The sequence below is a fragment of the Bacillus sp. FSL R7-0685 genome, assembly GCF_038002425.1.
Taxonomy (GTDB): domain Bacteria; phylum Bacillota; class Bacilli; order Bacillales; family Bacillaceae; genus Bacillus; species Bacillus subtilis.
This window is the reverse complement of record NZ_JBBOCN010000001.1, coordinates 519044-575082: the sequence shown is the minus strand read 5'-3', so window position 1 is coordinate 575082 and position 56039 is coordinate 519044. Positions and strand designations below refer to the sequence as shown.

64 protein-coding genes, 7 tRNA genes and 3 pseudogenes (2 of these 74 running past the window's edge) are annotated in these 56039 nt (G+C 40.4%); 21 read left to right on the top strand and 53 right to left on the bottom strand.

Annotation, left to right across the window (positions count from 1 at the left end):
- Positions 1-303, bottom strand: partial view of a two-component system sensor histidine kinase YdfH gene (ydfH, locus tag MKY50_RS03055; RefSeq protein WP_080479513.1) — the 5' portion only. Its footprint begins 921 nt before the window's first position; the window shows 303 of its 1224 coding nt (coding positions 1-303); it begins with the start codon at positions 301-303; its stop codon lies beyond the left edge, outside the window.
- Positions 304-569: 266 nt separating this feature from the next.
- Between ydfH and MKY50_RS03050 the strand changes: the two genes are divergently transcribed.
- From MKY50_RS03050 to MKY50_RS03040, 3 genes are all read left to right on the top strand, one after another.
- On the top strand, positions 570-713 hold the full coding sequence (locus tag MKY50_RS03050) for a hypothetical protein (protein WP_003243880.1): 144 nt from the start codon (positions 570-572) through the stop codon (positions 711-713).
- A complete protein-coding gene (locus MKY50_RS03045; protein WP_106074101.1) occupies positions 710-889 on the top strand; it encodes a hypothetical protein in 180 nt (59 codons plus the stop codon). The genes MKY50_RS03050 and MKY50_RS03045 overlap by 4 nt, the downstream gene beginning before the upstream one ends.
- Before the next feature lie 85 nt (positions 890-974).
- Positions 975-1418 (top strand): carboxymuconolactone decarboxylase family protein, encoded by a 444-nt coding sequence (locus MKY50_RS03040; protein ID WP_128422112.1) that lies wholly within the window; start codon positions 975-977, stop codon positions 1416-1418.
- 64 nt (positions 1419-1482) lie between these two features.
- Here MKY50_RS03040 and MKY50_RS03035 read toward each other — a convergent pair whose 3' ends face one another.
- Positions 1483-2163 carry an ArsR/SmtB family transcription factor gene (locus tag MKY50_RS03035; RefSeq protein WP_014478969.1) on the bottom strand — a complete coding sequence of 227 codons (681 nt, stop codon included), beginning with the start codon at positions 2161-2163 and terminating at the stop codon, positions 1483-1485.
- Positions 2164-2252: 89 nt separating this feature from the next.
- Between MKY50_RS03035 and MKY50_RS03030 the strand changes: the two genes are divergently transcribed.
- Positions 2253-2876 carry a flavin reductase family protein gene (locus MKY50_RS03030; RefSeq protein ID WP_029317354.1) on the top strand — a complete coding sequence of 208 codons (624 nt, stop codon included), beginning with the start codon at positions 2253-2255 and terminating at the stop codon, positions 2874-2876.
- Positions 2877-2993: 117 nt separating this feature from the next.
- Here the strand turns inward: MKY50_RS03030 and MKY50_RS03025 are convergent, their stop codons facing one another.
- A complete protein-coding gene (locus MKY50_RS03025; RefSeq protein WP_128422547.1) occupies positions 2994-4442 on the bottom strand; it encodes an aminotransferase-like domain-containing protein in 1449 nt (482 codons plus the stop codon).
- A 132-nt stretch (positions 4443-4574) separates the two neighbouring features.
- Here MKY50_RS03025 and MKY50_RS03020 point away from each other — a divergent pair, with 132 nt between their 5' ends.
- Positions 4575-5495 (top strand): DMT family transporter, encoded by a 921-nt coding sequence (locus tag MKY50_RS03020; protein ID WP_341116136.1) that lies wholly within the window; start codon positions 4575-4577, stop codon positions 5493-5495.
- 56 nt (positions 5496-5551) lie between these two features.
- Here the strand turns inward: MKY50_RS03020 and MKY50_RS03015 are convergent, their stop codons facing one another.
- The 5 genes and pseudogenes from MKY50_RS03015 to MKY50_RS02995 all read right to left on the bottom strand — a co-directional run bounded on the left by MKY50_RS03015 (position 5552) and on the right by MKY50_RS02995 (position 9718).
- Positions 5552-6337: a GNAT family N-acetyltransferase gene (locus MKY50_RS03015; protein WP_076458474.1), complete on the bottom strand. Its 786-nt coding sequence runs from the start codon at positions 6335-6337 to the stop codon at positions 5552-5554.
- A 193-nt stretch (positions 6338-6530) separates the two neighbouring features.
- Positions 6531-6777: pseudogene (locus MKY50_RS03010) on the bottom strand (hypothetical protein).
- A gap of 58 nt (positions 6778-6835) precedes the next feature.
- Complete coding sequence (locus MKY50_RS03005; protein WP_341116135.1) at positions 6836-8143, bottom strand: arsenic transporter; 1308 nt, start codon at positions 8141-8143, stop codon at positions 6836-6838.
- 12 nt (positions 8144-8155) lie between these two features.
- On the bottom strand, positions 8156-8491 hold the full coding sequence (gene aseR, locus MKY50_RS03000) for a metal-responsive transcriptional regulator AseR (protein ID WP_015252729.1): 336 nt from the start codon (positions 8489-8491) through the stop codon (positions 8156-8158).
- 630 nt (positions 8492-9121) lie between these two features.
- Positions 9122-9718: a TetR/AcrR family transcriptional regulator gene (locus tag MKY50_RS02995; protein WP_020425115.1), complete on the bottom strand. Its 597-nt coding sequence runs from the start codon at positions 9716-9718 to the stop codon at positions 9122-9124.
- 206 nt (positions 9719-9924) lie between these two features.
- On the opposite strand from MKY50_RS02995, the gene MKY50_RS02990 reads away from it, so the two are divergent.
- Positions 9925-11112: an MFS transporter gene (locus tag MKY50_RS02990; RefSeq protein ID WP_251233434.1), complete on the top strand. Its 1188-nt coding sequence runs from the start codon at positions 9925-9927 to the stop codon at positions 11110-11112.
- A gap of 161 nt (positions 11113-11273) precedes the next feature.
- Here the strand turns inward: MKY50_RS02990 and MKY50_RS02985 are convergent, their stop codons facing one another.
- Positions 11274-12146, bottom strand: coding sequence for a YitT family protein (locus tag MKY50_RS02985; protein WP_021481667.1), 873 nt, complete (start codon positions 12144-12146; stop codon positions 11274-11276).
- A gap of 252 nt (positions 12147-12398) precedes the next feature.
- Here MKY50_RS02985 and MKY50_RS02980 point away from each other — a divergent pair, with 252 nt between their 5' ends.
- Positions 12399-12728 carry a winged helix-turn-helix transcriptional regulator gene (locus MKY50_RS02980; RefSeq protein ID WP_024572356.1) on the top strand — a complete coding sequence of 110 codons (330 nt, stop codon included), beginning with the start codon at positions 12399-12401 and terminating at the stop codon, positions 12726-12728.
- Positions 12729-12810: 82 nt separating this feature from the next.
- On the top strand, positions 12811-13383 hold the full coding sequence (locus MKY50_RS02975; protein ID WP_031315637.1) for an alpha/beta hydrolase: 573 nt from the start codon (positions 12811-12813) through the stop codon (positions 13381-13383).
- Positions 13384-13435: 52 nt separating this feature from the next.
- Here the strand turns inward: MKY50_RS02975 and MKY50_RS02970 are convergent, their stop codons facing one another.
- Together MKY50_RS02970 and pdxR are read right to left on the bottom strand one after the other, a co-directional pair.
- A complete protein-coding gene (locus MKY50_RS02970) occupies positions 13436-13861 on the bottom strand; it encodes a MaoC family dehydratase (protein WP_024572354.1) in 426 nt (141 codons plus the stop codon).
- 193 nt (positions 13862-14054) lie between these two features.
- Positions 14055-15446: a MocR-like pyridoxine biosynthesis transcription factor PdxR gene (gene pdxR / locus MKY50_RS02965; RefSeq protein ID WP_341116134.1), complete on the bottom strand. Its 1392-nt coding sequence runs from the start codon at positions 15444-15446 to the stop codon at positions 14055-14057.
- Positions 15447-15600: 154 nt separating this feature from the next.
- Between pdxR and MKY50_RS02960 the strand changes: the two genes are divergently transcribed.
- Positions 15601-16464, top strand: coding sequence for a DMT family transporter (locus tag MKY50_RS02960; RefSeq protein ID WP_341116133.1), 864 nt, complete (start codon positions 15601-15603; stop codon positions 16462-16464).
- 143 nt (positions 16465-16607) lie between these two features.
- On the opposite strand, the gene MKY50_RS02955 is transcribed toward MKY50_RS02960, so the two are convergent.
- A complete protein-coding gene (locus MKY50_RS02955; protein ID WP_014478954.1) occupies positions 16608-17153 on the bottom strand; it encodes a TetR/AcrR family transcriptional regulator in 546 nt (181 codons plus the stop codon).
- Between the two features lie 332 nt (positions 17154-17485).
- Here MKY50_RS02955 and MKY50_RS02950 point away from each other — a divergent pair, with 332 nt between their 5' ends.
- Entirely contained in the window at positions 17486-17761 is a 276-nt protein-coding gene (locus tag MKY50_RS02950; RefSeq protein WP_014478952.1) for an HPr family phosphocarrier protein, read from the top strand.
- Positions 17762-18038: 277 nt separating this feature from the next.
- On the opposite strand, the gene MKY50_RS02945 is transcribed toward MKY50_RS02950, so the two are convergent.
- Entirely contained in the window at positions 18039-18362 is a 324-nt protein-coding gene (locus MKY50_RS02945; protein WP_019712429.1) for a hypothetical protein, read from the bottom strand.
- A gap of 190 nt (positions 18363-18552) precedes the next feature.
- Here MKY50_RS02945 and MKY50_RS02940 point away from each other — a divergent pair, with 190 nt between their 5' ends.
- Positions 18553-19212 (top strand): hypothetical protein, encoded by a 660-nt coding sequence (locus MKY50_RS02940; RefSeq protein WP_116316437.1) that lies wholly within the window; start codon positions 18553-18555, stop codon positions 19210-19212.
- Between the two features lie 353 nt (positions 19213-19565).
- Here MKY50_RS02940 and MKY50_RS02935 read toward each other — a convergent pair whose 3' ends face one another.
- The 4 genes from MKY50_RS02935 to MKY50_RS02920 all read right to left on the bottom strand — a co-directional run bounded on the left by MKY50_RS02935 (position 19566) and on the right by MKY50_RS02920 (position 23793).
- Complete coding sequence (locus tag MKY50_RS02935; RefSeq protein ID WP_019712427.1) at positions 19566-20159, bottom strand: YdeI/OmpD-associated family protein; 594 nt, start codon at positions 20157-20159, stop codon at positions 19566-19568.
- A 238-nt stretch (positions 20160-20397) separates the two neighbouring features.
- A complete protein-coding gene (locus MKY50_RS02930; RefSeq protein WP_015715290.1) occupies positions 20398-20772 on the bottom strand; it encodes a hypothetical protein in 375 nt (124 codons plus the stop codon).
- 230 nt (positions 20773-21002) lie between these two features.
- Positions 21003-22295 (bottom strand): MFS transporter, encoded by a 1293-nt coding sequence (locus tag MKY50_RS02925; protein WP_015252743.1) that lies wholly within the window; start codon positions 22293-22295, stop codon positions 21003-21005.
- A gap of 109 nt (positions 22296-22404) precedes the next feature.
- A complete protein-coding gene (locus tag MKY50_RS02920; protein WP_019712425.1) occupies positions 22405-23793 on the bottom strand; it encodes an aminotransferase-like domain-containing protein in 1389 nt (462 codons plus the stop codon).
- Positions 23794-24019: 226 nt separating this feature from the next.
- On the opposite strand from MKY50_RS02920, the gene MKY50_RS02915 reads away from it, so the two are divergent.
- Positions 24020-24892 (top strand): AraC family transcriptional regulator, encoded by an 873-nt coding sequence (locus tag MKY50_RS02915; protein ID WP_046160082.1) that lies wholly within the window; start codon positions 24020-24022, stop codon positions 24890-24892.
- A 152-nt stretch (positions 24893-25044) separates the two neighbouring features.
- Here the strand turns inward: MKY50_RS02915 and MKY50_RS02910 are convergent, their stop codons facing one another.
- Complete coding sequence (locus MKY50_RS02910; RefSeq protein WP_341116130.1) at positions 25045-26004, bottom strand: DMT family transporter; 960 nt, start codon at positions 26002-26004, stop codon at positions 25045-25047.
- Positions 26005-26116: 112 nt separating this feature from the next.
- Between MKY50_RS02910 and MKY50_RS02905 the strand changes: the two genes are divergently transcribed.
- From MKY50_RS02905 to MKY50_RS02895, 3 genes are all read left to right on the top strand, one after another.
- Positions 26117-26992 (top strand): AraC family transcriptional regulator, encoded by an 876-nt coding sequence (locus MKY50_RS02905; protein ID WP_341116129.1) that lies wholly within the window; start codon positions 26117-26119, stop codon positions 26990-26992.
- Between the two features lie 230 nt (positions 26993-27222).
- Complete coding sequence (locus MKY50_RS02900; RefSeq protein ID WP_029317376.1) at positions 27223-28107, top strand: DMT family transporter; 885 nt, start codon at positions 27223-27225, stop codon at positions 28105-28107.
- A 566-nt stretch (positions 28108-28673) separates the two neighbouring features.
- Entirely contained in the window at positions 28674-29135 is a 462-nt protein-coding gene (locus MKY50_RS02895) for a CarD family transcriptional regulator (protein WP_010886417.1), read from the top strand.
- Positions 29136-29817: 682 nt separating this feature from the next.
- On the opposite strand, the gene cspC is transcribed toward MKY50_RS02895, so the two are convergent.
- Positions 29818-30018 (bottom strand): cold shock protein CspC, encoded by a 201-nt coding sequence (gene cspC / locus MKY50_RS02890; protein ID WP_003234247.1) that lies wholly within the window; start codon positions 30016-30018, stop codon positions 29818-29820.
- A gap of 408 nt (positions 30019-30426) precedes the next feature.
- On the bottom strand, positions 30427-30585 hold the full coding sequence (locus MKY50_RS21700) for a molecular chaperone TorD family protein (protein WP_349897605.1): 159 nt from the start codon (positions 30583-30585) through the stop codon (positions 30427-30429).
- A gap of 139 nt (positions 30586-30724) precedes the next feature.
- Between MKY50_RS21700 and MKY50_RS02885 the strand changes: the two genes are divergently transcribed.
- Positions 30725-31753 (top strand): fatty acid desaturase, encoded by a 1029-nt coding sequence (locus tag MKY50_RS02885; protein WP_341116127.1) that lies wholly within the window; start codon positions 30725-30727, stop codon positions 31751-31753.
- A gap of 431 nt (positions 31754-32184) precedes the next feature.
- Here MKY50_RS02885 and MKY50_RS02880 read toward each other — a convergent pair whose 3' ends face one another.
- Both MKY50_RS02880 and MKY50_RS02875 read right to left on the bottom strand, forming a co-directional pair.
- The gene (locus tag MKY50_RS02880) at positions 32185-32538 is read right to left on the bottom strand and encodes a hypothetical protein (RefSeq protein ID WP_033883540.1); all 354 of its coding nucleotides are present in this window, start codon (positions 32536-32538) and stop codon (positions 32185-32187) included.
- Entirely contained in the window at positions 32535-32768 is a 234-nt protein-coding gene (locus tag MKY50_RS02875; RefSeq protein WP_029316771.1) for a helix-turn-helix transcriptional regulator, read from the bottom strand. The genes MKY50_RS02880 and MKY50_RS02875 overlap by 4 nt, the downstream gene beginning before the upstream one ends.
- Before the next feature lie 480 nt (positions 32769-33248).
- Between MKY50_RS02875 and MKY50_RS02870 the strand changes: the two are divergent.
- The 3 genes and pseudogenes from MKY50_RS02870 (at position 33249) to MKY50_RS02860 (ending at position 35956) form a co-directional block, all read left to right on the top strand.
- Positions 33249-34969 (top strand): annotated as a pseudogene (locus MKY50_RS02870) (ribonuclease YeeF family protein).
- A gap of 10 nt (positions 34970-34979) precedes the next feature.
- Positions 34980-35498: a hypothetical protein gene (locus MKY50_RS02865; protein WP_069322390.1), complete on the top strand. Its 519-nt coding sequence runs from the start codon at positions 34980-34982 to the stop codon at positions 35496-35498.
- Between the two features lie 8 nt (positions 35499-35506).
- Positions 35507-35956 carry an SMI1/KNR4 family protein gene (locus MKY50_RS02860; protein WP_341116124.1) on the top strand — a complete coding sequence of 150 codons (450 nt, stop codon included), beginning with the start codon at positions 35507-35509 and terminating at the stop codon, positions 35954-35956.
- 707 nt (positions 35957-36663) lie between these two features.
- Here MKY50_RS02860 and MKY50_RS02855 read toward each other — a convergent pair.
- The 8 genes from MKY50_RS02855 to MKY50_RS02820 all read right to left on the bottom strand — a co-directional run bounded on the left by MKY50_RS02855 (position 36664) and on the right by MKY50_RS02820 (position 37955).
- Positions 36664-36747: transfer RNA gene (locus MKY50_RS02855), tRNA-Leu, on the bottom strand.
- 81 nt (positions 36748-36828) lie between these two features.
- Positions 36829-36910, bottom strand: a tRNA-Leu gene (locus tag MKY50_RS02850).
- An 11-nt stretch (positions 36911-36921) separates the two neighbouring features.
- Positions 36922-36997 (bottom strand) — tRNA-Lys (locus tag MKY50_RS02845).
- Between the two features lie 26 nt (positions 36998-37023).
- Positions 37024-37098, bottom strand: a tRNA-Gln gene (locus tag MKY50_RS02840).
- An 11-nt stretch (positions 37099-37109) separates the two neighbouring features.
- Positions 37110-37181: transfer RNA gene (locus MKY50_RS02835), tRNA-Glu, on the bottom strand.
- 29 nt (positions 37182-37210) lie between these two features.
- Positions 37211-37301 (bottom strand) — tRNA-Ser (locus MKY50_RS02830).
- 4 nt (positions 37302-37305) lie between these two features.
- Positions 37306-37380, bottom strand: a tRNA-Asn gene (locus MKY50_RS02825).
- Positions 37381-37502: 122 nt separating this feature from the next.
- On the bottom strand, positions 37503-37955 hold the full coding sequence (locus MKY50_RS02820; RefSeq protein WP_172861126.1) for a SprT family protein: 453 nt from the start codon (positions 37953-37955) through the stop codon (positions 37503-37505).
- Between the two features lie 103 nt (positions 37956-38058).
- Here MKY50_RS02820 and cmpA point away from each other — a divergent pair, with 103 nt between their 5' ends.
- A complete protein-coding gene (cmpA, locus tag MKY50_RS02815; protein WP_003225207.1) occupies positions 38059-38172 on the top strand; it encodes a cortex morphogenetic protein CmpA in 114 nt (37 codons plus the stop codon).
- A 9-nt stretch (positions 38173-38181) separates the two neighbouring features.
- Here the strand turns inward: cmpA and MKY50_RS02810 are convergent, their stop codons facing one another.
- The 19 genes and pseudogenes from MKY50_RS02810 to acpS form a co-directional block, all read right to left on the bottom strand.
- Complete coding sequence (locus MKY50_RS02810; RefSeq protein WP_341116123.1) at positions 38182-40341, bottom strand: Tex family protein; 2160 nt, start codon at positions 40339-40341, stop codon at positions 38182-38184.
- A 93-nt stretch (positions 40342-40434) separates the two neighbouring features.
- Positions 40435-40878, bottom strand: coding sequence for a MarR family winged helix-turn-helix transcriptional regulator (locus MKY50_RS02805; protein WP_341116122.1), 444 nt, complete (start codon positions 40876-40878; stop codon positions 40435-40437).
- The gene (locus MKY50_RS02800) at positions 40862-41302 is read right to left on the bottom strand and encodes an EVE domain-containing protein (RefSeq protein WP_341116121.1); all 441 of its coding nucleotides are present in this window, start codon (positions 41300-41302) and stop codon (positions 40862-40864) included. Before MKY50_RS02800 ends, MKY50_RS02805 begins: the two co-directional genes overlap by 17 nt.
- A pseudogene (locus MKY50_RS02795) lies at positions 41299-41534 on the bottom strand (hypothetical protein). Before MKY50_RS02795 ends, MKY50_RS02800 begins: the two are co-directional and overlap by 4 nt.
- Positions 41485-41646 (bottom strand): hypothetical protein, encoded by a 162-nt coding sequence (locus tag MKY50_RS02790; protein WP_341116120.1) that lies wholly within the window; start codon positions 41644-41646, stop codon positions 41485-41487. Before MKY50_RS02790 ends, MKY50_RS02795 begins: the two are co-directional and overlap by 50 nt.
- A complete protein-coding gene (locus MKY50_RS02785; protein WP_120027795.1) occupies positions 41607-41723 on the bottom strand; it encodes a hypothetical protein in 117 nt (38 codons plus the stop codon). Before MKY50_RS02785 ends, MKY50_RS02790 begins: the two co-directional genes overlap by 40 nt.
- A 111-nt stretch (positions 41724-41834) precedes the next feature.
- The gene (gene rsbX, locus MKY50_RS02780) at positions 41835-42434 is read right to left on the bottom strand and encodes a phosphoserine phosphatase RsbX (RefSeq protein ID WP_003246608.1); all 600 of its coding nucleotides are present in this window, start codon (positions 42432-42434) and stop codon (positions 41835-41837) included.
- Positions 42434-43222 (bottom strand): RNA polymerase sigma factor SigB, encoded by a 789-nt coding sequence (sigB, locus tag MKY50_RS02775; RefSeq protein WP_003246715.1) that lies wholly within the window; start codon positions 43220-43222, stop codon positions 42434-42436. The genes rsbX and sigB overlap by 1 nt, the downstream gene beginning before the upstream one ends.
- Positions 43188-43670 (bottom strand): anti-sigma B factor RsbW, encoded by a 483-nt coding sequence (gene rsbW / locus MKY50_RS02770; RefSeq protein ID WP_003234299.1) that lies wholly within the window; start codon positions 43668-43670, stop codon positions 43188-43190. Before rsbW ends, sigB begins: the two co-directional genes overlap by 35 nt.
- Complete coding sequence (rsbV, locus tag MKY50_RS02765; RefSeq protein ID WP_003234298.1) at positions 43667-43996, bottom strand: anti-sigma factor antagonist RsbV; 330 nt, start codon at positions 43994-43996, stop codon at positions 43667-43669. Before rsbV ends, rsbW begins: the two co-directional genes overlap by 4 nt.
- A 61-nt stretch (positions 43997-44057) precedes the next feature.
- On the bottom strand, positions 44058-45065 hold the full coding sequence (gene rsbU / locus MKY50_RS02760) for a phosphoserine phosphatase RsbU (RefSeq protein ID WP_003234295.1): 1008 nt from the start codon (positions 45063-45065) through the stop codon (positions 44058-44060).
- Between the two features lie 11 nt (positions 45066-45076).
- The gene (rsbT, locus tag MKY50_RS02755; RefSeq protein WP_003246640.1) at positions 45077-45478 is read right to left on the bottom strand and encodes a serine/threonine-protein kinase RsbT; all 402 of its coding nucleotides are present in this window, start codon (positions 45476-45478) and stop codon (positions 45077-45079) included.
- A 3-nt stretch (positions 45479-45481) separates the two neighbouring features.
- A complete protein-coding gene (gene rsbS / locus MKY50_RS02750; protein ID WP_003225190.1) occupies positions 45482-45847 on the bottom strand; it encodes an RsbT antagonist protein RsbS in 366 nt (121 codons plus the stop codon).
- Between the two features lie 4 nt (positions 45848-45851).
- Positions 45852-46676: an RsbT co-antagonist protein RsbRA gene (gene rsbRA / locus MKY50_RS02745; RefSeq protein ID WP_009966610.1), complete on the bottom strand. Its 825-nt coding sequence runs from the start codon at positions 46674-46676 to the stop codon at positions 45852-45854.
- Positions 46677-46790: 114 nt separating this feature from the next.
- Complete coding sequence (ndoA, locus tag MKY50_RS02740; protein ID WP_003156187.1) at positions 46791-47141, bottom strand: type II toxin-antitoxin system endoribonuclease NdoA; 351 nt, start codon at positions 47139-47141, stop codon at positions 46791-46793.
- Positions 47142-47145: 4 nt separating this feature from the next.
- Positions 47146-47427 carry a type II toxin-antitoxin system antitoxin EndoAI gene (endB, locus tag MKY50_RS02735; RefSeq protein ID WP_003225183.1) on the bottom strand — a complete coding sequence of 94 codons (282 nt, stop codon included), beginning with the start codon at positions 47425-47427 and terminating at the stop codon, positions 47146-47148.
- Positions 47428-47542: 115 nt separating this feature from the next.
- A complete protein-coding gene (gene alr / locus MKY50_RS02730; protein WP_341116119.1) occupies positions 47543-48712 on the bottom strand; it encodes an alanine racemase in 1170 nt (389 codons plus the stop codon).
- A gap of 114 nt (positions 48713-48826) precedes the next feature.
- Complete coding sequence (locus tag MKY50_RS02725; RefSeq protein WP_003234282.1) at positions 48827-49843, bottom strand: LolA family protein; 1017 nt, start codon at positions 49841-49843, stop codon at positions 48827-48829.
- A 165-nt stretch (positions 49844-50008) separates the two neighbouring features.
- Entirely contained in the window at positions 50009-50374 is a 366-nt protein-coding gene (acpS, locus tag MKY50_RS02720; protein ID WP_015252768.1) for a holo-ACP synthase, read from the bottom strand.
- Positions 50375-50468: 94 nt separating this feature from the next.
- Between acpS and MKY50_RS02715 the strand changes: the two genes are divergently transcribed.
- On the top strand, positions 50469-51068 hold the full coding sequence (locus tag MKY50_RS02715) for a rhomboid family intramembrane serine protease (protein ID WP_032722928.1): 600 nt from the start codon (positions 50469-50471) through the stop codon (positions 51066-51068).
- A 196-nt stretch (positions 51069-51264) separates the two neighbouring features.
- Here MKY50_RS02715 and MKY50_RS02710 read toward each other — a convergent pair whose 3' ends face one another.
- The 4 genes from MKY50_RS02710 to MKY50_RS02695 form a co-directional block, all read right to left on the bottom strand.
- Positions 51265-52746, bottom strand: coding sequence for a PH domain-containing protein (locus MKY50_RS02710; RefSeq protein WP_029317325.1), 1482 nt, complete (start codon positions 52744-52746; stop codon positions 51265-51267).
- On the bottom strand, positions 52736-53215 hold the full coding sequence (locus tag MKY50_RS02705; RefSeq protein WP_003234318.1) for a PH domain-containing protein: 480 nt from the start codon (positions 53213-53215) through the stop codon (positions 52736-52738). The genes MKY50_RS02710 and MKY50_RS02705 overlap by 11 nt, the downstream gene beginning before the upstream one ends.
- Before the next feature lie 172 nt (positions 53216-53387).
- Positions 53388-54872: a degradosome RNA helicase CshA gene (cshA, locus tag MKY50_RS02700; RefSeq protein WP_003246685.1), complete on the bottom strand. Its 1485-nt coding sequence runs from the start codon at positions 54870-54872 to the stop codon at positions 53388-53390.
- Positions 54873-55271: 399 nt separating this feature from the next.
- Positions 55272-56039, bottom strand: the 3' portion of a protein-coding gene (locus MKY50_RS02695) for a UDP-N-acetylmuramoyl-tripeptide--D-alanyl-D-alanine ligase (RefSeq protein ID WP_213407889.1). Its footprint extends 606 nt past the window's final position; the window shows 768 of its 1374 coding nt (coding positions 607-1374); the start codon falls outside the window, past its right edge — the gene reads right to left on this strand; it ends in the stop codon at positions 55272-55274.

Genomic DNA, 56039 nt, shown 5'->3' with positions numbered 1-56039 from the left:
AAGGTAGCCAGTCATGAGATTAGCAAGTGTAAAGGTGATCAAACCTTGTATCACAAAATACAGAACCACCCTTTTCTTAACCCAGCGATATGAGTGCCAATGAAGCAAAGCAAAAATGGCGATTAATATGGTAAACGCATAAAGCAATAAAATGGACCAGCCCCCAGAAACAAATTGCAGCACGATAGAGGCTATATAGATCATGAGAATAAAAGCCAGGCCCGGCACTCTGAGTGCAAGCATGTTTAATGCCCGCCTATCATGTGAGTAATATTTATCTTTAAAAGGATTCCTTATAAGCAAACCTTATCCACTTCCTTTACCTGTTTCACCGAATAGAGATTCATGAAAATCGAACCCATACTTCAACGTGCAAACATACATGTATCCAATCATTTTATAGGAAGAGAAGGAACACAACAATATCAGGTGCAGGGAAACATTAGAGTTTCCAACAAGTGATCATGCCCAAACGTACATGAACGTTCTGCCTCTATGTACGTTTTGTCTTTTCAAATTTACCTTTAAAATCATAAGGAACTTACTATTCATTGAAGGAATGATCATCATTGAAATCGATTGATCTCACAATTTTATCATTAAAGAGAAAAGGAATCCGGACCGAAAAGGTATTAAAAAATCAGAACCCTGATCGATTAAGCCATATGACAGACAAAAATGCGCAACCAAAAAGCAAGGAAAAAGAGGAATGAACATGTATTGGTTTCTAGGTGCTTTATTATATTTTCTGATCGGTACTTGTGTATTCATTGGAGTCATTAGAGACAGCCAATCAGGCTCATGGATACTGCTTGCATTAGCAGCCCCACTCATCATTGCTGGCTACCCTTATTTTTATTCAAAGAAGCTTCTTTCCAAAAGACGCTGAAACAGCTGTCATTCAAACCGCACATTGGTAAAATGATCAATACCGGGATACAATCTAGGTATTCTATGGAAAGGAGTCTTGCTTTATGAGTCAAAGAGTGTCCTACTATGAGATTGCACCTGAAGGTATGAAAATCATGATGGATATGGAGAAATACACGAAACAATCCTCAATTAACCGAAATACGAGAGAACTAATCAAAATCAGAGTCTCTCAAATGAACGGCTGTGCCTTCTGCATAGATATGCATACGTCCGATGCCCGCAAAATGGGAGAAACTGAACAGCGAATTTACTGTTTACATGCTTGGAATGAATGTGATTTTTACTCACCTGAAGAGAAAGCGGCTCTCGAACTATCTGAACACATCACGCTCATTCCATCTAAAAGGGTTCCTGATGAGCTATATCATCGGGTGCGGGAACATTATGATGAAAAACAATATGTTGACCTTGTTCTCATCACTAATCAAATAAACAGTTGGAACCGCATCTCTATTGCAATGGGGAATCGAGCTGCTTCAAAATAAGAAGAAGGAGTAAGATTAGAACAAATCTTACTCCTCCTGGATATCGTGCCTTCGCTTCAAAATCCTAAATTTTCACGTTTAGGTGCTTTTCAAAAGCGATTTTCCCGCTTTGTGTAATCCTAATCGCTCTCGTTTTAGGCATACGAACGATCCATTCTTCTTCTAACATGCGCACCAATAGGGCGTTTCCTAATGCTCCTGCAATATGATGCTGCCGTTCACTCCAATCCAAACAGCAGCGGGCAAAGGCTCTCCTCTTATTCCGTTGTTGCTCTTCATTGATGCCTAACTTCGAAAAGAATAAAGCACCTTCTGAAGTCACCTCAAAGTTTAAATCAACTTTTTTTAACATCCCCTGCTCAACTAGTGAATGTGCCATTTGCACGCCCACATAACCTGCCAAATGATCATAACAGGTACGGGCGAAATGCAAGTCCTTTTTCTCTTTTGACTCTTTTAAAGATTTGACTTTTGCTTTAGGCGCAATATGAAGCAATTGTTCGATCACATTTGCAGCATCTGAGTCAGACAATCTGTAATACCGATGTCTCCCATGCTTCTCTACGCTAATCAGCTTTGCTTCAAGCAATTTATTCAGGTGAAAACTTGCGGTTTGAGGTTTAATGTTAGCGAGATATGCAAGCTCTCCCGCAGGGTGTATCCTTCCATCCATCAGACTGAGAAGAATGGAAGAACGCGAGGGATCTGATAGCAGCGAAGAGATTTTTGCAATATTAGGATTCATGATTTTCCTCCTTACATTCATATTTCGATGATAGTTGAAATGTTAATCCTTTACAATATAAATGTAAGCGTGACAAGGAGGAAAAAACATTGGACATCAAAAAACGAGACACTCGTCGATTTAAAGAAATCAAACCCAAGATCATGTATTATGGTACCTCGACATTTCTTCTAACCACATTGAATGAGGATGGAACCACTAATATTAGTCCTATGTCTTCTTCTTGGGCTCTTGGACATTATATAATCCTTGGAGTAGGACTGGGAGGAAAAGCCATCGACAATTTGGAAAGACACAAAGAGTGTGTCATAAACTTGCCTGGCCCGGAATTATGGGAAAACGTTGAAAGAATTTCATCTTATAGCGGAAAAAAAAGCATACCGCCTTTAAAGAAGCAGCTCGGATTTACATATAAAAAAGAAAAATACGAGGCAGCAGGGTTAACGCCTTTACAATCAAAAACAGTATCACCAACACGAATCAAAGAATGCCCTATCCAAATAGAAGCCGAAGTGAAACACATTCGGCTTCCAGAATATGAATCGTCATTCGCAATTGTAGAGACGCAGGCACTACTTTTTCATGCCGAGGAAAGTATCATTCTGGACGAAAACCATATCAACCCTTCCAAATGGAGCCCTCTTATCTATAATTTCAGACATTACTTTGGTTTAGGAAGAGAAGTCGGAAAGACTTTTCGTTCAGAGACATGATCATTTTAAGACCGAACCATGATTTGGTCTATTCTAGTAACCCTTGTTATTATCAGATCAAGCGATCATTAGGCTTGATCTCTTTTTTAGTGAAACATCCATTTAAGGATATAAAAGTTACTTACTTGCCAATTCTTTTATCATCAAACCCAACTCATAAATCCCCTTTTGAAGGTCTTCAAGAGATGCATAAGCATATGATAAGCGAATATAATTCCCTTTTTCCTGAGCATAGATACTGCCGAGATTGATCAGAATCCCTTTTGATAAGGCTTTAGTATAAAGTAATTTCATTGATATGGAAGGCAATATTTTTATCCAGACAAAAAATCCTCCTTTTGGGATATTCCATGTCGCCACATCTTTCAAATGAGTTTCTAAAGCACTCAAGGCCAATTCTCTTCTCACCTTTAATTGCTGCCTAACCTTTTCTACATGCTGCTGGTAGTGGCCGGAAGTAAACCACTCTGCCGCTACTCTTTGGGATAGCGAACTGGATCCATAATCTGTTTGCATTTTAATGTCAGATAAACGTTCAATCACCGGTTCCGGTCCGACGATCCATCCAATCCTCAAGCCTGGGCTTAATGTTTTCGATAAACTTCCTATGTACAGTACGTGTCCATTTTTATCAATTGTTTTAATAGGATATGGCGGAATTTCATCGATCCATAACTCACGATAAATGTCATCTTCAATAATAGGAAGCTGTGTATTCTCACTTACTGCCAGGATTTCTTCACGCCGCTTTTTAGACATAAGAATACCAGTCGGATTGTGAAAACATGGATTTGTATATAAGATAGCCCTTCCCCGCTCTCCTCTTGTTAAATGAACATTTTCAGGCAAAAGTCCTTCATTATCCATAGGAAGTCCAGTCAGCTTCATACCAGCTGATTGAAATACGTGTAATGAATAAAGGTAGGAGGGCTGATCAAGATAAACGGTTGATCCTCTTTGTAACAGCCCCATTGATATCAGCTGCAAGGCTTGCAACGCTCCTGAGACAATCAGAATGGAAGAAGATGAGACGTTGATTCCAATGGTTTTTAAATAGTTGCTTAATGCCTCCCTCAAAGGTAAGTAACCTTTTGGTTCTTCATATCCGAATGCCTCCATGTGTTGAGATACCTTCCCCATCATCTCTTTCATAACAGCCAAAGGAAAAATCTCAGCTGAAAGTTCACCTTTACTGAGCTGTATAAGGTCTGTATTTGATTCTGATTGATTTATCTCTTGAACGATTTTTCGGCTTGGCATCTGAATGCCAGAGGTGACATATTGATCCCAATCGGGAGCAGAATTCTTAGCCATCAGTGTCCATGTGTTGTTGATAACAACTGTGCCTTTCCCCATTGTGCCTTCTATTAGCCCATCGGCCATCAATTCCTCTAACGCTGTAATCACTGTGCTCCGATTTACCTGAAAATCTTTTGCAAGCGTGCGCTGGCTTGGAATCTTGCTTCCAATCGGCCACTCTCCATTTCCTATTTTCTCTTTAATAAAATGAACGATTTGTCTGTACTTAGGGAGCTTTTTCATCTTTTTTTCTTCTGGAAAGCTCATAGAATCGGTCTCCTTAAAATAAATTGGTTGGGTCAAAATCTATTGAACTGGTTGAAGCCATATCATCAAATCTTTATTAGTATAGAAACACATTAAATAACTGGTTGGTTTTTGTAAAGAGGAGTGAGAGGAATGCGAAAGAAAACAGTTCAAATAATTATATCTCATAGTCTCATGATTGGTTTATGGGCATCTGCTTTTCCGGGAATTCGCGCAGGACTTGAAGGGTACACGCCAGAACACCTTGCTTTATTTCGTTTGTTAATCGGCTCTATGGCATTATTGCTTTTTGCTGTTTTGACTCAGATGCACCTACCCGACTTGAAAGACATTCCTGCCATTTTTCTTTTAGGGTTTTTAGGATTTGCACTCTATCACATTTTGCTGAACATCGGTGAAAAAACAGTTAGTGCCGGAGTTGCAAGCTTACTCGTTACTACGGCACCGATCTTCTCAGCCATGCTATCCCGCCTGTTTTATAAAGAGCATTTTGGATTTACGAAATGGCTTGGCTCTATGATCAGTTTATTGGGTGTATTATTGATTGCATTTGGGGCGGGAGACTTTACATATTCAATGAGCGGTATCTTGGTCATCCTGCTGGCAGCATTTTCGGAGAGTATTTATTTCGTTTTTCAAGCCCGCTATATAAAAAAATATGGTTTTATTCCATTCGTTACATTCACCATTTGGGGCGGAACAATACCTATGCTTGTGTTTCTGCCAGGCTTAGGCGAAGAGATGATGAACGCTTCAATAAGCGCAACTTTGTCTATCGTTTACTTAGGATTATTGCCGACGGTTATTCCTTACTTCGCACTTGCATATGTCACTTCACTCGTCGGTGCTTCAGAAGCAACCCTTTCACTTTATGTTACACCGGCTTTAGCCTTGATCATATCTTGGCTCTGGATCGGCGAGATACCCACACTGCTCTCTCTGCTAGGCGGAGTGGTTACAGTTGGCGGGGTATGTTTTACCTACCTAAAAGTAAATAAAATGAATAAGATTTTCATCACCCATTTTTCTGCTAAAAGGGTAAAAAAACTCTAAAACAAAAAAGATACCAACATCGGTTGGTATCTCCTTTTAAGGTTCTTTCATTAAGGTTAGCCAGAGTAGTAAATAGTGTATTCCGTTACCGTCTTAAACCCTAGTTTAGCTGCTAATGCAATGGACGAATTGTTGCAAATATCACAATCCCAGCTAGGAACAATCCCATTTTCCATACAAAACGCTATAAACCTATTTGCTACGCAATAAGCTAACCCCAGTCCTCTATATTCTTCAAGTGTATAGATATCCATTTCCGCTCGATTATGCCCTAAAAATATAGAGGTACACTCACTTACTACGTGATTGCCATGTAATACGGCAAATCCAAAACCTTTTGAAGCAAACTGTGAGACAGAATTCCAATACTCCTCATAATACGCGCTGTTAAACGCTGTGCTATGTGAAATGATGTCTTCGTCAATTCTTTTCAATACAAGCCCCTTTGGCAGTTGCAAAGTCTTTTTGAAAGATTTTGGTTGATAAGAAAATGCAGCTCTTCTCATTTGGTTTAAGTCATCTTTCAGTATGGGTTTCAGTACGCTATCCCATGTATCACTGGAAGAAAACAAGGTAAATCGTTTTGATGATTTCACTTGTTCTTCATAATATCCTGCAATGAAATCATGAAAATCCCGATTCCCTTGGTCTCCCGCAATAAAATAAATGCCTGATTCAGTTCCTATAAAAAACGATTTAGGAAAGGTTTGATCATCTGCATAAACAGCTCCCGGAATGGTTTGGTCTAATATTGAATAGACAAATGTGGGACAATATTTGTCATCAAACATTGTTTTTAAGCTACTGTATTTTTCTTTTGTTAATTCCTGCAAAACAGACAACTCCTTTAAAACACCGTCTCCTTCATGATTCTGTTCACAAATCAATTTTCCTCTGTCACCAGCTAAATAACTTCCCTGTTACGAATCTCAGACAAATAAAAACAAAAACAGGTGTCTGCACTCAGCTCGCAGACACCTGTTGAACAACACATTGCATTATATAACCCAAGGAAACGCTGAATATATCGATTCTTTATTCCCCAGTTACAGCAAACTGTTTTAAACGGTCACCAATTTCATCACGGACCCTTTGGAAACACTTCTTCTGTTCCGTGTGCTTTTGCCGGATCATCAAATTTATCCGATGTTTGATTTGAAATATCAATCCCTGCTTCTTTCATAGCTTTGACAGCTTTCAGATGTCATCCATGACATTCGATTTCAGCGCTATACTCATTCCACTTGTCCCCAAGATATTTTCTCCCCCACCCTTCAGCCATTTGGCTGCGGCAAGAGTTACCAGTGCATTGTTTTCCTTGATATAGTGACCTTGTCCTTTTAGAAACAAGAATGGATTATCAGCAGCCAAATATACAGGCCGACAAGTGTGATCAATAAAGTGGGTATCGTGAGGATAATTCCTGTTTTAAAATACGTGCCCCAGGAAATCTTCATACCTTTGTGCGAAAGAACATGAAGCCATAATAATGTCGCCAAGGAACCAATCGGTGTTATTTTAGGTCCTAAATCTGAACCGATCACATTTGCATAAATAAGCGCTTCTCTCATCATCCCATGTGTATCTGTACCGGCAATCGCCAATGCGTCAATCATAACAGTCGGCAAGTTATTCATAATGGAAGAAAGAATCGCCGCAATAAAGCCCATTCCAATTGTCCCAGCAAACAATCCTTGATCAGCTGCGGCTTGAATCACATCTGAAAGGACATCCGTTAATCCGGCATTTCGGACACCATACACAACAACGTACATGCCAATTGAAAAGAATACGATAGCCCATGGCGCCTCTTTCACCACTTTCTTTGTATGGACGGCCGGACTCTTTTGCGCAGCGATTAAGAAAATGATTGCAATGCTGCCCGCTACCACTGATACAGGGATAGAAAAAAATTCACTTACAAAATATCCAATTAACAGCAGCCCTAAGATATACCATGACAGTCTGAACATGTTTTGATCTTTAATTGCTTCAACAGGTTTTTTAACCTCAGTCAGATCATAGCGTTTTGGTATGCTTTTTCTAAAGAAAAGGAAAAGTACAATGATGCTCGCCAGCAGCGAAAACAGGTACGGGACAACCATTCTGGATGCATAATCAATAAACGTAATATGAAAATAGTCCGCTGAAACAATGTTGACCAAATTGCTCACTACTAAAGGAAGCGAAGTGGTATCCGCAATAAATCCGCTGGCAATGATAAAAGGAAAAACTAATTTTTCATTAAAATGTAATGCTCTGACCATCGCTAATACGATTGGTGTCAATATAAGAGCTGCACCGTCATTTGCAAATAACGCGGCGACAATAGCTCCTAATAGAGATACATAAACGAACATCCGCACACCGTATCCTTTTGCAGCCTTAGCCATATGAAGCGCTGCCCATTCAAAGAAACCGATATTATCAAGAATTAACGATATCAGTATGATGGCCACAAAAGCCAATGTCGCATTCCAAACAATCCCTGTCACAGTTAACACATCATGAAAATTGACAACACCTGCTATTAGAGCTAAAACTGCGCCTCCACAGGCTGACCACCCTATAGATAAATTTTTCGGCTGCCATATGACCAATACTAGAGTTAATAAAAAGATGAATACTGCCAAAATCATTGATGTCAATCTAATGCCTCCTTACTGGCAACACGCTTGAGTTTTCTTTTGTTTGATATGGTTTAACAATTCATCCTCCTGATCAATTTGATGTAAGATCAATTGCAATGTATCAAACTCAGGACAGGAACCATTTATTGAATAATAACGCCATTGGCCTCTTCTGTCCTCATTCACAAAACCTGCGTTTTTTAATTTCCGCAAATGCTGGCTTATGGCGGGCTGGCTCATTTCGAACATATCAACCAATTGACAGACACAATATTCTTTTTCAAGAAATAATCTCATCATGATAAGCCTAGTTTGATCACTAAGTGTTTTCAAACAACGACTCATCGCCGCAACATCAATCGTCATATGAGCTCCTCCTTCCCAAATCAATATATAAGCAAATCGTTATATACACGCCAAATGATTATACATTCCCCTTTACGTTTCCATATGTAGCGCTCCGTATATCTTAAGGATCAAAACTTTGAAACGAAAACCTGAGTCGCTCCCCGCGTTTCCTTAGCGCCCCCGTCATTATATAAACTTTTATTTATATAAACAATCCCTTATATTCGGAACATCAGATATTCCGGTATAAATATTAGACTATTTCAGTTATGGGAGTAGTCATAGAGCCCAAGATGAAAATAGACAGATCCTCTGGATATTAAAAAACAGGTCTCTTTAGAGGCCTGTTTACATTGCAAGTATTTTTTCGATTGCCATGACATCTACATAATGGCCATCGATTTTCCCCTGTTCTTTAAATACTCCAACTTTGCGATATTCCATTGAAGTATAGAACCCTTGTTCCAATCGATGAAAAGGAAATGTAATAATATAATGTATTCACGATTGAATGACTTCTTTTTCGACATCCGATAAGAGAACTTTTCCCTCGATGATTCCGCTCAGCAACAAAAATCTTATCTTTCACTGTGCGATTAGAGAGAACCAATTTGTCATATAAACCGCAGCTTTTGCAGTTCTTATCAGCTACATACTCTCTGTAGCAGAGGTAGCTTGAACTCCCTTAAACGCGTTCATCACCAAATCATGCACATAGGAATCATTCACCTCATCCCCTGTTATAAGCAGACGATAGAAAATTGGTCCGTAAATGAGATCTATGCTTACTTCAATATCAAGATTCTCTCTCAATTCACCTTTCTGAATTCCCTTTTCTAGAAGGCCTTTCGCTTGGAGGCGGCGAGGCTGGAAAAATCGCGTGCGATATTCTTCTGCCAATTTTTCATCCAACTGCCCTGCCCCTATTAATTCCTTAATAACGGTTCCTTCCCGGCTTGTCAAAAACCTAGCTAAATTCGTGGCGTGGGTTACTATATCTTGTACTGACGACCCTGTATCAGGCACAGGCAGCCTGTCCGTCGCTGTCGAAAGAAAGCTGTCCATGATAACGGCAGCTTTGTTAGACCACCATTTATAAATCGTTGCTTTACTCACTTTCGCACGCTCGGCAATTTTATCGACTGTCACCGCATCGAAGCCTTTTTCCAGCAATAGGCCATAGGCTGCAGAGAGAATCGCCTTATGCGTTCCTTCATCACGCGGCCGCCCTCGTTTACTCTGCACATGAATCATTCCTTCCCGCAATATAAACTATACGTTCAGTATACTTAATCTGAATAAAAAAAGAAAACAGAAACCCATTTACAAAACTGAACGTTTAGTATATTATTTTCCTTAATCAACGAAACTGAACGTTCAGTTTATAAAATCACTTGTGTTGAGAAGTCATGATTACACTCAAAAAACCACTTAAAAAGGAGTTCATTCTTATGGCTAATGGAAACAAACAAGCAGGTCAGAGGATCTCACCCAGTTTAACCCTTCTTCTCGCAACAGCATGCGGTATCATTGTTGCTAATCTTTACTATGCACAACCCTTGGTCGGATTAATTAGTAAGGCAATTGGACTTTCTCCAGGCAGTGCTGGATTGATCGTCACACTCACCCAAATCGGATACGTTGCCGGCTTACTATTCCTTGTCCCTTTAGGAGATATTATCGAAAACAAAAAACTTGTCGTTGCATCGCTCCTTCTAAGCGCAGCGGCTTTGACACTAACAGCATTTGTGAAGCATGGAACACTGTTTTTAGCAGCTGCGTTTTTCGTCGGATTGGGGTCAATCGCAGCCCAAGTGCTTGTTCCATTTGCATCATACCTTGCATCAGACGCTGCACGCGGCCGGGTTGTTGGCAATGTCATGAGCGGCTTATTACTCGGTATTATGCTTTCCCGTCCGATATCCAGTCTAGTCGCTGATATCTGGGGGTGGAATGCAATATTCGCTTTGTCCGCCGTGGTAAGTGTTATCCTGGCCATCGTATTATCAAAAGTGCTTCCTGCCAGAAAACCAACAGCAAATACAAACTATACTGCCTTACTCGGTTCAATGTGGAAACTGCTGCGCACGACTCCAGTCTTACGCCGCCGTGCCATCTATCATGCGTTTGTATTTGGAGCTTTCAGCTTGTTCTGGACTACCGTTCCTTTATTATTGTCGGGTCCTGATTTTCATTTTTCTCAGAAGGCAATAGCACTCTACGCATTGGTGGGCATTGCGGGTGCAGTCGCTGCACCAATAGGCGGCCGGCTGGCTGATCGAGGCTTAACCAGGCTTGCCACTGGAATCGCTCTCGTTGTTGTCGTTGTCTCTTTATTAATGCCGCTCATGATTCAGAGCAGCTCCCCCGTCGGTATAACAGTTCTAGTGGCCGCAGCTATTCTGTTAGATATGGGTGTATCTGCAAACCTTGTGCTCAGTCAACGTGCTATTTTTTCGTTGGCGCCTGAAATTCGCAGTCGATTAAACGGATTATTCATGGCGATCTTCTTTCTAGGCGGTGCGATAGGGTCATCAATTGGAGGATGGGCATATGCCTCAGGCGGATGGAGTACAGCATTATGGATTGGAATCGCTTTTCCGTTCATCGCTTTGCTTTATTTCGCCACAGAGAAATAATCTTTCACCAAAATGGCTTATTTTTGGCAGAAAAAATACCAAGGGTTTTGACACCCTTGGTATTTCTATAATTCAGACCTTTACGGTTACACCCTCAAGCCCTCAAAAAGTGTTTTTGATTATATTTATCGGCGGCATGTCAGTTAAGGTCATTCTTTTTTCTAATGATGATTGAGATTTCTAAAATTGCTGCCCTTCACTTCAGCTACGTCATATACGGTGACAAAGGCGGATTTATCAATATCATTAATAATTTCCTTTAGTTTGGTTTCTTCTAAACGGTTGATGACACATGTGATTTCTTTAAATTTCTCGTGGGAAAAACCCCCGTAAGCTTCTTTATATGTGGCGCTTCGGCCTAATTGATCACGTATTGTCTCTACCATTAATTCAGGTTGGGTTGTAATAATTTGAAAGGTTTTAGAGCCGCTTAAGCCTTCCTCCACAACATGAATCACTTTGGATGCAATGTAGTAAGCAATGACTGAAAGCAATGCCCCTTGTAAGCCAAATACTGTGGAAACAAAAATAAACACGAAAAGGTTTAAGAATAGAATGAGATCGCTCGTTCCGAATGGCAGTTTTCGGGATAGCAGCACAGCAAGCATGTCAATTCCATCTAATGCGCCGCCATTACGCAGCGCCAGCCCCATTCCGAATCCAAGGATAATCCCGCCGACAACGGTAATTAACAGGGTATCTCCTTCTATGATGGCGGGTGTGTGGTGGAAAAAGCTTGTCCCCGCGGCAAGCGATACGATTCCGATAATTGATAATAATGCAAAGCTTTTCCCTATTTGCTTATATCCTAACCAGACAAATGGAATGTTGATCACTGCAATCAAAATCCCCAGCGGCAAGTTGAATAGCTGTGAACCAACGATGCTAAGACCCGTCACCCCTCCATCAGATACACTGTTTGGAATGAGCACTGTTTCTAGTCCATACGCCGCTATGATTCCTCCAATGATAACCATGATGATTTGGAAAATCATTTTCGCTTTAAATTTCTTATGTTTTTTGGTTGTATTCATACCATTCCTCATTTCTCAAATATTTCGTTATATTTAAATATACCATAATAGATATTTTCAGCTAAAAACATGCGTTTTTTTAAATAAAGTAATTAACAGTAAGGTAACCCTCTTTGACTTAGAACATTCATGTACCGTGCCGCCTGTTGAGCAAGCGTTCCTTTCAGTTCAGATCGCGAATCGCCCTCAAACTTCAACACCGAAAATCCTGAATTATTCTGATATGATACCTTAAAAAGGAGGTTCGATTACATGGATAGCCTGTGCCGCAGTAAACAAGCCCCATTTGAATACACCTTGTCTCTTATAGGGGGCAAATGGAAAATGAGAATACTCTATGAGTTAGGGTGTGAAAAAACGATGAGATACGGCGAGCTGAAAAGGGCTATGCCCTTCATCACCCATAAAATGTTAAGCGCACAGCTTAAGGAATTGCAAACTGACGGCCTTATTCATCGGTCTGAGGTTTCTCAAACCCCACTGAAAGTAGAGTATTCGTTATCTGACAGAGGGCGATCTTTGTACCCCCTCATAGATGAAATGTGTAAGTGGGGAATGGCACAAGGAATGCCTCATATGTAAAACTACTTACAAAAAAGTGCGTACTTGTTTCCCATTGAGAGGAATTTTATACTGAATGAAAATGCTTCGTGTGGAGGAAAAAATGACAAAACAAGTCTATATCATTCATGGCTACGGAGCCTCCTCAACAAATCATTGGTTCCCTTGGCTGAAAAAACGCCTGCTCGCAGATGGGGTCAAAGCAGACATTTTAAACATGCCTAATCCGCTCCAGCCAAGACTTGAGGATTGGCTGGATACACTCTCTTTATATCAGCACACTTTACATGAAAATACGTATTTGGTTGCGCACAGCTTAGGTTGCCCCGCCATTTTGAGATTTTTGGAACATCTTCAATTACGAAAACAGCTTGGCGGAATCATACTTGTTTCCGGCTTTGCCAAATCATTGCCCACTTTAAAGATGTTAGATGAATTTACACAGGGATCGTTTGATCATCAAACAATCATTGAGTCCGCGAAGCACCGTGCTGTCATTGCTTCTAAGGACGACCAAATTGTGCCTTTTTCATTCAGCAAGGATCTGGCACAACAAATTGATGCTGCGTTATATGAAGTTCAGCACGGAGGTCATTTTCTAGAAGATGAGGGATTTACTTCTTTGCCTATTGTTTATGATGTTTTAACCTCTTATTTTTCAAAGGAAACTCGCTAACATCTTTCACCCATCTGCTTCAATCGAGCCCGCGAAAAGCGGGCTTTCTGAGTTATCGTTTCATCAATACGGATAACTCACCTTCAAACACTTTTACTTCTTTTTGATTATAAGTAGATAGCAATACTGTGAGTATTCCCAATTCATTTCTCTTTGGCTGCTTATCAAGAACCTCAACAATTGTAAACAATTCATCATCCGGATATACGGGTTTTATGAATGTCATATGATTCATCTCTGTTCCGGCTATAATATCGTCTCCATAGAGACCTTCTTCAATCCAAAGTTTAAAAGATATGGCCAGTGTTTGTATGCCGGAAGCGATAATCCCATTAAATCTGCCTTTACTCGCTTTTTCTTCATCTACATGCATATACTGAGGGTCAAATTCACCCGCAAACCGCATAATATCATCTTTTGATACTTTTAATGATTTCGTTTTGAAGACCTGGCCAATTGTAAACTCATCTAACTTCATTCTTACACCTCTATTTTTTCAATTGTCTATTTTGTTTATTTTAGCACTGTGAGGAGCAAATAAAAAATTCTGTTTTTCGCTAAACAGACATATCGTGGACTGGACTGCTGGCACTCATCATATACTTAAAAAATATTGAACAGCTCTCAACACTTAGTCGTCACTTGGCCTTTTTGCTAAACTGAAAGCTCCCTCATATCTTCCAGGCAGCCTTCAGTTTTTTTATGCCTTCTCTTATGTTGGATTCAGAAACCCCTGCAAACCCGAGCGAAACCGTTTTTGCAGGAGGATGATGTTGATAAGAAAGAGAAACAGGATAAATTTTTACTCCATGTTTTTTCGCCTTCTCAATTAACTCTTTTTCACCAAATGGCAAATAAACGTCAAGTAAGATACGAAGCCCAGAGTTTTCTCCGCGGATTCTGACATGCTCTCCTAATTCCCTTTGCACTGCCTCTAATACAATGGCTCTTTTTTTGCGGTAAAGTTTTCTCATTCTGTTGATGTGTTTTTGCCACTCTCCATTTTTTATAAATTCAGCTAGGGTTAGCTGACTGTGGCAGGACACTGTCTGCTTATATAAGGACGTGATTTCATGCCCCTTTTTTAAAAGAGGTGAAGGAAGAATCATATAGCTGATACGCAGCGAGGGCAAAAGAGACTTAGAAAAAGTGCCCATATAAATGACACGGTTATGCTGATCAAGCCCTTGAAGAGAAGGAACCGGCTGTCCTGTGTACCTAAATTCCCCGTCATAATCATCCTCTATGATAAAGGATTGATGTTCGGCCGCCCATTTGAGCAGCTGAATTCTTCTGTTTATTGTCATTATGGTTCCCAGCGTAAATTGATGGGAAGGTGTGACATATACAAGGTTTGGCTGCTGTTCTTTGACCTTCTGTATACAGATTCCTTCATCATCGACTGGTATAGGAACAATATTCATGCGGTTGGCTTCAAAAATCTTGCGTGCTCTTGGATAACCAGGATCCTCATACCCTATAGAAATATTCGGCTCAAAAACTTGGCACAAGATTTGCAGCAGAATAGGGTTCCCGGCACCTATAATCACTTGTTCAGGGCCGCAATGAACACCCCGAGATTGATACAGGTACTCTGCAATGAGTGTTCTCAGCTCAAACTCTCCTAAAACATGTCCCGGCCGATAAAGCTCGTGTCCATATTGGTCTAAGCTATTGACCATGCTTTTTCGCCATGCGGAAAAAGGGAAGTAAGAAGAATCTACATTTCCATAATGAAAATCAATCCATTGTTTATTTTCTTCTGCTTCTTGTTGAATGGGTGTTGTGCTTGGCATTCTATCATAAGCAAAATCAGAATCATGATAATCAGCAAACCACCCGCTTCTTGGCTTGCTCACAATATAACCTTCAGCAGCGAGCTGTTCATAGGCACGTTCTACAGTCGTTTGGCTGATGGAAAGCTGATTCGCCAAGAGTCTTTTTGAAGGAAGCTTCATTCCTTTTTGAATACGGCCCCGATGCATATTTTCTTTAAAATACCGATAAAGCTGCTGATAAAGCGGAATATCCAGAGTTCTATTCAAAAAAGGCGTGATATCCATTTGCGCGTTGCTCTCCTAACTGGTATGCATTTTTTTATGAAAACTGGCTGTTTATAAAAGGCCAATTCCAGTTTATAGTCATTGTAATCCTTAGCTGCTGGTTTTGTTAAGAAAATACAGACAATGAACAAGAAAGATATGTGGAGTGATTATAATGAACAAAACAACAAATGGCTGGATAAATGGTTTTATAGGCGTACTCATTTTCAGCGGCTCGCTGCCTGCGACCCGTTTGGCTGTGTCAGACTTCGATCCGTTATTTCTCACAGTTTGCCGTGCTGCGATAGCTGGTGTACTGGCGGGAGGTCTCCTTCTCATCTTCCGGCAGCAGCATCCTGCCAAAAGAGATCTCATTTCATTGTTAGTGGTAGCGTTCGGCGTAGTGATTGGTTTCCCGTTGCTGACAGCTTTAGCGCTTCAGCATGTCACATCCGCACACGCCATTGTCTTCATTGGACTTCTTCCACTCGCAACGGCGGCCTTCGGCGTACTGCGCGGGGGTGAACGCCCCCGTCCCGTCTTCTGGATTTTCTCAGCTGCCGGCAGCTTGTTAGTAGCAGGTTTCGCCCTCATTCAGGGGGGAGGTTCATCCCCGCTTGGCGACGCGTACATGCTGGCTTCTATTGTCGTATGCGGTCTTGGTTATGCAGAAGGGGCCAAACTTTCACGGCGTCTGGGGAATTGGCAGGTGATCTCATGGGCACTCGTTCTGTCGCTTCCTCTTATGCTGCCATTGTCGTTCTTTTTTACGCCGGACTCATGGTCGGCGATCGGCGTTCCCGCACTGCTCAGTCTTGCATATGTATCCTTATTCAGCATGCTGATCGGCTTTGTGTTCTGGTATCGAGGTCTTGCCCAAGGGGGAATTGCAGCGGTTGGGCAGCTCCAGCTTCTCCAGCCTTTTTTTGGACTGCTGCTTGCCTCAGTGATTCTGCACGAGAAAGTGGGCTGGGCACTCGTAGCAGTGAATATCGCCGTTATCATGTGCGTTGCCGCAGCTCGGCGATTTGCAAAGTAAGGCAGACCTTTAAGCATAAACTTCAAAAATGCATGAAGGTATAAAAATACCAAGGGCCATCAACCCTTGGTATTTTGTATGCGATCGAGGAGACTTGAATCTCCCGCCTAGACAAATAAGTCAACACCCATTTCCTACCTCCATTATAAAATCCGCTCTAATAACTCCCCCACTTTTTCTGCCATGACACGAGGCGGATAAGGCATTTCGTTTTTTAACCACCATTCCACTACCCCTACGTAAGCATTTGCTATAAATTCAACAATGACATCTTCACTTTGGCCGTAATTCTTGCCTTTCGTTACATCTACATCTTTCCTGAACTCTTCGATATTAAACTTAAGGAACTGACTGCGAAAATATCGAGCGCCTTCACTGGCTAACATCGTCGAAAAGAATAAATAATTACTCTCAAGGTATTCCATGCAGTGTACAGTCGATTCAATCCAGTCCATTTCAGCTGCCGACTCACAAAAATCCCCCATATTGTTTATATGCTCTTCCATAATTTTTTCTAATAGATCAAATTTATCTAAGTAATGAAGATAGATTGTTCCCCGGTTTACATTTGCCCTTTCAGAAATTTCCTTAATCGTAATATGATCAAAACTTTTTTCAGTCATCAGCTCAATCAGAGCTATTTTAATAGCCTCTTGGCTTTTGGTTATTCTTCTATCCACTTTGGACATAGCTTTTCACCAAACTTTCTTAAGATAATCAACAATTTAGAGTGGAATGTTGAATAATCAACAAATCGCCTGAATGTAACCATTGTACACACCATGTTTGTATTTACAATAATAAATAAAAGCTGATAGTGAATCATGCTTTTTCCCGAATGAAGTCATTGTCCATTTTAGTTAGTTGAGAATTATTTTGTAAACACAAAGAAAGGGTGTTATTTCAAAATGCAGAGAAAATGATGAAATTAGATCACTTATCCTAAAGGTACTCTAAATTCAAATTTGATCTGCAACCCAACTATAAATCCGTCAAGAGGCAGACTTTAATGAGGTGAAGAATGATTAAAAGACAATTTACGATCATTAAGGAAACAGGGTTTGCGCGACCAGCTACCCTGTTAGTCAGTATAGCTCATCGGTTTACATCAGACATTTTTCTTGAATACCAAGGGAAAACTGTTAACCTCAAACAAGCGCCAAAAGCCATCATGGACATTATGGATTTAGGAATTAAACCAGGAACCGAAATACATATATACGCTCATGGAGCCGACGAAGCGAAGGCAATTCAAAAAATGAAAGAGCATTTACTAAAAAACGATTATATACAGTAATCAAAATCTATCGTAGTAGCGAGATTGTTATCGTTGGTTGATTTATTTATTTTGCGACAAAACAGCTTTTCAGATCATGCGTTCATTTTTCTTCTGGTGATCATTCAACCTAAAATACAAAAATTAAAAAGGATCTACAAACGAAAATGGAGGGTTTATATATGTGCAGCAGAACATAATACCAAGGGCAGTTATACCCTTGGTATTATTGGATACCGAAAGAACTTAAATCTCTACAGGTGCTTATAAGCTATAAATGGTTAGTCTCGTGGCATTTCTATGTGCTCCGTTTATGCTTAAGGGTGTTCCACATTTTAATGGATACAATAGAAACCAAAACAAATGATGCGACAACCAATACAGTTCCCATTAATGACTCACTAAAATTGATCACAATGAAACTCGAAAATATCAATAAAGGGATATTCGTAACGATAACCGTTAAAATGTAAGTGGTATACTTGATTCCTACAGCTGCCGATAAAAAACAAACGACATCTGTTGGAGCTATTGGACAAATCATCCCCAGCGCCAAAAACTTATAATTATAAGTCTCCAATAATTTTTTCAACTCTGGATATTTACGTTCTAAATCCTTCATCATGTTCCCGCTTGAAAACACAGAAAAAGGGGCAAAACTTCTTAAGAATTCTTAAGTTTTCGCGATGCTATTCAAGATCGTTTCCTCTTCTTAAACAGTTTTCAATATCATCCTATCTATTCCATGGTAATATTTAGATACATAAACTTATATATGAAGCTGACCTGAATTAATAGAGAGGAATGAAAAAATGAAGAAACGCAGAAAGATATGTTATTGCAATACTGCCCTGCTGCTTATGATTTTGCTTGCTGGATGTACGGACAGTAAGAATGGAGAAGCACAACAACCTTCAAATCAAGCTTCTGCTGTACAATCTGACGAAAAACACACTGAGCCTGAAGAGAGCACCAAAATACACAAGGATGAAGCGGAGCCAATAACAGAATCAGAAGAATCCGCAACAAAAGCTGCAAATAATACCTCTTCAGCAGAAGAGAAAAGCAAAGAAAACAATGTATTGGCAGCATACTCTTCGGAAAAAATCGAATATGCCAGAGTTTGGCTTCAACTTGGACCTAATCAAGAGATAGATGAATTAAATGTTCGACATATTTCGGCTGGCGAGCCAATTAATCCTAATGATGATACAAGTGCCAGCTATCCAGAAGATGTAACCCAGTTAGCAGGTTCTCGTTTAGTGAATGGATCAGTCACTTATCATGGCAATGGGGATGGCACGATTCATGTATATAATGTGCCTTTACGATGGGATTCTGCTGATGATGTAGAAAAAGGCGTCATGAGGGAAGTGACTGAGAATATCATAAAAAACAGAAAAACAGTGTATGTTGATACAGGTGACAATGAAAAAATCAAGCGGCTCATTGATATCATGATGATTCATTAATCAGTATTCGTTTGTCTGTACCTGACTAAATACAATGGTTAATAAGGAAATAAGATATATTAATATAAAAACAAAGTTTGAAGTGCAGTAACTTGCTGAAAAATCTTCCGGTTCTATTAGTTCTCCTAGGCATTCTAAATGTGATGAGCCGTACCATTGAGCTATTTCTAGGTGTTGCATTAATATTTTATAACGCTGTCTAGTGGCATACAATGTTAATCAAAAGAAGCATTTCAGCAGTAAGTGAATGTTGTCCTAAGAAAAAACAAGCATCTTACTATGCTTGTTTTTCTTCTATAGAAATGATCTTATTACGCTATGATGCTATTCCTTTAGCCTGAACCTTGGCGTGCCTAATCCTTTAATCCCTTTCCATCGAGAATTTTTTGCACATATTTTTCGACTCTCGATTCTCGGGTTTTGGATTGTTTGGCTTGAGAAAAATAAAGAGTGTATGCTCTTTGCCGTCCCGGGGTCAATGCTTCAAAAGCAGTTTTCAAGGCAGGGATTTCATCGAATTTATTTTGAAGTTCTTCAGGAATGTTCAATTCAATATTTTTGTTAACATCCACTTTCAAACCGGCTTTTTCAACTTCAATGGCTTCGTGAATATAGGCTTTCAAAATGTTTTCTAGCTCATTTATTTCCTGAACATTTGTAAACCGAATCTGGCGCGCCGCCTGTACATTCTCCGTTTGTTGAATGAGAATTCCATCGGTATCCTGTAATAAGGCGCCTTTGTGAAACAGAAGCGCACAATATTCTTTAAACCCATGTATTAAAACGACATTTTTATTATTGTATGTGTAACAAGGATGCATCCACTTAAAATCTTCAGTCAGCTCACAGTCAAGAATGATGGTTCTCAACTTCTCAAATTCTTCCTTCCACTTTTTCGCTTTACTTAAAAATTCATCAACCTTCGGATTCGTTCTGCTATTTGTCATGAAAGAATTCCCCTCTTTCCAAGCTTTTTACATTTACGTGAATTGATAATAATGAAGTCCAGTTTTATTTTTGACATCTCGTTATTTATTTTATTCTTCTATAGGTTCCTTCTCTTATTATTCAATAGATTAAGCTTAAAGTGGGGATGATGCAACAACAAAAAAAAGAAGGCCCACAAAGCCTTCTCATCTTGTTTTATTATTTCACTGACAATCTGAAAAAATAACAATTCAATTATTATATATCTTTTTTATTCTTGCCAATGCATAAGGTTACGGCAACACTAGCTATACTGACTAAAGTTCCTGCAATAGAAACTAGAATTGTCAAAAAGCCATTGGGAATAAGAAATCCAATTGGAATGAGCCCCAGAAAAGTGAAAACGATAAAACATTGGTATACACCAGATATTATTCTTACAACCAAATTGCCAAAAAAGGACATGACTAATGGAGGGATAAATAAAAATACAACGATTCCAATTGAGATCATCAAGATAATAGGTTCATCAAATGAGATGACATAATCTCCAGGCGACTCTTTAGCGGCCGCTAAAACAACAACGATAGACATCATTAGTGTAACAAAAACAAGAGAAAACCTTTTTAACAACGTGATGACTCCTTTACCTAAAGCGAGTAATCCTGCCTTTTTCAAATCCGATAACCATTTTATGTGATTCAATTAAAGAATATGCAGTGAGTGACACAGCTATAAGGAATCCTGTTCAAATCTTTATAATAGATTTAATGGAGCAACTATAGTTCGTTAGAATATTAGATGCTACAATAGACTTTATCTAACAATATAACAAATTAATGTAAATTAAACAATCCTATCCTTTATCGTCCCCTAAACCATACCACCACTGGAATGAGTAATAAGGACAACATCCCTCCAGTAAATGATAATGCTAGGTAACTTGACCCTGCCACAATCATTCCAGATAATGCTCCGCCAGCAGCTCCTGACAACGCAATCAGAACATCCACTGTCCCCTGCGTTTTAGCTCGTGTGGCACTATCAGTTGAATCTACAATAAGGGCAGTCCCGCTTATCAAACCAAAATTCCACCCTAATCCGAGTAAAGAAAGAGCAATGACGAGAAGAACCATAGAATCTCCCGGAGCAAATGCTGCTATTACACCTGCCAAAAGCAACGTTGTTCCAGAGGAAATAGCCATTGCGGTACGTCCCAACCTATCTACAAGAACACCTGTAACCAGTGAAGGGAGATACATAGCACCTATATGAAAACCAATAACAAGCCCTACTGCCCCCAAGTCATGCCCATGATGTCTCATATGAACCGGTGTCATTGTCATAATAGCTACCATTACTATTTGGGTAAGAACCATAACTGTTGCCCCAACGATTATCCCTTTTTTGTTTTCTGTATGCTCAGTTGCCGCCAAATGTCCTTTATCACCAGGCTCTTCATTTGCCGCTTCTATTGTTCTTGCTATAACTAATGGATCTGGACGAAGCATAATGAAAAGGACCACACCTGCTAAAATATATGCTGCTGCGGCTAAAATGAAAGGGCCAGCAAGTGATGGAACACCAATAGAAAGAGCGAAATCCCCCATCACATTCACTAAGCTTGGACCTGCCACTGCGCCAAATGTAGTAAAAACCATCGTAATACTAACAGCAGTCGCTCGCTGCTTATGATTTGCTAAGTCTGTACCTGCATAACGGGCCTGTAAATTAGTGGCTGTACCTGCACCGTAAATAAGCAATGAAATAAATAACAAGAAAATACTATTTATGATTGCTGCCATAATAACGCCTATTGCTCCAAGTCCGCCAATCATAAAGCCAGCTGAAAGACCTGTTCGACGGCCATAACGTTGAGAAAGTCTTCCAACAATTAATGCAGATCCTGCTGACCCTAAAGTAAATAAAGCAGAAGGAAGACCAGCAAACGCATCAGTGCCCAGCATTTGCTGTGCAATAAGCGCACCGACAGTCACTCCTGCCGCCAGCCCCGCACCGCCAAAAATTTGTGAGATACTCACAACGAATAGTGTACGCTTGTATAACGATTTTTGTTTTTCTGGTGAACCGATGTAGCTTTGTAATGAAGCAGTTTGAACATCTATTGCTTTTACGCTGTCCTTGTCTAACATCATCTGACCTTCCTTTCTAAAAGCCAATTTTGTATAAACCTCCCTCTAGATGTGGATCATCATAACACGCACAAAAAAGCCATACAATGTCATAATTGTATGGCAAACAATATTAGGTAAGATCGTCTAGCAAACGTCTCAGGATCATTAATCCTTGTTCAAGCTCTTCAAGTGTTTTTGGTGCACAGACAGAAACCCTTACAGCCCTTTCAGGACAACTATTTCCCACTACAAAGCGTTCAGCCGCATACACTTGCACGCCATGTCGAGCAGCCAACTCTTCAAATTCGGCACCAGACATTTTACCCGGTAACAACAACCAACGAAAAATGCCTGTTTCAACACCTAAACATGTATATCCCGCAACATATCGGTTTACGAGTTGATTTCTGCGAATGGTTTGTTCACGATGACTCTCAATTAAGACTTCAAATTGATTTGATACAATCGTGCGAGCAGTAAGTTCAGCTAATAGCGGGGAAACGGTTATATTTAAATTATAAAGCGCCTTTGATATTGGCTCCTTATATTGTCTCGGCACTGCTACATAAGCCAAACGCAGACCTGGCGCTAACGATTTTGATAAACTTGCAATATGGATAACCTGTTGCGGTGCGAATGAGGCGAGTGCCGGAAGCGGATTTTTGTTGAGAAGATGGTACGATGCATCTTCAATAACAAATAGATTATATTTCTTTGCAATGTCTGCAACCATTCTTCGATTCTCAACAGACATAAAGGAAGTCGTCGGATTATGATAATCCGGGATTAAATACAAACCTTTAATATTTTCATTTTTACACGCATATTCAAGTGACTCCGGACTCATTTCATCGTTCTCTGATTTTATCGGTACGATTTGCACACTAAGCAATGATGCAACAGTTTTTAAACCAGGGTACGTATGATGGTCAACACCGATGCGGTCTCCAGGCTTACAAAGACTCGCCAAAGTCGCGGCAATCGCATTTTGTCCCCCATTTGCAAATAAAATGTGATCAACGGATGTTTCAAATCCGCCTCTTTGGATGAGCTTTACAGCTGCATCTTTTTGCCAAAGGCTTTCGCCTGCCCGGCCGTAGCTAAACCATTTTTCATAATCCTCCTCCTGAATCATGTTTTTCAGTTGGTGTAACAAGGGCTCATATGAAGCGTGATCTGGAAGTATTGCTCCCATTTCAATTAAATGTGTCGGCTTTGTATCCTCAAGTAAATACGCATTCGACAACGCATCATACGATACAAATGTGCCGCTCCCTACAGTCGCACTCAGCAGCCCCTTTAACTCACACACTTTAAATGCTTTGGAAATCGTACTCACATTTAAATCTAAATAATCAGCCAATTCTCGCTGCGGAGGAAGTTTTGTTCCAGGTAATAAAACTCCGTTTAAAATATCCTGTTCCAATTGCCCTGCAAGTGCTTTATAAATAGGCTTTTCAGCTTTATCAATCGATGGCTTCCAGCTCATCGGATAATTTTCAAAAGAATTGATAGGCATGATACGCATCCTTTTTCACTCAATTATATGAATGTGCCGTTTATAAGACAATTATAACTTTCTTTTATTGATGCCTTTTTATGAACAGCATGCTTCAATAAAACCTGTACAAATACAAGTGAATCACTTACTTTATTTCATATAAGTCATCCTGCAAAACTGTGCACAGAATGTCGGATAAATACATTTCACTCCTGTTATTCTTTGGTTAAAGGAGGCCAAATAAATGGATTTGCTTAAAAGTATGAATAGGGCGTTAAAGTATATTGAAGAAAACCTCACTAATGATATTGATTTTCAAGAGGCAGCAAAGCTTGCTTTCTGCTCTGAATATCATTTTAAAAGGATGTTTTCCTTCCTTGCAGGTATTTCATTATCGGAATATATTCGTCGCAGACGTCTTACTCTTGCAGCTTTTGAACTGAAAGACAGCAATGTAAAAGTGATTGATATTGCAATAAAGTACGGTTATAACTCACCTGATTCTTTTGCACGGGCATTCCAAAATTTACATGGCATAAACCCATCAAAAGCCAGACTTAATGGCCATTCCCTTAAAGCTTATCCACGAATGACCTTCCAGCTAACAATTAAAGGAGGAAATGAAATGAACTACCGTATTGAAGAAAAAGAGGCATTTCGCATCGTTGGCATTAAAAAAAGAGTTCCTATTATTTTTAAAGGGATTAATCCGGAGATTGCATCTATGTGGGAAAGTTTAGATGAAAAAGCAATAAATAAACTAAAAGAGCTTTCTAATGTAGCACCATCAGGCCTCATTAGTGCATCCACCAATTTTTCTGAAGGTCGGACAGAGGAAAAAGGAGAGCTCGATCACTATATTGGCGCAGCCACAACGAAACAGTGTCCAGATAATTTCTCACGGCTTGAAGTTCCTGCCTCAACATGGGCTGTATTCGAATCAATCGGGCCATTTCCGGATACACTGCAAGAAGTATGGGGACGCATTTATTCCGAATGGTTTCCATCGTCAAATTACGAACAAATAGAAGGTCCAGAAATATTGTGGAACGAGCATAAGGATGTAACATCACCATCTTTTAAAAGTGAAATTTGGATACCAATTACAAAAAAGTAATACGTTTTTCGATCAGAGAAGAAAAATTGAAGGTTCTTGAAGAAAAAATACCAAGGGCGTCAAAACCCTTGGTATTTTTGATATTGCCGAGAGGGCTCAAACTCCACCAGTGTTTTTCATTGCCGGACCGGTCATATAAGCAAAAAAAGCCCCTATATATCCCGATTTGCATGATTCCTAATCTTTAATATCGACTTTTCACTCTGCATAGAAGGCTCTTTATGTAAAGCCAATATTAAAGTTATCCCTATAATACAAATAGCACCAATCCATTGAAAAGAACCAAATGGCGCTTTTAACCAAACGACAGTTGTTACAACAGCGGATAGAGGTTCTAAGCTGCCTAATAGGCTTGTTTCTTTGGGAGAAAGGCTTTCCAAGCTTTTTATGAAGAACCAGAACGCAATCATTGTTCCAAATAATATCACAAATAATATATATGCATACGCCTCAGCAGTTAATCGTTGAAAATCCAGTTGCCATGGCGGATGGATAAAACCCAATGCAAAACCGCCAATAATCATAGCCCAACCTACAACGACAAGAGAATCAAATTTATGTAATAAACCAACGGCATATAAAGTATAAAAAGCTGCAGCGAATCCTGATAAAACTCCCCATACTACTGCAGCTGCCGGCACTGAAAGTTGAGATATTGAACCATTTGTTAACAAAAAAAAGCAACCCACTAAAGCAAGCACAACAGTAATGATATCTTGTTTGGTAAGAACCGTTTGTTTTCGCAAAAGCGTGTAGATAATGACGATTACTGGGGATAAATATTGTAATAATGTAGCAACGGCAGCATTCCCATGTTGAATGGATGCCATATATGTGTACTGCACAGCTAGCATTCCCAATAGGCCAAAAATAAGAAGCTGGCCAGCCGACGCTTTGTTTTTCCAAACCTCAATAACCTGAGACCGATGCTTTCTGAACAATTGCAGCATTAAAAGTAACATTCCAGCCGTAAGCAAACGTGTCGTTACAAGCCAATTGACATCAATTTGATATTCTTGAAAAAGTTTTTTGGCTACTGTGCCTCCAATTCCCCAACATGTCGCCCCTGTGATAACATAGAACAATCCCATTCTTCTATTGGAAGTATTCATACATGACTCCTCACTAATAAATATAATAATAGTGTTATAATAAATGCAAAACATGATAAAAAATACTCAAATTGAATGAAAAAATATAAATATATTGAGGTGTGAAGTCAGAATGAAGAATTTTGTGATCGATCAAAATTTAAAAGAATTAACAGAGCACCGAACGGTAGAATTGCCAGTTGCCTGCTACAAGACAACGATCAATCAAAATATAAATGGCTATATTCCGCTTCATTGGCATGATGAAATCCAATTTGTTTTGATACTAAAAGGGATAGCTCTCTTTCAAATAAATGAAGAAAAAATAGAGGTTCACGAAGGGGATGGATTATTTATCAATAGCGGCTGCCTGCACATGGCCGAAGAAAAGGAAGGCTCGGATTGTACGTATATTTGCTTGAATGTGTCACCCCATTTCGTTTTACCTCAGGAACTGTATTCAAGCTATGTTCAGCCCTATATGTTTTCAACCAATTTGCCCTATTTATTTTTGGCCGGAAATCAACAGTGGGCAAAAAATATTCTAGATGCTGTTAAAAAAATAAATCAATTGATTCAACAAAAGACATCGCTCTATGAGATTGACATTACGATGCAATTAACGTTAATGTGGAAAAACATGGTCGTTAATGGTTTTCAATTAGAGTACGATCAATCTGAAATGATAAAAAGTCATCGAATGAAACAAATGTTAAACTGGATCCATCTCCATTATGCTGAAAAAATCACATTAGAGGACATTGCAAAAGCTGGCCAACTGAGCCGTTCTGAATGCTGCCGTTATTTTAAACGAATGCTGAATAAGACGCCATTACGTTATGTAATGGATTATAGAATTCAAAAAAGCTTATTATTACTGCAACACCCTGAATCCAATGTGACAGAAGTGTCTTATCAAGTTGGATTTAACAGTACCAGTTATTTCATAAGTAAATTTCAACAAGCGATGAATATGACGCCATTATCATACAAAAAAATGAATTCATAAAGTTTATTCTATTAATAAACGGAGTCCTCTTAAGATGTTTACGGCTTTAAAACCAACATTGTATAATGATAGTCATTCTTAAAAATCGAGGTGATCATAACATGTTTTTAGCTCCACTATTTGAAAATGATGTTCCAGTAGCACTTCTCCGCCCTTAATGGAGTAAAGTGACTACTTCTCTCCGTTAGGGCATTTATTGACCTAATTTTAAATACGGAGGGAACAAAAAAATGAAAAATACCCTGTTAGGTTCTATATATTTAGCTTTAGCCGCTAGTATCTGGGGTGGCATGTATGTTGTGGTTAAGGTTGTTGTCGCAGTAATTCCGCCTTTTGAATTGGTTTGGATCAGGTACGTCATCGCCATCCTTGCGCTTCTTATTGTTGGTTTGATAAGGAAACAATCTTGGAAAATTCATAAGCGCGACCTTTTATTAATTGTTGCCATTGGAATTGTTGGCAACACCATTTCAATTGTTACACAAGAATATGGAACGATGTTGTCTTCAGCACAAATGGGAGCAATTATTACGTCCTCCACACCAGCGTTCATGGTTATTTTTGCTCGTCTATTACTTAAAGAACCATTGAATATAAAAAAAGGAACTTCAATAATTTTAGCGACCACAGGCGTATTATTTATTGTTGGAAACGGACATATTGATACCTCTAATCAGCTTGGCGGTATTTCTCTGCTTGTTGCAGCCCTTACATGGGCACTGATGTCAGTGCTTATCAAACGCGTGCCAAACAGCTATTCGCCTATACTTGTTACCACGTATTCAACTTTTGTGGCCATTGTGGCACTAACTCCTTTTGTAAAACCTAGCACGATTTTTACGCCACTACTGCTTGACCCTAAAATTCTAGGTGGCCTTTTGTATTTGGGAATTGTTTCAACAGCTTGTGCATTTTTATTGTGGAACCACGGCTTACAATTATTAAATGCCTCAAGTGGAGGCCTCTTTTTCTTTTTTCAGCCTCTGGTTGGAACCTTACTCGGATGGATTCTGCTTGGAGAACAAATAGGCGGGACATTTTGGATAGGTTCGTTTTTAATTCTGAGCGGTGTTTTATTAGTCATTAAAGAGAAAGAAAAAGAAGTGAAGTCATAACAAAAAAAAGCAAACTATTTTATATAGTTTGCTTTTCAATTAACCTTGTTCTTTCCCCTTCACTTCTTTATGTTCTGGTCTTCATTTATAATCTCTCCTTTCTTTATTTTTCTTCTCACCTCAATACCCATTTGAAGGTTGTCAATTTCCCTAATAATAATGCCAATTTGGTGGCTAAATGTTTATCAACAAACCTTTTTCTGCTCGCAAGATAAGTGAAAATGCATCATTAAGTAAGTCGGCCGTTATCCATATCAAATCGGTAAAGAAATTAGAACTTAATCATGTGCTTTAAATATTTTTAGCTGACATTTCACGAATATCGTTCTTTCTTATCTACTCAAATCATTTCTGTAATGTCATTGAGCCAATGAAAAACTGCTCACAAGGATCAATTGACCTTTTCCTGATTGGAAATCCGACACGTTCCTATTGTTTTTGCTTGATCTGTTTTTTCAAAAAAGTTATTGACATCAAAAATTCGATCATGTTATTATTAAAATTTTGATATTACACCTCCATATATGGTAATCTTAAGAAGGATACCATATATGGAGGTGGATGATATGTTTCAAATTGGTGATAACATTGTTTATCCAATGCACGGAGCAGGTATAATTGAAGCCATAGAAGAAAAAGAATTCTTAGAGGAAAAACAACAGTATTATGTCATAAGAATGTCAATCAGTAATATGACAGTTATGATTCCAACGAGTAAAATATTGAGTTCGAATATACGACCAGTTACCGATATACTTGCATTAAAACACATTATGCACATTTTTCAGCATGGAGAATCAGATAGGTTACTGCCATGGAAGCAAAGGTACAAAATAAACACGGACAAAATAAAAACAGGTGAAATACAAGAAGGTGCTGAAGTTGTACGTGATTTAATGCGTATGAAGAAAGAAAAAGCACTTAATGCAAGCGAAAAAAAAATGCTGGATAATGCATATGAATTTTTGATTAGTGAACTGGAAGTAATTAAAGGAATCACTGAAAAGCAAATAAAAAGTTTCGGTTAGATAGTGTATTGATCCCAAAAAATATTTCGGAATATTATGATGAAAAGCAAATCTTCTCCAACTTATGTTTAGAACATTAACGACCTCTTTTGTTATTCCTACATTCTAATCCATTTTTATTATTTACATTTCTTCTGCGAAGATTGAAGTTTTACCAAAAAACTCAATAAAATAGTCACTTGTTATTAGTATCCTGATTCACACTGGCACGGACAAGGAGCCGTAAGGATGGAAGAGAGGTAGGGCTTTCATTGTTTTAGGTATCTCTAAGTGATTATTTCCAGGAGAAAAAAACAATCGATCTCCTCATTATTTTTAAGAATTTCTTATATCCACTGCCACATTGAATAATAATTGTTTATCTTCTTCTCATAAAAGAGATATGCGAGTTGATAACATCCAGATGAAACCATTTTTATAATTCATCTAATCTTACTTAAAGTAACGAACGTGAAAAAAGAAAGAGTTATATTTGAACAAAACATTAAATAATTTATATACATTCCGCATATTGTCAATCCAGTATGTTATACTGTAAACAAACCTTTGAAGTTTTAAATCTTTTTCTATACCTTGTAGCATCTCCCTACTCGAACGTTGAGTAGGGTTTTTTATTGAGTATGATATAGACATAAAAAAACAGGCCCTATATAAAGAGCCTGTTTGTATAAACGATTGAAGATTAAGCTTTTTGAACGTTAGCAGCTTGAGCTCCACGAGCACCTTGCTCAACGTCGAACGATACTTTTTGACCTTCGTCTAAAGATTTGAATCCGTCACTTTGGATTGCAGAAAAGTGTACGAATACATCGTCTCCATTTTCGCGTTCGATAAAACCAAAACCTTTTTCTGCATTAAACCATTTAACTGTACCTTGTTCCATTTTTGTTGCCTCCTAGTGTGTAACCACACAGTATATACTATCCTTGCCCAAAGTATCATCAAGACGAAAAGTCAATCTTCATACTATCCTTTACACCGAACAAAAATAATTCTTCTTTATTATATCAGGAATCGGAAATAACTGCAAATTATATTTCCGATTTATTCATGGCATTATTTGTTAAACATGTGTATACCAGTGCAGAATAAGAGGCCTATTAAAAACTTTGGTTTGAAAACACCATGAAAAATGAATCACGAGTGTCTTCAAACCTTTTTCTTTGCTTAATAGTACTTAGCTCAGCTGTTTCTTCTTAAAGAGCAAGATAATCTTTTAAAAACAAGGCTGTTCACTTGTAAAACTTTGTTTCTGCAGATGTTTCCAAACAGTCACTCATGGATATACCCATTACTTCATTCCTTTTTTCCTCAAACAATCAATGTTCACGGTCAAATAAATCGATCCCCATGGGGGAGCATTGAGAGAGTTTGACCCAATAAAGTGCTGGGTATAATCTTCATACGCCTTTTGTATCCCGGCTGACTCTGCTAATAATAAACTGGAAATCAGTTTATTAATTCCAATAATTTTACAGATGAATGGGAAGAATACTTATCATATATGAGGTGTATCACGTTGGGCCTTCTAAGGCTATAAAACGTTTCCTACACTTAGAAGATCACCAGGGAAGGGGAAACTTTTTAATATGAAAGAACAAAACCTAAGGGCTTTGAGAAAACTGGTTACACCTTATGAAAAGTCCGATTTACACAAAAGCATTTGTCAAATCATTAACACATTGGTGCCATTTTTCCTATTATGGTGTTTGGCATATAAGAGCTTGTCGATTTCTTATTTCCTTACATTAGCGATTTCTGTTGTTGCGGCAGGTTTTTTAGTGAGAACCTTCATCATCTTTCATGATTGCTGCCACTATTCCTTTTTTAAGAACAGAAAGGCGAATCGAATCCTTGGAACATTAACAGGAATTCTGACTCTGCATCCATTTGATCATTGGGCACACGACCATTCTGTCCATCATGCGACAAGCAGCAACCTGGACAAACGCGGTACAGGCGATATTTGGGTACTGACGGTTGAGGAATATAAGAAAGCCTCAACTAAGACAAAAATAATGTACCGTTTGTACAGAAATCCGTTTGTTATGTTTATTATTGGGCCGATTTACGTCTTCGGGATTGCCAATCGTTTTAATCGAAAAGGGGCAAAACGCAAAGAACGGATGAATACGTATGTAACGAACCTGGGGATCGTCGCTTTGGCAGCACTTTTATGTTGGGCTATTGGCTGGCAAAACTTCCTGCTGGTTCAGGTGCCGATTTTTATGATATCAGGCTCTCTCGGAATTTGGATGTTTTATATTCAGCATACGTTTGAGGATTCTTATTTTGAAGAAGATGAGCATTGGGAATATGTAAAAGCAGCAGTTGAAGGAAGCTCTTTTTATAAGCTTCCAAAAGTCATGCAGTGGCTAACAGGCAATATCGGTTTTCATCATGTTCATCATTTAAGCCCGAGAGTCCCAAACTATAAGCTTGAAAAAGTGCATAACAACACTGAACCATTGCAAAACGTTCCGACTATTACACTGGCAACAAGCCTTAAGTCGTTAAAGTTCCGCCTATGGGATGAAGAAGGCAAAAAATTTGTTGGTTTTAGCCACTTAAAAAAAGCTTCTAAAAGCCAAGTATCGGCGCGGCTAACAACGGATTAAAATAAACTCCCCATAATCGCAGAATAAAAGTGCAGACTCGCGCAACGATGTTGTGCAGAGGTCAGCACTTTTTTAGTGGACTCCACAATGCGGTACAGCCGTATTTTCCGCAAAAAAATAACACCAAAGATGGTAAAACCCTTGGTATTATTGGGGTGCGGCCGAGCGAACTTGAACTTTACGGGTTATTCCCCCCACTGGGCCCTCAACATTGTAAATCCATATCATTGATTATGAAAGCTTGTTTTCATTACACTTTCTAACTCCACTTTACATCATTTCTATAAGGTTGTATGAATTATGGTTAATAATTGGTGAGCAAAAACCCACTTCCTCACTTCTCCAAATCTCATTATAAAATGATTTCATATTCGTTCCCTCTCCTAAAACAATTAAAACTTCAGAGACACTATCTTTCTCGGTTATTGAATTCACAAAAAATCTTTTTTATATCGAACGGCTAGATAGATTCCTGAAGCTAATAAGGCAAGAGAATATTTAAATAAGAAGAAAACTTGCCACATATATTCTTTCGGGAAAATCAAGTCGCACAAAATTACTCCATATAACATAAAGAGGGCACTTTTTAATGATATTTGATTTGTTCTTTCGTCAGCCTTACCCATTTTTTTAAGAAATACGAATGTCAGAATCAATCCGACTACAAGCAATACAAACCCACTGCCAATAAGAATATTCCAATTTCCCGGAGAATGTTCAGCCCAGGACTTTAAAGGAGAAAAAATTGCGTTGGTGATCGTATCTGTGATCGAATTCATTTTCATTTTTGATCATTTCCTTTCTCATAAGTAAAAATCTCGTTTACATCCACTTTGAAAAATTCGGCAATTCGAAAAGCTAACAGCAGAGTCGGAACATAATTTCCTTTCTCCATTACAAAGATGGTTTGTTTGGAAACCCCGACTTTCTTTGCTAATTCTTGCTGAGACAATCTGGCAAGTACACGATATTCATAAACCTTATTTGAGATCGAATCACCAAAATCTTTCTTCATGACCATCACCTCTTGAACCAAATTATAAATCCACCTTATATAAAAGTAAAGTAAACTTATACAAAAATATAAAATACTTTTATGTTTACTTAGATTACTTTGATTTAATCATGAACCAGAATGCAGAAAGAACCTGACGAAATTCATGATTCCGTCAGGTTCGATCTAGTGTAATTTATATTTTTAAAAGAACACGGTTTTGATGGCGCATACAGAACAATGATTCTTGGTTATGACTCTGAGGCGCTGAAGTTGTAGAGCAAACAAAAGAATACAGAATCACTGATTATGTAAGAATATTTTCATTACACTTTCTAACTTCTCTTTACGTTAATAATTGGTGAGCAAAAAAACACCCTTACTTCATATTTCTCCAACTCTCATTATGTTCAAATGATCTAAGATTCGTTCCCTACCCCTTAAACTTCATATCTATTCCATGGTAATATTTAGATATAAACTTACTGAAAGGATTGGACAATGAAGGTATTTGAAGCTAAGTCTTTGTTATCTGAAGCTGAAAACCAAGCAAAAGATTATAAAGAATTGAAAAATCAAATGATTAAGCTAAGAAAAGCATTTAAGGATGTTGCCGATCTTGATGACAGTGAGTTCTCTGGCAAGGGAGCAAACAATATTAAAGCTTTTTATCACGATCATGTGGGTGTCACTGATCAATGGATTGATTTAATTGAAATGAAGATCGCTTTCCTTACTAGTATCTCCGGTGTTTTAGAAGATGCCAGCTTATCTGACGCATATATCGAGGAATCCTTCTTAGAACATGAACTAACAAACGCATATAAAAAATCAAAATAAATTATGTCTGAGCAGAAGAAAGCAATGAAAGATATTCTGAATGATATCGATGACATTCTTCCACTTGATTTATTTTCAACAGAGACTTTTAAGGATGAGCTCTCTTCTGCCGAAAACAAACGGAAAAAGACTGTTGATAAAATATGCGATGTGGACGAAAACTTAAAAACTGAATATGCAATAACTGAACCTAACGAACAATTCATTAAAGCAGACTTTCAAAAGTTACAGGAATCAACAGGTAAGGGCAAGAACGCTCCCCCCCTTCACTATAATGCCAAGGCATATCGTGAGAGCGATATACATAAGAAAAAAGGCGATATCGAGAAGCAATCTGAAGCTTATTTGAAGATCAAAAAAGAAGAAGCTAAAAAACACGAAATAAAAGATTTGAAAAGACAGCTTGTAAAGGTAACAGATCCAGACGAGTATTTAAAAATTGCGAAGAAAATAGGATACGAGAATTTGGAACCTGAGCAGCAAGTTTATTTCCGCCAACTCGAAGAACTCCAACAAAAAGCTGAAATTGGAAAAGGTATTGCAATGGGAATGTATGAAGCAGGTAAAGATACAGTGATGGGTCTCTATCAACTTGCAAGACACCCGATTGAAACGCTTTCTGGAACAGTGAACGCAGCCTTACATCCAATCGATACTTGTAAGATCATAGCAAAAGACATAGAAGACACATTTCAACGTGATATGATTAATGGAGATAGCTACAGCAGAGCAAAATGGGTTTCCTATGTAGGCAGTACTGTTGTTCTTGCAATAGTTGGTCCGAAAGGTATTGATAAAGTATCCAAAGTTGCAAAAGCCGGTTCAAAAGTTGCTGCAATTAAGGCACTTGAAGCTTCAAAAGCAGGAATAAAAAAAGGCATTGAATACGTTAAAATACCAAATGTTTTTGAACAACAGTATGCAATGGCTGGTGGTTCAGGGACTTTTCCTTTTAACGTGATTGATGGAGAGAATTATAAAAACTCTGCACTTGAAATATTCAAGGCCTCGTCTACTGTACAAGGATTAAAGAAAGCTAAGCCGCATGAAATTGTAAACGAATTAAAAACTTTCCAAAGCAGAAAATACACTTTTGGAGGACAATCATTCCTCATTGATAAGCGAGGAATGAAGCATATTTTAGAGCGCCATCATCCTAATTTATGGGATGGTTCAATTAAGTCTCAACAATCTTTTCTCAATAAAGAGATGACTGTTAACGATGTTGCAGATGCGATAGAATCAATTATGAAACAAAACCGTGAAGAGTTAACGAAAAAAGGAACTAAATTTAGTTATCAAATTAGAGGATCATATGAGGGTCAACAATATGTTGTAGCTTTCAAAAAGGAAGAGTAGGACAATTCTATCCGGAAAAATAGGAGAGGTAAAATGTTTTATATTCAATCATTAATCCTTAGGCCAAATAAGAAGATAAACGATCTTTCAATCTTAAAAAATAATATTGACGATTACTTTGTTCCACTTAACAATATAGAGGGACTAAAGAACATAAAACCACAGTTAGACTCTTACTATTTATCTGGGGCGATTATTTTAAAATATGGTGAACAAGATTTGCTTGATGTCACTATGTGGGACTTGGTTGACCAATTGTGGGCTTATTTTTTAAATCTAATTGAAGAAGCTATTGAAACAGGAAAAAGCGAAACTTATTTTCCAGATCAACCCCTTCTATTGAAAATGAAATCAATATCGAATGATATGTTGTTATTTGAAATTGACCAAAAACAAAAAGTATTACTACCGAAACTTGATTTTTTTGAATCACTCTTAAAGAATGCGAAAAGTTTCTTTGAAACTATGAATTTTATTTTAGAAGATAACTGTGATTATGAGTATGAACTTAATAAGATTGATGAATTGCAAACCAAAATCAAATGTATGTGAGGTTAAATGTGAATTACTCTAGAGTGAAAAAATTCTTTGATAAGAATAAAAAATATTCAATTCTTACTGGAGGCGTCACTGACAAACATATTAAAGTGATAGAAAAAGATCTCAAAGTAACCCTACCAGACAGTTATAAGTGGTTTTTAACTGAGTATGGTTCAGGAGGCGCGTTCGGGACCATGATACTCGGTTATGACTCTCATGGAGCTGAAGTTGTAGAGCAAACCAAAGAATACAGAACGTTCTACAATCTTATACCAGGTCTTGTTGTTATTGAGTATATAGATGAATTCTCTTATTGTCTTGATACAAATAAAATGGTAGATGGAGAATGTTCTGTTATCCTTTGGGACAACCATGAAGGATATGGTTATACTGCTGCAAATAGTTTTCTTGAATTTCTTCTTCAGCAACTAAAAAAGGGTAAAGAGGATTTTGACGAAGATGAGGGTTGAGAAGAATAATCTTCCCATTCCAAATAAAGTTGTTTTGGGGATTGAATAATTATAATATAAAAAACCATACCGAGATGTTTGGGTATGGTTTTCTTAATAGGTCTCCAATAAAAGTTAAAATATGGTTTCTGTAACAAAACCCTTATATAGTAATGTTTAGTACATGAATTTATTTAAAAATATAATGAACCTATTTCAAATTAAGATTAACTGAGAGCTTTATCTTTTTTCATAATGAAAAAAAGAACCTTTTTAGGCTCTTTTATTAGATATTATCCATTCTTTTTCTCACTCTCTTACTAAGCTTAAAGCCGAATCTATTTATATACTCTTCGTTTTTCAATTATTGGATATGCCTCTATGATTGGCAAGGTACGAATCAAGATATAGACACCTACAGCTATCAAAACTACACAAACTGGATAGTAGGCAATTAAACCTGAGGCTATATGTTTTCTTTCAAGAAGAAACAAACTTTACTGCACTTTATTAAGAAACACTCTTGAATTCTCTGTATTAAAAAAGCTAATTCACTTCATTATGAATTAGCTTTTTTGTACAATCAGGTCAGCAACATCAGCCATAAACACATCTAACATTTTTTAGATGGCTTACTTTAGGTAAGTGGGCAGTTTGTGGGCAGTAGATTATTTAAAAATAAACACAAAAAAATACCAAGGTCGTCAAAACCCTTGGTATTTTTGAGATGCGGCCGAGAGGACTTGAACCTCCACGGGTTATTCACCCACTAGGCCCTCAACCTAGCGCGTCTGCCATTCCGCCACGACCGCGTGATCATTAAATTGTGTTTGTGCTGGTTTAGTAGGCTCTTAACCTAGTAAAACCGATTTGCGTGCACTTTGTAAGTAAAGTGCGGGTGAAGGGACTCGAACCCCCACGTCGTAAGACACTAGATCCTAAGTCTAGCGCGTCTGCCAATTCCGCCACACCCGCAAAAAGACAAATGGTGAGCCATGAAGGACTCGAACCTTCGACCCTCTGATTAAAAGTCAGATGCTCTACCAACTGAGCTAATGGCTCTTACTATTAGATTTCAAAAATAAAAATGGCTGGGCTAGCTGGATTCGAACCAACGCATGACGGAGTCAAAGTCCGTTGCCTTACCGCTTGGCTATAGCCCAACGAAATGGAATGACCCGTACGGGATTCGAACCCGTGTTACCGCCGTGAAAGGGCGGTGTCTTAACCGCTTGACCAACGGGCCGATGGTTGAGAACTTATATCGAAATCTTATGGCGGAGAAGGAGGGATTTGAACCCTCGCGCCGCTTACGCGACCTACACCCTTAGCAGGGGCGCCTCTTCAGCCACTTGAGTACTTCTCCAATATGGCTCCACAGGCAGGATTCGAACCTGCGACCGATCGGTTAACAGCCGATAGCTCTACCACTGAGCTACTGTGGAATAATGAGACAAGACTTATTATATCAGCCTTGATTTGCAGTGTCAAGAGGTAAATATTTTTATTTATCTCTCGTGACGACTTTTATAATGTAACATAGGCTTGCCATATTCGTCAACCTTTTTCACGAAAAAATTCTTTTTATTTTTCCGCGACATTTTCCGCATCTGTATCTGTCAGGGTTCATGGCGCGCTTCTTTATATACTGTTGGCCGCAGGCCGTACAGATATACATATAAGTTTTTTTGTTTTCCGCTTTTTTCTTAAGGGGTGTACAGAACCTCGGCGCGTTGACCTGCTGCAATAGCATTCTAAAATCTCTGTCTCTGTGCTTGTACCCTTTTCCTTCAAGGTGGAGATGATAATGGCAGAGCTCGTGCTTGATGATGCCGATCAGCTCCTCCCTGCCGTGTTCAATCAGATATTTTCTGTTCAATTCAATGTTATGAGAGGTTAACAGGTACCTTCCGCCCGTGGTTTTAAGCCTGTCATTAAAAAGCGCCCGATGGCGGAACGGCTTTTTAAAATATGTTTTAGAAATATCCTCTGTCAGCTTTTGAAGCTCTATATTATCCATAGTGCACCTCACTTAAAAAACATTGAACGGGACAATTCACCGTTCGCATACAATATGGTAATCACCGTCCCTCTTATGATAAAAGCTGAGGAGGAATGAGCCTATGCCAAATTGGCTTAAAAAGCAGATGCAAAAAGCGTTCCTTGAAAAAGATAATTACCAAATTAAACTGCTGAATCAATGCTGGTATTTCTATAGGAAAAAACACTGCTCGTAAGCAGTGCTTTTATTTTACCATAGACAGCGATACTCTGCCTTTTTGTACATCTACGCCGTCAACCCAAACTGTCACAATATCGCCGACAGATACGACATCAAGAGGATGCTTGACGAATTGATTGCTCAATTTTGAGATATGCACAAGCCCGTCTTGTTTGACTCCGATATCAACAAACGCTCCGAAGTCCACTACATTGCGCACGGTGCCCTGCAGTTCCATTCCCTCTTTCAAATCTTCCAGCTGAAGGACGTCTGTTTTCAGCAAAGGCTTAGGCACCTCATCGCGCGGATCGCGTTCCGGCCTTGTCAGCTGTTCACAAATGTCTTTCAGAGTGATTTCGCCGATTCCCAGCTCTTTTGCCGTTTCAGAAAGCGCCAGCTGATTGATTTTGTCCTTCAATTCCGCCGTGCCGATATGTTCTGTTGAAAGTCCGAGTTTTTTCAAAAGCGCTTTTGTTTCTTTATAGCTTTCCGGGTGAATGCCTGTTCTATCCAAAGGCTCTGTCCCTTCCTGCACTCTTAAGAAACCGATACATTGTTCATAGGTTTTCGCACCGAGCCTTGGGATGTCCTTCAGTTCTTTTCGATTTGAAAACTTTCCGATTTCCTCGCGTTTTTTGACAACGTTGCCTGCTACAGACTTCGATAATCCAGCTACATATTGAAGCAGTGCGGCGGAGGCTGTGTTGACGTTTACTCCAACCTGGTTTACGACCGTTTCGACGACAAACCGCAGAGATTCATTTAAGCGTTTTTGGCTGACGTCATGCTGATACTGTCCGACACCAACAGACTTCGGATCGATCTTAACGAGCTCCGCGAGCGGGTCTTGAAGTCTCCGAGCAATAGATACGGCACTGCGCTCTTCAACCTTAAGGTCAGGGAATTCTTCTCTGGCAAGCTCTGAAGCCGAATAGACGCTTGCTCCCGCTTCATTGACGATCACATAATAAATTTTGCGCGGCATGTCTTTGAGTACATTGACGATGAATTGTTCTGTTTCTCTGGATGCTGTGCCGTTTCCGATCGCCACCATCTCGACTTGATACTGCTCAAGAATCTTTTTCACTTTTTCATGGGCTTCTTTTGTTTTGTTGACTGGCGCATGCGGATAGATCACATCAATTTTCAAGACTTTTCCGGTCTCATCTGACACAGCGAGCTTACAGCCAGTTCGAAAGGCTGGGTCAACACCGAGAACGGTTTTGCCTTTCATTGGCGGCTGCAAAAGAAGCTTTCTCAAGTTCTCTGAGAAAATATGAATCGCCTGTTCATCAGCTTTTTCTGAGAGCTCTTTCCTGATTTCACGCTCGATTGCCGGCTGGATCAGCCTTTTATAGCTGTCTTCAATTGTCTCCTGCAAAATCTCTCTTACGGATGTTAAGCGATTTTTGATGATTTGTTTTTCTAAATACGCCTTAATGTGATCCGCAGGCGGTTCGATCGCTACCTTTAAAATGTCTTCTTTTTCGCCGCGGTTCATTGCCAGCACCCTATGCGGAACGACTTTTGCAATTGGCTCTTCATACTCGTAATACATTTCATACACATTTTTCTCATCGGTGTCTGCCGACTTTCCGGCTGCAGACTTAATGGTTCCTCTTTTGAAGGTTTCCTGGCGAATCCACTTTCTGAAGGTCGGCTCGTCTGAGATTTGTTCTGCAATAATGTGCTTGGCGCCTTCAATCGCTTCTTCTCGTGTGAACACTTCTTTTTCTTCGCTGATGTATTGGTCTGCTGTTGCTGCCAGATGATCATCTTGGGGAAGTGTCAGGATATAGTCGGCAAGCGGCTCAAGGCCTTTGCTTTTGGCGACTGTCGCCTTTGTTTTACGTTTTTGTTTATAAGGGCGGTAAAGGTCTTCCACTTCCTGAAGCTTCACCGATTGCTCGATTTTACGTTTTAGATTATCTGTCAGTTTATCCTGCTCTGCAATCAGCCTGATGACTTCTTCTTTTCGCTGATTCAGGTTTTGTATGTATTGCCAGCGTTCAGAAATCGTCTGAATCTGAACCTCATCCATTGAACCCGTCTGCTCTTTTCGATACCGGACAATAAACGGGACTGTATTGCCGTCCTCAAGCAGGCGGATGACACTTTCAACGTGTTTTTGTGATAAACCTATTTCTTTCGCAATTTGCTTTTTTAAAAGGGCTGACGTTTCCATGTAACCAAAGCCTCCAATTTTGTCGTTCTTTCTCTAGTGTATCAAAAACCGAAAAAAACACATAAAAAAAGACAGCTGGCGCTGCCCGTATCTTTACCCATGTTTCAATAGTTCCTGTAAGCCGCTCAGAAAATTCTCTTTTTTCATCGCAGCTGCAAAGAAGGCTTGATCAATCTTCTCAACAATTGGCAAAGCCGCTGTTACTTTTTCTCCTCCTATTTCTGTAAGAGACAGGAGGACCTCTCTTTTATCCTGGGGATTTTTGCTTCTTTCGATAAATCCTTTTTTCTCAAGCGTCCGCACAACCTCCGAAACCATCATGATATTGGTCTGGCTGAAGCTTGCAAGTTTTTTTTGCGTGACGGTTTCTCCGTGAGCAATCATATACTTGCACGAGGTCAGCAGAACAAATTGAACGTGGGTCAGGTCAAACTCAGCCAATGCTTTTCCTACTTTCCGCTGCCAGCTTTGCGTGGCCTGCCATAATAAAAAGCCCGGGCTTGTGTTCGGACCGCTAAATTTAGAGTGCCATTCCACTTATGTTAACTCCCATCGCTTGTGCTATTGTCAAAAAATCTTTTTTGCTTATTTCAAAGTGTCCTCTGCGAAATAAAAAGCCAAGATGCTTGGTTTCCTGAACAAATTCAAGCTTTGATTTAATGTCGTAAAAACCGATTTTATTGCATGGATAATAGTCTATATCTAATCGGTATGGAATAAAATTCGGAGCCATTTGATACGGATAAATGTTTCCGCTTTTCACTTTGCCGATCGCAGTAAAGCTTCGCAGCAGTTTGCCGTCTGGATATGCGTCTCTCGGAGAATAATAAATCAGCCAATCTCCCTCTTTCATTTTGGCGAGCGGGGCTTTTTTTCCATGGCACAGCTGTGCAAAACCGCCGGCAGCACCTTTTAATACATGCTGCTCTGACACAACGCCGATCCAGTAATTTGTGTTCATTTTATCACTCCTCCGCAAAGATGGACAAGCCTGCTGACAGCCGTCGGCATGTCTTTAGACAGTTCAGTCCCAATGATTTCTCCCCACTTTTTGCTTCAGCGCTTTCTAATACAATTCCATATGTGATACGCAAATCTTCTTTTTGCTTTTGAAGCACGTGAGAAAACTCCATTTTTACATTGCTATGCGGGCATGTTGACCATGACAGAAAACGCCCGATGTTTCTCCACATGCTCAAGCCAAAAGAGAACTGTTTTTCCTTGCAGAAGCAATGTTCCTTCCGTTCCATTTTGAAATTGTCCTTTCAAAGAATCTGATGCAATACCCGTCTCCCATTGATCCATTGTTTCTGTTTCCTGATAACAGTTCCAGGTTTTCCCACATCCGCATCAGCTATCGCAGTGTATTCATAATTCCACATCCCATAAGCCCCCAGAATGATAAGTTCACTTATTAATTATAATAAGCGCACTTATTAATAGTCAACCGCAAAAAAAAAGAAGCCGGATGTCCAGCTTCTTTTTCTGGTTTCTTAGGACAGCTGTCCGAGAATATAGGTCAGGTCATCTTTTCTCGATGTCGTATACATTTTCAGCGAATTCGATATTTCTTCTACCGATTGGCCTTTTTTCAAATGGGAGCGGATATCAGGTACGTTGAGTCCATCTGTATGTATAATGAACTTTGAACCCTTTTCATAGGTGGCGGTGTGCGTTTTGTATTTTTGCGGCTTGCCTGATAAATAGCCCGAAATCGGCAGAGGATAAAAGCTTTCACCAGACGGGGAATGCAGAATAAACCGTACATTTCCGACAGAGCAGTACGTAAACTGCCTTTGCTCAAAATTGATTTTCAGGATAGATGCTGTAGCGCCTCTTTTGTTTTTCATCGCCTGATTACAGCGTTCGATAATGCTTTCTACGTCTTCACTCGCATAGTTTTCCACTAAGTCTTTGATGGCTGCAGAGGATTCATTAGCAAGTGATCCACTTCCCAGTCCGTCAGCAACCGCGCAAATTAACTCCTTATCATCAGCTTTCATAAAAAAACTGTCACCGCAAATCGATTTCCCTTCTTTATTCAGTTGATATACTAGAGTTTGAATATGCTCGTTTTCTTCAACCTGGATCATTACATTAACTCCATCGAGGGATCTTCAATCAAGGCCTCTCTGAGCTTCTTCACAGCTTTGCGTTGCAAGCGCGAGACGTGCATTTGAGATATACCGAGAATGTCCCCAGTTTCTTTTTGGCTTTTGTTTTGAATATACGTAAGGTCTATGATTTGTTTCTCACGGTCTGAAAGGACATGAAGCACGCTTTGCAGCATCAATTGCTGGTTGACCCGCTCATATCCGTCCTCCTGTGATCCAACGATATCAAGAATCGTGACGGTGCTTCCGTCCGAATCCGCTTCAATGCTGTGGTCAACGGATAAAGCTTGATAGCTTTTGCCCATTTCCATCGTTTCAAGAACCTCTTCTTCAGAAACATCGAGGAATTCGGCAATCTCTTCGACTTTCGGCGATCTTTGTGTTTCAGTGGTCAGCTGATCAACCGCCATTTTGATTCTTGGACCCAGTTCTTTAATTCGTCTCGGCACATGAACGCTCCATGTTTTATCTCTGAGGAAACGTTTAATTTCACCGATGATTGTCGGAATTGCAAAAGCTTCAAACGATTTGCCGACAACAGGATCGTATCGCTTAATCGCGCCTAGCAGCCCGATCATGCCGACCTGGCGGAGATCCTCGTGGAAGCTTTTGCCTTTTGAATATTTTTTCGCAAGCATGTCAACCAGATTTGTATACACCCGCACAAGCGTTTCCTGCGCCTGTTCATCTTGCTTTGTTTGGTAATCGCTTATGAGCCGATCGACTTCATCTTTAGTTAGTTTCGTAGTTTTTGATGGTTGTGTCATGATCAACTCGCTCCCCATTTAAATACTTTGTCATCGCTACGGTGACGCCGGAGTGGTTTTGCACTCTGACTTCATCCATGAGCGTTTCCATTAAATATAGACCGAGCCCTCCTTCTGATAATTGATCAACTGTGTGCGAAGGTGTGTACGGCCCTAGATCCTGCTGCTTTTGATCAAAGTCAAAGCTGTCTCCTTCATCCGCCACAATAACCTCTAAACGGTCTTCAAACACACCGAATCGTATTGACACTTCCCCATTTTTATCTTCTTTGTAAGCGTGCTGAACCGCATTTGTGCACGCCTCACTGACTGCGATTTTCAAGTCTTCAATTTCATCGTACGTATAGCCCATTCTGCTTGCGACCCCTGACAGCGTCAGTCTTATAATTCCCACATATTCAGGTTGGGCCGGCACTTTCATTTCGATGTAATCAGCATTATTCTTCATTGCACTCCACCTTCTGACTTTGCAGAAATATCAATGATGTCCTTCAAGCCTGTAATGTCAAACAGTCGGATCAGCCGTTCAGAAAGATTTTCAAGTTTCAGCGAACCACCTTGTTTTTTCACCATTTTAAAGGTCCCTACAAAAACGCCCAATCCGGTACTGTCCATGTAGCTGACATCTTTCAGGCAAATTCTTAAGTCAGCTCCTTGTTCTGCCAGAGGAACGAGCTTCTCTCTAAGCACCGGGGCTGAGTATACATCAATTTCTCCTGCAATGTTTACTTGTATATCATTCTCGTTTTGCTTCACATCAACATTTATATTCATTCGTATCACCTCAAATTTTCCTTCAAATCACTAGTTGCTTTATACCCTCGTCTGACAGACGTTAAACCTTTCTCCGCAAAACAATTAACGTAAAATCATCGTGAAGCTGAAAATCCTGCAATTTGAGGAGGCTGTCATAAATGTTTTTGACCATTTCCTGCGCGGAGGAACACATATGTTCCTCAATGAGCTTCTGCAGATCAGGACGCTCCAAGAAACCGTTTTCCGTTCTGCATTCTGTGACGCCGTCAGAAAATAAAACAATCATATCGCCCTTTTCCAGATGCTGATCGAATTGTTTGTAGTCATAGTCCTGCGAGATGCCGAGAACGAGTCCTTTGGCCTCTAAATCGTAAAACGTGTTGTCTTTTTGAGAATAATAGAATCCCGGTTCATGTCCCGCTGAAGCATATGTAAATTGATGCTTGTCCATATTGTAATTCGCATAAAACATCGTAATAAACATACTGGCATCAACGTTTTGTTCAACAACACGATTCAAATTTTTCAGCACTTGAGAAGGGTGTATGCCCGTTTCCGGCAAAGAGTCCATCGCGTATTTAATCATGGACATGCATAAAGCCGCTGGAATGCCTTTTCCGATCACGTCCGCGATTGCGATATTGATGGATTCCTTGTCTTTGACAAAGTGGTAGTAATCACCGCTCATCTGTTTAGCGGGAACACTGATGGCGCCGATATCCAGCGCTTCTTCCTGAGGAACTTTAGTTCCGAGCAGCGTCTGCTGGACATTTGCCGCGATTTCAATTTCTGATTTGATTTCCTGCTGTATCCCTCTAAGGGTTTGATGCTCCTGATAAGCCATTCCATAGCCAATCATGACTTCTATTAAAAAATCCAGCGAATGAAACACATCTTCCGGGAGACTTGGATACAGCTCCTTCAGCACTTTTCTGTGAATGCTGATGATTTCTTCCGGAGGAATTTGGTGCTCGATTGTTTTTCGGCTGAATTTTTGGGCTTGATATAAAGATGTTTCTGTTAATTCGGCTATATATCGACTAAGCAGCTGATGATACCGCTGCTCAATAACCTCCCTAAAATCCACGTTCTTACCTCCTACCGAAGCCATTTGATGGCTTGTATCTCTGTTCCTTCCCCCGCTACGGAATTTAAGCTGAATTCATCCATCAGCCTTTTGACCCCGGGAAGTCCCGCACCAAGTCCTCCAGACGTTGAAAACCCGTCTTCCATGACTTTTCGGATATCAGGAATTCCCGGCCCTTGGTCTTCCGCTATAATTTTCAGGCCTTTTTTTCCTCTGTCTGCGACCTGTTCAATTCCAATCTGCCCTTTGCCGGCATATAAATAAATATTCCTGGCTAATTCTGAAATAGCCGTTGTAATTCTAGCCTGGTCTACCGTGCCGAAACCCAGTTCTTTCGCAACGTTTCGTCCCAACTGTCTGGCGGCCACAATATCCCATTCTGTCATGATTCTTACACAGGATTGGTCGTTCATTCGCTATTCCCCCAATTCCCGCTTCAATGTCTCAAGCCCCTGCTCTAAGTCGAGCGCAGTTTCGATTTCCTCAAGTGCGATTCCAAGTTCAATCAGCGTCACTGCCACAGCAGGCTGAATGCCGGTCAAGACGACTTTAGCCCCCATTAACTTAGACATTGTAATGACGTCGCCCAGCACTTTCGCGATAAATGAATCAATCATATCCACAGATGTCAGGTCAATGACGACTCCGTTAGCACCTGTTTCGTATATTTTATTTAATAAGTCTTCTTGAAAAGTTAATGCTGTCTGGTCATCAAGTTCCCATTGAATGGACACTAATAAGCAATTATACAGTTTCAAGATCGGGATTTTCGGATGTCTCAAAATGTTATTCCCCCAATGAAACGATTTTTCGATCCGTCATTTCCAATGCTGTTTGAATTCCTTTTTGCAGGGTATTCTTAGTTATAACTTGGGATAAATCAATCCCCAGGTTGACGATTGTTTGAGCAATTTCCGGACGGATTCCGGCCAGCAGGCATTTTGCTCCGACAAGCCTTACAGCTTCTGATGCCTGAATAATATGATGGGCAACCATCGTATCGACGACAGGGACACCTGTAATGTCAATCAGCACGACTTGGGAACGGTGTTTGACGACGCCATTAAGAAGGTTTTCCATAATTCGTTTCGCGCGTTCGGTATCAATTGTTCCGACAAGAGGCATCACAGTGATATTTTCAAACACCGGGATAAGCGGCGCAGACAGCTCTTGCAGCGCGATTTTTTGCAGGGATACTGTTTTTTCCCATGAGATTGAGTATTGATTAAAAATTTCTGTGTTAATCGGGCTGAAAAAGCGGTCAATCTGCCAGATTAATTCCGTGCTCTCTTGATCTGGCAATCTCTTATCATTCATTTTCGTGTAGAGACGCTTCCAGAATTCAGCAAGCGCAGTAGCCAAAAACTTCATAGACAGTCCGATTTGGACCGCTCGAAGCGCCAGTTCGCTGATTTGGCTTTCAGCAGCATTTTCGTCCTTAACAGACAGCAACAGAATGTCGATATATTCTTTAGATATATTTTCATACACTTGGTCAGTCAGCTGATAGGATTCTTGCTCGCTTAATTCTTTTAGTGTGTCAGTCCACAGTTGGAGCAGTTCATTTTGATTTTCGGCAATGAACTGGTATACAGTCTGATTCGACATCAAATTCGCTTACCTCCCAATAAAAAACAACATATTTTTTCGTTATTTCACTATTATATCGTTTATGTTTTTTGAAAACAAAAAAAGTTGCTCTATTTGAGCAACCTGCAAATATGTCTAAAAATCAATGAGTGCCAAACTGATTTGTAAGGCTTCATCAACCTTATCCATCATTTCATCATCCAGATGAGTAATCTTATCCGTTAACCTTTGCTTGTCAATCGTCCGAATTTGCTCCAGCAAAATAACGGAATCTCTTTCAAAACCGTAGCGTTTTGCATCGATTTCGACGTGGGTTGGTAATTTCGCTTTCTGTATTTGTGCTGTTATGGCTGCAACAATAGCAGTTGGGCTGAAGCGATTTCCGATGTCATTTTGGATCACTAAAACCGGGCGCACCCCGCCTTGCTCTGAGCCAACAACAGGAGATAAATCAGCAAAATAAACATCGCCGCGTTTCACAATCAAATGATTATCCTCCGCTGACTAAGCGCTCAACTGTCGTTTCAGCCTCGCACTCCGCAAAGTGAGCCTCAGAAGAAATATTCAGGTTGATTTTCGCCATTTCCATATAGCCGCGTCTCATCAAATCACGGTTGTGACGAGTTGTTCGTTCGCTGACATACGCTCTCACTGCTTGTGATATCAGTTCGTTTCTGCTTCGTTTCTCCCGCATCGCTACACCATCCAATTCAGCTACTAGGTTTTCGGGCAAGCTGATTTTCATTTCGGTTCTTGCGCTGGATTCAGACAAAAAACATACACCTCCACCAAACTTACGGATACGACTCTTTTATCCATCCAGTGATAATGATACCATTATTCACTCTTCAAGCAAAGCTGTTTTATGAATTCTCCATTTAGGTAAGTTAATTGCTTGTATTTACCTGCAATAAAGGATTTCTTACTTCCATTATACTCCCATTTTCCAAAAACATACGGGGAACACGGGAACTTATTGTACAGGCCACCTCATAGTTAATGGTATCGAGCCTTCCTGCAATCTCATCCATGGAAATATATTCATCCCCCTGCCGGCCTATTAATGTGACTTTTGTGCCCGGCGGATACTCCTGATCCAGCTCCACCATAAATTGGTCCATGCAAATTCGGCCGGCAATTTTCAAGCGTTTTCCCTTCACAAGGATGTCAGTCCCTTTCAATTTTCGGAGCCAGCCGTCCGCATAGCCTACAGGCACCGTCCCGATCCATGTGTCTTTTTCTGCTGTGTACTCGGCTCCGTAGCTGACGCTCTCGCCTTTTCTGATCAGTTTGACATGCGACAGCGTCGAATGCAGGGTAAATGCCGGACGCAGCTGAAACGGTATCTCGTCCGAAATGTCAGCAGACGGGCGAAGGCCATACATGCCGATGCCGAATCTGACTGCATTAAAAAAGCCTTTTTTCAGCCGGAGTCCGGCGGCGCTGTTCGCGCAGTGGACCATCAGATTCTTTAACGGCAGCGGAGCAATCAGCTCTTTAAAGCGCTCAAACTGCATTAAGAAATAGCCTCTTTCTTTTTCATCCGCTGTCGCAAAATGGGTAAATACCCCTTTGCACTTTAAACGAGGGTTGCGGTCAAGAATGGCCATCACGTTCTGAACTTCTTCCTCTGTTTTTACACCAAGCCTGTTCATCCCCGTATCGACCTTCAGATGAAAATGAAGATAACCTTTTTTCGTGTGGCGGGCTGCCTCCTGAAGCCATTCAACAGAATAACCTGTTAAGGTCACGTCATACTCAGCAGCGATTGCCACATACTCTGGGGGAACCGCGCCAAGCACCAATATAGGCGCCTTCAATCCCTTTTGGCGCAGTGAAATCGCTTCATCCAAAATGGCCACGGCCAGGCATGAGGCACCTGCGTCAAGAGCAGCCTTTGCTGTTTCTGCATCACCATGCCCGTAGGCGTTTGCTTTCACAACTGCCATCAGGTGGACATGTTCACCGATATGTTTTTTCATATTGCTGACATTTTCCTTTATTGCGGACAAGTCAATTTCCGCCCACGTATCTCTGTAAAAAGGTTTTGTGCTCATTACGACACTTCCTAGCTTTTATTCAATATCATTTACATATCATACTAAAATTAAAGGCTAAAGGGAAACGATGTCTAACGAAAAAAAGGCCAAATCATGTTTGGCCTTTGGCGGTTATTTCGATGATTGTCCCTGCATGCTTTTCGCTACTGTCACCATTTCCTCTTTAGAAAGATCTTTAGAAGAGAGAAGGTAATCTACGCCGTCATATGTCCATGATAATGATGCATCCGACAGGGCGCCGATGGTGTAGCCGAGATTTACCGGTTCGCCGTTCAGCGTAACGGAGGAGGAAGCCTTCGCAATCTGGGCTTTTTCCTGAATTAACGTAAATGATTTTTCTCCTCCGTACGTCATGATGATGCGCTTCCCGTCTTCAGTAGATATATCTTTTTCTTCAAGCAGCTTGACGCCAAGCGGCAGTTCCAGCGGCGTTTTGACCGCGAATGTATCGGAAGGCTTTGCGCTTGTGGCAACATCCATTTGAGAAAGGGTCATATTTTTCTTTTCGTCAAATGATTCTTTATCAAATTGTTTATTAAATTCAAAGCTGCTGAATTCTACTTTGACCATCACTTTCCGGTCAGTATCCATCACTTTGACAGATGACGGGCTCATATCTTTTTTGTTAAATGTGATTTCTTGCGTGGGCAGCATTTTGTTATGCTGATAATTTGTTTTTGTTTCGAATACGTATTTCTTTTCTTTCGCTGTGAAAACTGCATCCGAATCGTTTTGAACATCCTTTACGAGCGATTCAAACAGATAAACCTGGCTGCTGTTGTTCGGCCAATCGCTTTGAAATCTGAAGCTCTTATTTAAAGACGGCGTGAGAACGAATACTCCGTTTTCATTTCGTAAAATGACTTGGTTTTGGTCCTTTTTCGGATTTTCTAAATAAACCCTGTACAGAGACGGCTTTTTGTGCCAGATTTCCACATTGTATACTTGAGGCTCACTCCCTGTCTCGATGGTCATTTTCGCTTTTGCTTTGTACGAGGTGTATTCTTTCGCCTTTTCATCTAACCCGGCCACAATATCTTGCTGTGTTTTTTGCCCGCAGGCAGAAAGAATAAGAACAGCAAGCAGTCCCGTTAAAAGCAAAACAAAGCTTTTTCTCACCTTTTTCAACCCCTTTTTCTCAATTGATGTAAAAGGAAGAAATCGCTTGTTTGACTTTAACGGTACGCTCGGTACACGTTTAGGCAGAACAGATGCGTACCATAAAAGCCTCAAACAACTTGTCTCCCTTAATGCACTATCAAATATATGAGTGGGGTTTCCCTAATATGCAGACTAGCTTGACAACCTTTCAATCACAACCTGCGCGGCAGCGTATTCTTTTGTATGAGTGATCGATACGTGAACGGCAGCCTGGCTCAGTTTCGTGCAAATGATATAGGGCTTGCCATTTTGGTCTTTCCTAATTTCAATGTCCTGAAAGCTGAGCTGCCTCCCAATGCCGGTGCCAAATGCTTTCGAGAAAGCTTCTTTTGCCGCGAATCTGCCCGCGAGAAATTCGATTTTTCTTTTCTCTGAAAGCTCATAGTATTGGTCAAGCTCGCTTCGCGTCAAAATCCGCTCGGCAAACCTTTTCTGGCGTCCAGCCATAGAGGCGATCCGTTTAAGCTCGGTAATGTCCAGCCCAATGCCGTAAATCATGTATGATAACCTCCTTTGCGTACGTACTATTTAAATGGTTTGTCTCATAAACGTGTTACTATAGATATACCAAAATGAAGAAAAGGGGCTCGGAATGTTTATACGGACTGAAAATTTTCAAACGTTTATTAGGCTTTACCCCGTTGTCACCTTTATATTGGCTTTGCAAGCTGTTCTCTGGCTGTTTTTTTCACTTCCTGCCCATTCAGTCGTGTTATGGAGGGATACCGTCACAGGCTATAACCTAGGTGTCGCAAACGGGGAATGGTGGCGGCTGATCACACCGATTTTGCTGCACGCCGGTTTCACACATCTGCTGTTTAATTCCATGTCCATCTTTTTATTTGCCCCGGCTTTGGAACGCATGCTGGGAAAAGCGCGTTTCCTTCTTGTATACGCCGGCTCCGGCATCATCGGCAATATTGGCACTTATGTTACAGAGCCGCTTGATTACGTGCATGTCGGTGCTTCAGGCGCCATTTTCGGGCTATTCGGCGTGTACCTGTTTATGGTTCTTTTTCGCAATGAACTAATAGGGCAGGAGCATTCCAAAATGATCATCACACTGCTCGCATTTGCCGTTCTCATGTCGTTTATCAACTCCAATATTAACATGATGGCCCATCTGTTTGGACTATGCGGCGGGCTTCTTCTTTCGTTTTTATTCGTGCAAAAAAAAGAGCGGCGGTATTAACCGTCGCTTCAGATTGTTGACAAAATCCTAAAATGGTTTTCATTTTAGGATTTTGTCATCTTTTCAGCGTGATTGAAAACCCTTGAAGTCTAGGAAGGACGAGCATAGGAGCGGAGCGAATGTTCTAATTCGTGAGCACCGAAGCGCAGTCCTGACAACGAATGCGAGGGTTTGTCGACACGCTGGAGCGGCGGTATTAACCGTCCGCTTTTTCATATGAGTACCACTTTAAAATGAAGGCTGCATCCTCTTCACCTACATCCCTCACCGTTAATTCTTCCATATGGCTCGATGATTTCACCGAAGTAGAAATGGTATACAAGCGGCCTTTCTTTTGGAAATAGGATTGGCTGAACTTGCAGACCTGCATTCGTTTTTTCAGTACAATGGCGGTTGTTCTGCCTATAAATCTAGACGTCAGCTGAAGACGGTCCCCGTTGATCGTCCATGCAGCCTCTTTATACGCGAGATAGCCGAAGAGCAACTCTATCGGCAGCAGGCTGACTGACAGATAGCCCCATGGCTGAAAGAAGATACATAACGGAATGATCAAAAAGAGTGAAAAAATGACAGAACGGAACAAATAGCGTTTCAACGCGCGCCGCGGCAGGCGGCGGCAGTTTTCTTCCAGCGTATATTCCGGCGTAAATGTTCGGAGCATGTGCGGAAGCTTTTTTTTATGAATCATTGGAAAGAGAATGGTCAAAGCGCCTTCTTCTTTTTCCCGGTCGCCGCCTCCTGCGCTGACGATGGACACCGTTACAAAGCCGAAAAGCTGGCGAATGATATTTTCTTTGATTTTAATGGCTTGTATTTTTCGCAACGGAATCGTGACTTGATGTTTTTCAATAATTCCCCTTGAAATCACCAGTTCCTGCTCTTTTTTTATGATTTGAAAGTTCGCGTATCTAAACATCATGCCCGCGATGCTGAAAATCCAGGCGATAAATAAACCGATAAAAATGAGTACCGCGTAAATACCAATACTGGCGTGCTGAAGGAAGGAAAATTTATCAAATAACCAATCCATTGGCAGCACTTCATCAAGCTGGGAAATAAGTGCAAATACAGCGGAGATAATGACTCCGATTCCGCCGGAGGTAGAAGCGGCCATGAGCAATTCTTTCGCGTTCATGCGATAGTGCTCTTGCACCTCAACGGCCGGAACCAACTCCTCTTCAGCTTCAAGCCGTTCTTCATCAAGTTCATTTTCTCGTCTTTGCGCTTTTTTCTTAAAGACAGCTTCTTTGATGCGTTCGGCTTCTTCAACAGAAATAGCAGAAAGAACGGCTTCTGCCTCCTTGCCTCCGCCTGCTGTTTCAATTTGCAGCTTCACAAGCTTAAAGATTTGCTGGACAAGGCCCGCGCTCGTATTCATCGTTTGAATCCGATCAATCGATATGTATCGCTTTTTCGTAACAAATAAGCCTTCTTCGATTCTAAATTCATCATCTTCAATTCGATAGGTAAACCTTCTCCATTTGATAATGCTTGCCGCTACAAGCCAGATGAATAGCACACCGAGCGCAATGGCTCCGTAAAAACGGACAGTATGGTTTGAATTGACAATATACACAAAAAAGAATGGCAGAATGATATTTTTTATCGTTTGAATAATGGTATGGCATAAATTCAAAATGACTGCTGCCGGGTGCAGGCGTTTCGGTTCAGACATCATCATCAGTCACCCTCGCCAGACGGGAAATGGAGTCTCTCAGCCGATCCGCTTCCTCCATCTCTAAAGCGGGGATCGAATGAACGGTCGCGGCCGTGGAAATTTTCACCGTTGCCAGGTTGTATTTTTTTAATAATGGCCCTTGTGACGTATCGACGTGCTGAACTCTGACCATCGGAACAATCACACGTGTTACCACAAAAATACCTGACTGAATATCTATTTCATGTTCATGGACTTCATATCGCCACACCTTATGACGGACCTTCGGAATGATAAAGACCGTCACAATCGATCCCAGCAGCCAAACCGCGCCGAGCACGCCGCTGATCCAGTACGGCCAATGAAAATAATAGCTTAACACTGCAACTGCAATGACAATAAGCAAGCAAACAGCGGATATGATGATCTCTTGAAGTCGCCAAACCTTTAATCCGTCTGGACTGATTTGGTTTTTTGGCTGCTCTCTCAAAAATACCTACCTCCCTTTTTCTCGTCGATACTTATACGTCTCTTTTACAGAAAGGTTTCATTCTTAAGCATACAGAGAAAAATGGCTTCCGTCAGCTGAAAGTTTGCTGAATAACAAATCGCGAACATAAAAAAGCCCAAAACATCATGTTTTGGACTCTGAATCGATCAAATTAGTAAGATTTTTTCTGGCGTCTGTCACCTGAAGAACGGCGATCGTTTGAACGCTTTTTATCGTAGGAAGAACGGTTGTTGCTTTTCCCTTTTCCGCCGCGGTAGCCGCCGCCTTGACCGTCTCTGCGTTTAGAAGAGCGCTGGTTCTTGTAGCGTTTGCTGACCATCGGCGCTTCGTCTGTTAAGCGAACCGGTGTGTCGTCTGGCTCTTTTGTAGCCATTTTGATAGCCGCCGCAACCACTGTTACTGCATCATGATCTTCAAGCAGCTCAGCTGCCGCTGTCATGTAGAAGTTCAGGTTGTTTTCACTGATTGTTGTGCGAAGACGTTCAACAGTAACCTGCTGCTGGCCTTCTAACGCTTCATCAAGTGTAGGCTCCTTCATGCGGTCCATTTTGCGTTTTGTTGTTTGTTCAATTGCGCGAAGCATGCTTTTCTCACGCGGTGTAATGAACGTCATCGCCATACCTGTTTTTCCTGCACGGCCCGTTCTTCCGATACGGTGAACGTAGCTTTCAGGATCTTGAGGCACGTCGAAGTTGTATACGTGTGTAACACCTGAGATATCAAGTCCGCGAGCGGCAACATCAGTTGCGACTAGAACTTCGATTGCGCCTTCTTTAAATTTACGAAGCGCAACCATACGTTTCGCCTGCGTTAAGTCACCGTGAATTCCTTCAGCTGCATATCCGCGAAGATTCAGGGCTTCAGCCAGCTCATCGACACGGCGTTTTGTACGTCCGAATACGATCGCAAGCTCAGGAGACTGAATGTCAAGAAGGCGAGTCAGTGTATCGAATTTTTTGCGTTCTTGCACTTCCAAATAGAACTGCTGAATGTTAGAAACCGTCATTTCTTTCGCTTTTACTTTTACGTGTTCCGGCTCAGTCATAAAGCGCTCTGCAATGCGTTTGATCGGCGCAGGCATTGTGGCAGAGAACAGAAGTGTCTGATGCTCGCTTGGCACGTTTGAAAGGATAGATTCAATATCATCAATGAATCCCATGTTCAACATTTCATCCGCTTCATCCATTACAACAGTATTTACATTGTTTAAACGAATGGTGCGGCGGTTGATGTGGTCAAGAAGACGTCCAGGTGTTCCGACAATAATATTCGGATTCTTCTTTAACGCCCGGATTTGCCGTCCAATATCCTGTCCGCCGTAAATAGGAAGAACCTTCGCACGTTTATCTTGTCCGATTTTATACAATTCTTCAGATACTTGAATGGCTAATTCACGGGTTGGCGCGATTACGATTGCTTGAATATTAGGAGACTCGGGGTTAATTTTTTCAACAAGGGGTATACCAAACGCAGCTGTTTTACCTGTACCTGTTTGCGCTTGTCCAATGACGTCTTTATTTGAAAGTCCGAGCGGTATCGTTTGTGCCTGAATCGGTGTTGCTTCTTCAAATCCCATACGATTAATTGCTTTCATGAGATCAGAACTTAAATTAAAATCTTGAAACGTTATAGTCAAATTATTCAAACTCCTTCTAATTGCTGTTTCAGTAATGTCGTGATTTACCACTTATAAAACTGCCCTTTAGACAAGAAGGACAGGATCCATCCGTATACAAAGCCCGAATTACTTTAAGTTTTATCTTACCATTACACTATTTGTTTTTCAATAAGATGAGAAGCAGATCGGCATCTCGAATATGCCGGCTGCTGCTCCATCCGCTCCCAAGAATCCAGCGGAGAACTTCGGGTCACGATGAAAAGTCCGGACGAATATGTTCGTATCGCGAAATAACCTATATATATTGTATCATAGCCGCAGCCGGCCAGATATACATAATTTTCGGCCGGCATACATTAGTGTTTGCACATCATGTTATTTTATGATGCAATATGCGTTTTTTCGCAAAATATTTTCTTACGAAAGCGGGCTCTCTATTAAATCTTTAACGATTTCTTCAAGCTTCATACCTCTGGACGCTTTGAATAAAATCAAATCGCCTTTTGATGCGTTTTCCTTCACAGCTTGGAGGAGATCTTTTTTCTCAGTGTAATGGCTGACGCGGTCTTTCTCAAAGTGTTTCAGGGCGCCTTCCGCGATAAAAGCTCCCAGTTTTCCGTACGTAAAGACGCGGTCAATTTTCTCAGGGCTGATCACAGCGCCGCACTCTTTATGGAACGTTTCTTCAAGATCGCCGAGCTCAAGCATATCACCGAGCACGAGCATTTTTTTGCCGTAGCCTTCAAGGCTTTCTGTCAATTGAATTGCAGCTTTCATAGAAGTCGGGCTCGCATTATAAGCGTCATTGATTATCGAAAGGCCGCTGTCTGTTTTGATGAGTTCAAGTCTCATACCGGTTACCTTAAGGCCGCTCAGTCCTTTTGCCGCATCCTCAGGCGCGATGCCAAAATAAGCCCCTGCAGCAATTGCAGCCATGGCGTTCATCACATTGTGCTTGCCGAGTATCGGAATAAAAAACGTTTTTTCTATCCCTTTGATTGTAAAATGGGTTCCTTCCTCACCCTGGCTGACATCCTGAAGCTGATAATCATTATGCGTTCCCGTACCGTACGTTTTCGTCTGGCAGCTGTATGCATTTTGAAGGAGCGGTTCGTCCCCGATATAAATCAGCACTCCGTCTTCTTTAAGCCCGTTAATGATTTCAAGCTTCGCCTCCGCGATGCC

Coding starts and splice junctions, on each gene's coding strand:
- MKY50_RS03045 (WP_106074101.1), top strand. CDS start 710: ATGAACATGTATTGGTTTCTAGGTGCTTTATTATATTTTCTGATCGGT.
- MKY50_RS03040 (WP_128422112.1), top strand. CDS start 975: ATGAGTCAAAGAGTGTCCTACTATGAGATTGCACCTGAAGGTATGAAA.
- MKY50_RS03035 (WP_014478969.1), bottom strand. CDS start 2,163: ATGAATCCTAATATTGCAAAAATCTCTTCGCTGCTATCAGATCCCTCG.
- MKY50_RS03025 (WP_128422547.1), bottom strand. CDS start 4,442: ATGAGCTTTCCAGAAGAAAAAAAGATGAAAAAGCTCCCTAAGTACAGA.
- MKY50_RS03020 (WP_341116136.1), top strand. CDS start 4,575: ATGCGAAAGAAAACAGTTCAAATAATTATATCTCATAGTCTCATGATT.
- aseR (WP_015252729.1), bottom strand. CDS start 8,491: ATGACGATTGATGTTGCGGCGATGAGTCGTTGTTTGAAAACACTTAGT.
- MKY50_RS02990 (WP_251233434.1), top strand. CDS start 9,925: ATGGCTAATGGAAACAAACAAGCAGGTCAGAGGATCTCACCCAGTTTA.
- MKY50_RS02985 (WP_021481667.1), bottom strand. CDS start 12,146: ATGAATACAACCAAAAAACATAAGAAATTTAAAGCGAAAATGATTTTC.
- MKY50_RS02980 (WP_024572356.1), top strand. CDS start 12,399: ATGGATAGCCTGTGCCGCAGTAAACAAGCCCCATTTGAATACACCTTG.
- MKY50_RS02975 (WP_031315637.1), top strand. CDS start 12,811: ATGACAAAACAAGTCTATATCATTCATGGCTACGGAGCCTCCTCAACA.
- MKY50_RS02970 (WP_024572354.1), bottom strand. CDS start 13,861: ATGAAGTTAGATGAGTTTACAATTGGCCAGGTCTTCAAAACGAAATCA.
- pdxR (WP_341116134.1), bottom strand. CDS start 15,446: ATGGATATCACGCCTTTTTTGAATAGAACTCTGGATATTCCGCTTTAT.
- MKY50_RS02960 (WP_341116133.1), top strand. CDS start 15,601: ATGAACAAAACAACAAATGGCTGGATAAATGGTTTTATAGGCGTACTC.
- MKY50_RS02955 (WP_014478954.1), bottom strand. CDS start 17,153: ATGTCCAAAGTGGATAGAAGAATAACCAAAAGCCAAGAGGCTATTAAA.
- MKY50_RS02950 (WP_014478952.1), top strand. CDS start 17,486: ATGATTAAAAGACAATTTACGATCATTAAGGAAACAGGGTTTGCGCGA.
- MKY50_RS02945 (WP_019712429.1), bottom strand. CDS start 18,362: ATGAAGGATTTAGAACGTAAATATCCAGAGTTGAAAAAATTATTGGAG.
- MKY50_RS02940 (WP_116316437.1), top strand. CDS start 18,553: ATGAAGAAACGCAGAAAGATATGTTATTGCAATACTGCCCTGCTGCTT.
- MKY50_RS02935 (WP_019712427.1), bottom strand. CDS start 20,159: ATGACAAATAGCAGAACGAATCCGAAGGTTGATGAATTTTTAAGTAAA.
- MKY50_RS02925 (WP_015252743.1), bottom strand. CDS start 22,295: ATGATGTTAGACAAGGACAGCGTAAAAGCAATAGATGTTCAAACTGCT.
- MKY50_RS02920 (WP_019712425.1), bottom strand. CDS start 23,793: ATGCCTATCAATTCTTTTGAAAATTATCCGATGAGCTGGAAGCCATCG.
- MKY50_RS02915 (WP_046160082.1), top strand. CDS start 24,020: ATGGATTTGCTTAAAAGTATGAATAGGGCGTTAAAGTATATTGAAGAA.
- MKY50_RS02910 (WP_341116130.1), bottom strand. CDS start 26,004: ATGAATACTTCCAATAGAAGAATGGGATTGTTCTATGTTATCACAGGG.
- MKY50_RS02905 (WP_341116129.1), top strand. CDS start 26,117: ATGAAGAATTTTGTGATCGATCAAAATTTAAAAGAATTAACAGAGCAC.
- MKY50_RS02900 (WP_029317376.1), top strand. CDS start 27,223: ATGAAAAATACCCTGTTAGGTTCTATATATTTAGCTTTAGCCGCTAGT.
- MKY50_RS02895 (WP_010886417.1), top strand. CDS start 28,674: ATGTTTCAAATTGGTGATAACATTGTTTATCCAATGCACGGAGCAGGT.
- cspC (WP_003234247.1), bottom strand. CDS start 30,018: ATGGAACAAGGTACAGTTAAATGGTTTAATGCAGAAAAAGGTTTTGGT.
- MKY50_RS02885 (WP_341116127.1), top strand. CDS start 30,725: ATGAAAGAACAAAACCTAAGGGCTTTGAGAAAACTGGTTACACCTTAT.
- MKY50_RS02880 (WP_033883540.1), bottom strand. CDS start 32,538: ATGAAAATGAATTCGATCACAGATACGATCACCAACGCAATTTTTTCT.
- MKY50_RS02875 (WP_029316771.1), bottom strand. CDS start 32,768: ATGAAGAAAGATTTTGGTGATTCGATCTCAAATAAGGTTTATGAATAT.
- MKY50_RS02865 (WP_069322390.1), top strand. CDS start 34,980: ATGTTTTATATTCAATCATTAATCCTTAGGCCAAATAAGAAGATAAAC.
- MKY50_RS02820 (WP_172861126.1), bottom strand. CDS start 37,955: ATGGATAATATAGAGCTTCAAAAGCTGACAGAGGATATTTCTAAAACA.
- cmpA (WP_003225207.1), top strand. CDS start 38,059: ATGCCAAATTGGCTTAAAAAGCAGATGCAAAAAGCGTTCCTTGAAAAA.
- MKY50_RS02810 (WP_341116123.1), bottom strand. CDS start 40,341: ATGGAAACGTCAGCCCTTTTAAAAAAGCAAATTGCGAAAGAAATAGGT.
- MKY50_RS02800 (WP_341116121.1), bottom strand. CDS start 41,302: ATGAACACAAATTACTGGATCGGCGTTGTGTCAGAGCAGCATGTATTA.
- MKY50_RS02790 (WP_341116120.1), bottom strand. CDS start 41,646: ATGGATCAATGGGAGACGGGTATTGCATCAGATTCTTTGAAAGGACAA.
- MKY50_RS02785 (WP_120027795.1), bottom strand. CDS start 41,723: ATGTGGAATTATGAATACACTGCGATAGCTGATGCGGATGTGGGAAAA.
- rsbX (WP_003246608.1), bottom strand. CDS start 42,434: ATGATCCAGGTTGAAGAAAACGAGCATATTCAAACTCTAGTATATCAA.
- sigB (WP_003246715.1), bottom strand. CDS start 43,222: ATGACACAACCATCAAAAACTACGAAACTAACTAAAGATGAAGTCGAT.
- rsbW (WP_003234299.1), bottom strand. CDS start 43,670: ATGAAGAATAATGCTGATTACATCGAAATGAAAGTGCCGGCCCAACCT.
- rsbV (WP_003234298.1), bottom strand. CDS start 43,996: ATGAATATAAATGTTGATGTGAAGCAAAACGAGAATGATATACAAGTA.
- rsbT (WP_003246640.1), bottom strand. CDS start 45,478: ATGAACGACCAATCCTGTGTAAGAATCATGACAGAATGGGATATTGTG.
- alr (WP_341116119.1), bottom strand. CDS start 48,712: ATGAGCACAAAACCTTTTTACAGAGATACGTGGGCGGAAATTGACTTG.
- acpS (WP_015252768.1), bottom strand. CDS start 50,374: ATGATTTACGGCATTGGGCTGGACATTACCGAGCTTAAACGGATCGCC.
- MKY50_RS02715 (WP_032722928.1), top strand. CDS start 50,469: ATGTTTATACGGACTGAAAATTTTCAAACGTTTATTAGGCTTTACCCC.
- MKY50_RS02710 (WP_029317325.1), bottom strand. CDS start 52,746: ATGATGTCTGAACCGAAACGCCTGCACCCGGCAGCAGTCATTTTGAAT.